47 protein-coding genes and 1 tRNA gene (1 of these 48 only partly in view) are annotated in these 57,671 nt (G+C 47.4%); 24 read left to right on the top strand and 24 right to left on the bottom strand.

The genetic code is table 11. The features are described 5' to 3' along the window. The 4 genes in view from K6T99_07530 to K6T99_07515 are tightly spaced (at most 25 nt apart) and all read left to right on the top strand, a layout consistent with a single transcriptional unit that may run on beyond the window. Positions 1-368, top strand: partial view of an ABC transporter permease gene (locus K6T99_07530; GenBank protein MCL6519671.1) — the final stretch only. It extends 460 nt beyond the left edge of the window; the window shows 368 of its 828 coding nt (coding positions 461-828); its start codon lies off the left edge, out of view; the stop codon is at positions 366-368. Between the two features lie 25 nt (positions 369-393). After that, complete coding sequence (locus K6T99_07525) at positions 394-1,074, top strand: hypothetical protein (GenBank protein ID MCL6519670.1); 681 nt, start codon at positions 394-396, stop codon at positions 1,072-1,074. After that, entirely contained in the window at positions 1,061-2,506 is a 1,446-nt protein-coding gene (locus tag K6T99_07520; protein ID MCL6519669.1) for an efflux RND transporter periplasmic adaptor subunit, read from the top strand. The genes K6T99_07525 and K6T99_07520 overlap by 14 nt, the downstream gene beginning before the upstream one ends. After that, positions 2,493-5,699, top strand: a complete 3,207-nt coding sequence (locus K6T99_07515) for an efflux RND transporter permease subunit (GenBank protein MCL6519668.1) — start codon at positions 2,493-2,495, stop codon at positions 5,697-5,699. Before K6T99_07520 ends, K6T99_07515 begins: the two co-directional genes overlap by 14 nt. A 114-nt stretch (positions 5,700-5,813) precedes the next feature. On the opposite strand, the gene K6T99_07510 is transcribed toward K6T99_07515, so the two are convergent. Further along, complete coding sequence (locus K6T99_07510) at positions 5,814-6,320, bottom strand: PH domain-containing protein (protein ID MCL6519667.1); 507 nt, start codon at positions 6,318-6,320, stop codon at positions 5,814-5,816. A gap of 212 nt (positions 6,321-6,532) precedes the next feature. Between K6T99_07510 and K6T99_07505 the strand changes: the two genes are divergently transcribed. Both K6T99_07505 and K6T99_07500 read left to right on the top strand, forming a co-directional pair. Beyond that, positions 6,533-7,141 carry a YIP1 family protein gene (locus K6T99_07505; protein ID MCL6519666.1) on the top strand — a complete coding sequence of 203 codons (609 nt, stop codon included), beginning with the start codon at positions 6,533-6,535 and terminating at the stop codon, positions 7,139-7,141. Positions 7,142-7,203: 62 nt separating this feature from the next. Continuing rightward, a complete protein-coding gene (locus K6T99_07500) occupies positions 7,204-9,009 on the top strand; it encodes a hypothetical protein (protein MCL6519665.1) in 1,806 nt (601 codons plus the stop codon). Positions 9,010-9,057: 48 nt separating this feature from the next. Here K6T99_07500 and K6T99_07495 read toward each other — a convergent pair whose 3' ends face one another. The 4 genes from K6T99_07495 to K6T99_07480 form a co-directional block, all read right to left on the bottom strand. Beyond that, positions 9,058-11,748, bottom strand: coding sequence for a beta-galactosidase (locus K6T99_07495; protein MCL6519664.1), 2,691 nt, complete (start codon positions 11,746-11,748; stop codon positions 9,058-9,060). Between the two features lie 121 nt (positions 11,749-11,869). Then, on the bottom strand, positions 11,870-13,072 hold the full coding sequence (locus K6T99_07490; protein ID MCL6519663.1) for a DUF1343 domain-containing protein: 1,203 nt from the start codon (positions 13,070-13,072) through the stop codon (positions 11,870-11,872). Between the two features lie 208 nt (positions 13,073-13,280). Continuing rightward, positions 13,281-14,474 carry a Gfo/Idh/MocA family oxidoreductase gene (locus tag K6T99_07485; GenBank protein MCL6519662.1) on the bottom strand — a complete coding sequence of 398 codons (1,194 nt, stop codon included), beginning with the start codon at positions 14,472-14,474 and terminating at the stop codon, positions 13,281-13,283. 119 nt (positions 14,475-14,593) lie between these two features. Then, positions 14,594-15,556, bottom strand: coding sequence for an ExsB family transcriptional regulator (locus tag K6T99_07480; GenBank protein MCL6519661.1), 963 nt, complete (start codon positions 15,554-15,556; stop codon positions 14,594-14,596). Between the two features lie 200 nt (positions 15,557-15,756). Between K6T99_07480 and K6T99_07475 the strand changes: the two genes are divergently transcribed. After that, a complete protein-coding gene (locus tag K6T99_07475) occupies positions 15,757-17,457 on the top strand; it encodes a glutamine--tRNA ligase/YqeY domain fusion protein (GenBank protein MCL6519660.1) in 1,701 nt (566 codons plus the stop codon). A gap of 35 nt (positions 17,458-17,492) precedes the next feature. Further along, a tRNA-Gln gene (locus K6T99_07470) sits at positions 17,493-17,567 on the top strand. Between the two features lie 149 nt (positions 17,568-17,716). Here K6T99_07470 and K6T99_07465 read toward each other — a convergent pair. Next, positions 17,717-18,553: a phosphatidate cytidylyltransferase gene (locus K6T99_07465; GenBank protein ID MCL6519659.1), complete on the bottom strand. Its 837-nt coding sequence runs from the start codon at positions 18,551-18,553 to the stop codon at positions 17,717-17,719. 339 nt (positions 18,554-18,892) lie between these two features. Here K6T99_07465 and K6T99_07460 point away from each other — a divergent pair, with 339 nt between their 5' ends. From K6T99_07460 to K6T99_07450, 3 genes are read left to right on the top strand one after another with little or no spacing between them, the layout of a single operon-like run. Next, entirely contained in the window at positions 18,893-19,804 is a 912-nt protein-coding gene (locus tag K6T99_07460) for a GerMN domain-containing protein (GenBank protein MCL6519658.1), read from the top strand. Beyond that, positions 19,719-20,411: a hypothetical protein gene (locus tag K6T99_07455; protein ID MCL6519657.1), complete on the top strand. Its 693-nt coding sequence runs from the start codon at positions 19,719-19,721 to the stop codon at positions 20,409-20,411. Before K6T99_07460 ends, K6T99_07455 begins: the two co-directional genes overlap by 86 nt. Next, positions 20,386-21,912, top strand: coding sequence for a hypothetical protein (locus K6T99_07450; protein MCL6519656.1), 1,527 nt, complete (start codon positions 20,386-20,388; stop codon positions 21,910-21,912). The genes K6T99_07455 and K6T99_07450 overlap by 26 nt, the downstream gene beginning before the upstream one ends. Positions 21,913-22,024: 112 nt before the next feature. Here the strand turns inward: K6T99_07450 and K6T99_07445 are convergent, their stop codons facing one another. The 5 genes from K6T99_07445 to K6T99_07425 all read right to left on the bottom strand — a co-directional run bounded on the left by K6T99_07445 (position 22,025) and on the right by K6T99_07425 (position 28,886). Next, positions 22,025-22,903: a diacylglycerol kinase family lipid kinase gene (locus K6T99_07445; GenBank protein ID MCL6519655.1), complete on the bottom strand. Its 879-nt coding sequence runs from the start codon at positions 22,901-22,903 to the stop codon at positions 22,025-22,027. Positions 22,904-23,047: 144 nt separating this feature from the next. Further along, entirely contained in the window at positions 23,048-24,868 is a 1,821-nt protein-coding gene (glmS, locus tag K6T99_07440) for a glutamine--fructose-6-phosphate transaminase (isomerizing) (GenBank protein MCL6519654.1), read from the bottom strand. A gap of 272 nt (positions 24,869-25,140) precedes the next feature. Next, positions 25,141-26,796: a diphosphate--fructose-6-phosphate 1-phosphotransferase gene (locus tag K6T99_07435; protein ID MCL6519653.1), complete on the bottom strand. Its 1,656-nt coding sequence runs from the start codon at positions 26,794-26,796 to the stop codon at positions 25,141-25,143. 417 nt (positions 26,797-27,213) lie between these two features. Next, positions 27,214-27,894, bottom strand: a complete 681-nt coding sequence (locus K6T99_07430; GenBank protein MCL6519652.1) for a hypothetical protein — start codon at positions 27,892-27,894, stop codon at positions 27,214-27,216. Between the two features lie 80 nt (positions 27,895-27,974). Next, positions 27,975-28,886, bottom strand: coding sequence for a hypothetical protein (locus tag K6T99_07425; protein ID MCL6519651.1), 912 nt, complete (start codon positions 28,884-28,886; stop codon positions 27,975-27,977). A gap of 399 nt (positions 28,887-29,285) precedes the next feature. On the opposite strand from K6T99_07425, the gene K6T99_07420 reads away from it, so the two are divergent. Further along, entirely contained in the window at positions 29,286-29,561 is a 276-nt protein-coding gene (locus K6T99_07420; protein MCL6519650.1) for an acylphosphatase, read from the top strand. Between the two features lie 74 nt (positions 29,562-29,635). On the opposite strand, the gene K6T99_07415 is transcribed toward K6T99_07420, so the two are convergent. The 6 genes from K6T99_07415 to K6T99_07390 form a co-directional block, all read right to left on the bottom strand. After that, complete coding sequence (locus K6T99_07415; GenBank protein ID MCL6519649.1) at positions 29,636-30,658, bottom strand: MucB/RseB C-terminal domain-containing protein; 1,023 nt, start codon at positions 30,656-30,658, stop codon at positions 29,636-29,638. After that, on the bottom strand, positions 30,648-31,163 hold the full coding sequence (locus K6T99_07410; protein MCL6519648.1) for a zf-HC2 domain-containing protein: 516 nt from the start codon (positions 31,161-31,163) through the stop codon (positions 30,648-30,650). Before K6T99_07410 ends, K6T99_07415 begins: the two co-directional genes overlap by 11 nt. A gap of 2 nt (positions 31,164-31,165) precedes the next feature. Beyond that, the gene (locus K6T99_07405) at positions 31,166-31,747 is read right to left on the bottom strand and encodes a sigma-70 family RNA polymerase sigma factor (GenBank protein ID MCL6519647.1); all 582 of its coding nucleotides are present in this window, start codon (positions 31,745-31,747) and stop codon (positions 31,166-31,168) included. 85 nt (positions 31,748-31,832) lie between these two features. Continuing rightward, on the bottom strand, positions 31,833-32,162 hold the full coding sequence (locus K6T99_07400) for a hypothetical protein (protein ID MCL6519646.1): 330 nt from the start codon (positions 32,160-32,162) through the stop codon (positions 31,833-31,835). 9 nt (positions 32,163-32,171) lie between these two features. Then, positions 32,172-33,104: a 1-phosphofructokinase gene (gene pfkB / locus K6T99_07395; protein MCL6519645.1), complete on the bottom strand. Its 933-nt coding sequence runs from the start codon at positions 33,102-33,104 to the stop codon at positions 32,172-32,174. Between the two features lie 159 nt (positions 33,105-33,263). After that, the gene (locus K6T99_07390) at positions 33,264-34,931 is read right to left on the bottom strand and encodes a hypothetical protein (GenBank protein ID MCL6519644.1); all 1,668 of its coding nucleotides are present in this window, start codon (positions 34,929-34,931) and stop codon (positions 33,264-33,266) included. Between the two features lie 171 nt (positions 34,932-35,102). Here K6T99_07390 and K6T99_07385 point away from each other — a divergent pair, with 171 nt between their 5' ends. Beyond that, complete coding sequence (locus K6T99_07385; GenBank protein MCL6519643.1) at positions 35,103-38,996, top strand: hypothetical protein; 3,894 nt, start codon at positions 35,103-35,105, stop codon at positions 38,994-38,996. 172 nt (positions 38,997-39,168) lie between these two features. Further along, positions 39,169-40,491, top strand: coding sequence for a sulfatase-like hydrolase/transferase (locus tag K6T99_07380; GenBank protein MCL6519642.1), 1,323 nt, complete (start codon positions 39,169-39,171; stop codon positions 40,489-40,491). Positions 40,492-40,515: 24 nt separating this feature from the next. On the opposite strand, the gene K6T99_07375 is transcribed toward K6T99_07380, so the two are convergent. Further along, entirely contained in the window at positions 40,516-41,253 is a 738-nt protein-coding gene (locus K6T99_07375) for an HAD-IIA family hydrolase (protein MCL6519641.1), read from the bottom strand. 257 nt (positions 41,254-41,510) lie between these two features. Between K6T99_07375 and K6T99_07370 the strand changes: the two genes are divergently transcribed. Further along, positions 41,511-43,511, top strand: coding sequence for an aldo/keto reductase (locus tag K6T99_07370; GenBank protein MCL6519640.1), 2,001 nt, complete (start codon positions 41,511-41,513; stop codon positions 43,509-43,511). Between the two features lie 58 nt (positions 43,512-43,569). Next, the gene (locus K6T99_07365; GenBank protein ID MCL6519639.1) at positions 43,570-44,664 is read left to right on the top strand and encodes a hypothetical protein; all 1,095 of its coding nucleotides are present in this window, start codon (positions 43,570-43,572) and stop codon (positions 44,662-44,664) included. Between the two features lie 7 nt (positions 44,665-44,671). Here K6T99_07365 and K6T99_07360 read toward each other — a convergent pair whose 3' ends face one another. The 6 genes from K6T99_07360 to K6T99_07335 form a co-directional block, all read right to left on the bottom strand. Beyond that, the gene (locus tag K6T99_07360) at positions 44,672-45,730 is read right to left on the bottom strand and encodes a hypothetical protein (GenBank protein MCL6519638.1); all 1,059 of its coding nucleotides are present in this window, start codon (positions 45,728-45,730) and stop codon (positions 44,672-44,674) included. 79 nt (positions 45,731-45,809) lie between these two features. Further along, positions 45,810-47,243 carry a PAS domain-containing protein gene (locus tag K6T99_07355; GenBank protein ID MCL6519637.1) on the bottom strand — a complete coding sequence of 478 codons (1,434 nt, stop codon included), beginning with the start codon at positions 47,241-47,243 and terminating at the stop codon, positions 45,810-45,812. Beyond that, positions 47,240-47,599 carry an STAS domain-containing protein gene (locus K6T99_07350; GenBank protein ID MCL6519636.1) on the bottom strand — a complete coding sequence of 120 codons (360 nt, stop codon included), beginning with the start codon at positions 47,597-47,599 and terminating at the stop codon, positions 47,240-47,242. The genes K6T99_07355 and K6T99_07350 overlap by 4 nt, the downstream gene beginning before the upstream one ends. A gap of 196 nt (positions 47,600-47,795) precedes the next feature. Next, the gene (locus K6T99_07345) at positions 47,796-48,311 is read right to left on the bottom strand and encodes a flavin reductase (protein MCL6519635.1); all 516 of its coding nucleotides are present in this window, start codon (positions 48,309-48,311) and stop codon (positions 47,796-47,798) included. Positions 48,312-48,562: 251 nt separating this feature from the next. Further along, positions 48,563-49,717, bottom strand: coding sequence for a ribose-phosphate pyrophosphokinase (locus K6T99_07340; protein ID MCL6519634.1), 1,155 nt, complete (start codon positions 49,715-49,717; stop codon positions 48,563-48,565). 14 nt (positions 49,718-49,731) lie between these two features. Then, positions 49,732-51,480: an NAD+ synthase gene (locus K6T99_07335; GenBank protein ID MCL6519633.1), complete on the bottom strand. Its 1,749-nt coding sequence runs from the start codon at positions 51,478-51,480 to the stop codon at positions 49,732-49,734. A gap of 81 nt (positions 51,481-51,561) precedes the next feature. On the opposite strand from K6T99_07335, the gene K6T99_07330 reads away from it, so the two are divergent. The 8 genes from K6T99_07330 (at position 51,562) to K6T99_07295 (ending at position 57,566) form a co-directional block, all read left to right on the top strand. Then, positions 51,562-51,711 (top strand): hypothetical protein, encoded by a 150-nt coding sequence (locus tag K6T99_07330; GenBank protein MCL6519632.1) that lies wholly within the window; start codon positions 51,562-51,564, stop codon positions 51,709-51,711. Beyond that, positions 51,693-52,187: a hypothetical protein gene (locus K6T99_07325; GenBank protein ID MCL6519631.1), complete on the top strand. Its 495-nt coding sequence runs from the start codon at positions 51,693-51,695 to the stop codon at positions 52,185-52,187. The genes K6T99_07330 and K6T99_07325 overlap by 19 nt, the downstream gene beginning before the upstream one ends. Before the next feature lie 33 nt (positions 52,188-52,220). Next, on the top strand, positions 52,221-53,021 hold the full coding sequence (locus K6T99_07320) for a hypothetical protein (protein MCL6519630.1): 801 nt from the start codon (positions 52,221-52,223) through the stop codon (positions 53,019-53,021). A gap of 110 nt (positions 53,022-53,131) precedes the next feature. Continuing rightward, positions 53,132-54,103, top strand: a complete 972-nt coding sequence (locus K6T99_07315; protein ID MCL6519629.1) for a class II fructose-bisphosphate aldolase — start codon at positions 53,132-53,134, stop codon at positions 54,101-54,103. A gap of 27 nt (positions 54,104-54,130) precedes the next feature. After that, positions 54,131-55,648, top strand: coding sequence for a hypothetical protein (locus K6T99_07310; GenBank protein MCL6519628.1), 1,518 nt, complete (start codon positions 54,131-54,133; stop codon positions 55,646-55,648). A gap of 14 nt (positions 55,649-55,662) precedes the next feature. Further along, positions 55,663-56,229 carry a DUF1080 domain-containing protein gene (locus tag K6T99_07305; GenBank protein ID MCL6519627.1) on the top strand — a complete coding sequence of 189 codons (567 nt, stop codon included), beginning with the start codon at positions 55,663-55,665 and terminating at the stop codon, positions 56,227-56,229. 14 nt (positions 56,230-56,243) lie between these two features. After that, the gene (locus tag K6T99_07300) at positions 56,244-57,008 is read left to right on the top strand and encodes a sugar phosphate isomerase/epimerase (GenBank protein MCL6519626.1); all 765 of its coding nucleotides are present in this window, start codon (positions 56,244-56,246) and stop codon (positions 57,006-57,008) included. A gap of 231 nt (positions 57,009-57,239) precedes the next feature. Then, positions 57,240-57,566: a hypothetical protein gene (locus tag K6T99_07295; GenBank protein ID MCL6519625.1), complete on the top strand. Its 327-nt coding sequence runs from the start codon at positions 57,240-57,242 to the stop codon at positions 57,564-57,566. Positions 57,567-57,671 lie beyond the last annotated feature (105 nt).

The following is a 57,671-nucleotide window of genomic DNA, read 5'->3' as shown; positions in this document are numbered from 1 at the left end:
GCATATGGGTCTTCCCCGAATGGAGCGCAATCTTGAGGCTTTTAGCAACATATGGCATAGTTGCAGTGGCAATGCTTGCTGTAGGAAGTGTGTCGTTTGCAATTTCGACATTTTTAAGCAATGCCAACGTTGCTATTATTGGTGGAATGGGTTTGCTTTATATGTCCGCAATCTTGCAGGAAATTGAGTATTTTAAGTTCCTCAAGCCTTATTTGCTAACAAGTTATTTCAATTCATGGAAGGGACTCTTTGTTGAGCCAGTAAATACCGGGATTATTTGGGAATCATTGGGTGTATTGCTTATCTACTCAGCCGTTGCGTTTATCATTGGACTGGTAGTTTTCCAAAGAAGAGATGTGCTTTCATAGATAGTGGAAGGGAAAACGAGCTCTGATGGCAATAGTATGTGCGGCGTTACTAATTTATATTTTAGGTTGTGTACAAACAGTTGCAGGGACTCTAACTGCAAAGCAGATTCTAGAGAAGGCCGCTGCGAACTACGACGCCGTTCGAGACTATGTTGTTGAAGCAAAGATAAAGGTTGAATCGTCCACCATCCATGTACCTGAGACGGCGGTGAAAATCTATTTTAAGAAACCAAACAAGCTTTATGTCGAAAGCAAGGAAGGATTTGCCATTATTCCGAAGCAGGGGCTATTAGTTGGCAATCCAGTGCGAGAGATAATGGCGGCATCTAAACTCTCGCTTGTCGGAACTGAGTTCGTTGACGGTTGTCGTTGTCATGTTGTCAAAGCATCCTATGAGCGCGAAGGGCGCAGTGTAGATACTACTCTGTGGATAGATAATCGGCGATGGTTAATACTTCGAATAAACTCAAATCCTGATTGGGGTCCATCCACAAGAATGCAGCTTCAGTACACAAAGGTAGCCGATAAAATTTGGTTACCCTCACGATCTTACGCTACTATAATCATCCCACCGATTCCAGGTTCTCAGGCAGGGAAGAAGCCTGCAACGCAGAAGCCGGCGGTGATATATATGAGTTTCTCAAATTACCGGGTCAATACTGGCCTGAACGATAAAATTTTCGAGGGGAAAAATGGCAAGAGGTAAATTAAAGGTCACTATTTATATTTTACTAATCATAGTTGTTCTGTTCGGAGTATTTGTATCAAGACAGATTGGACGGAAGACAAGTAAGCCAGTTGGCCAATCAGACGTGAATGTTTCAGTAAAAACTGCATTTGCGCAAATTGGGACTATGGATTCGTTAATCGAGGTATCGGGCGATATTAAGGCGCTCAAGACCGTCACATTATCAGCTAAGGCGCCGCTCCGCGTAGTCTCAGTACCCTACCGGGAGGGTGATGGGGTTAGCGCGGGCGCTGTTGTAGTTCAGCAGGATACGTCCGACCTGAGAGCGCAAGTTCAGCAAGCCGAAGCAGCTCTTCAAGCAGCCAGAGCTCGACTTTCTCAGGCGATTACTACAAAAAGTGTTTCAGATACGCAGACTGAAGCGCAGATTGTATCAGCAAAAGCTGCGCTAGAAGCAGCAAAAGCCCGCCTGCAAATGCTTAAGAAGGGCGCTAGAAGCCAGGAAATCGCCCAAGCAGAGAACGCTGTCGCTTCCGCGAAAGCCAACTATGACAATGCGAAGTCGAATCTAGAGCGAATGAGAAATCTCTTTGCCCAAGGTGCCATCTCGCCGCTTCAGATGGACCAGGCGCAAACGCAATACGATGTCGCATTAGCCCAGTATGAAAGCGCAAAACAACAATTAAGCTTGGTGAAAGCAGGAGCACGTGAAGAGGAAATCGAGGCAGCGCAGAAGCAAGTCGAACAAGCCGAAGAGGCTCTTCGGATAGCTCTGGCAAACCGCAGCCAAAAGGAATTAAGGCTTGAGGATATTAAATCTGCGAGAGCAGGTGTTGCCCAAGCTGAAGCAAACTTGGCTTATGCGAAACAACAGCTGGAGAACGCTTATATTCGCACCCCCATTTCTGGAATAGTATCAAAGCGTATGACTGAGCCTGGGCAGATGGCGACGCCTGGCGTGCCACTAATCGAGATTGTAGCGTTGAATACAGTCTATTTCGACGCCGCCGTATCGGAAGTTGATATTCAGAAGATCAAATCAGGCCAGCCCGTAGAGGTCCAAGTAGATGCTTTTCCAAACCGCAAATTTACGGGCAGTGTTTTGAAAGTATTGCCAACAGCGGATACCAGCACGAGGCAGCTTAGGGTGTGGATTTCAGTGCCTAATCCACATAATGAGATAAAGCCCGGCATGTTTGCTAGGGGCAACATACGCGTTGCCCGCCATAGCAATACGGTGATTATACCTAAGGATGCATTGATGATAGATGGTGGCGGCTATGCCATCTACCAAATCATCGATTCGGTTGCCCACCTGCGCAAAGTCCGAGTGGGGTTCATGACTCGGGACGAAGCAGAAATTTTAGATGGAATCAAGGCCGGCGACCAAGTAGTCGTGAGCGGCCAAGATAAGCTTTCCGATGGAGTGAAAGTTCATGTGGTTGACTAACCTATCAATCAAACGCCCAATTGTCATATTGATGCTGTTCTCAGCAATTGCTGTGTTGGGCATTAAGTCCAGATCGCGAATGCCCACCGACTTATACCCCAAGATACAGTTTCCTTTTATAACCATAATGACTGTATACCCCGGGGCAGGTCCAGAGGAGATAGAGACCCTTGTAAGCAAGCCAATTGAGGACGCCGTAGGTGCTGTCAATGGTATGAAGAATTTGGTGTCCTATTCTCAAGAAGGCATCTCGATTATTGGCATTGAGCTAGAATTGGAAACCGATGTTGACGTAGCAATGGCTGACGTTCGCGCCAAAGTTGATGCGGCAAGGGACAAGCTACCTAGTGATGTTGAAGCGCCGGTAATTCAAAAGGTTGACGTTGGTGCTATTCCCGTATTGACGCTCGGCATGTCGAGCAGGCGGCCTGCAAAGGAGCTAAGGGAGATCGCAGACGATGTAATCAAAGACCAGCTTGGCAAGCTAAAGGGTGTGGCATCTGTTAACATTACCGGCGGCGATATTCGTGAAATACAGGTAAATGTTGATAAAAGCCGTCTCGAAGCATACGGACTCTCGATAAATCAAATTGCGCAAGCAATTGCAGTAGCCAACCTTAACCTCCCTAGTGGACGGATAACAGAAGGAAGGCGCGACTATGCAATTAGAGCTGTGGGTGAGTTTGAAAGCGTAGATGATATTCGCAATCTGAAATTGAGCTTCCCTGGACCAAAGAACAACATGCGAGTGCTGACTTTAAGCGATATAGCAGAGGTTAAGGACACGACAGCAGAGCGCGAACAGCTTACTCGCCTCCAAAAAAAGGAAAGCATCGGCATTGAAATCATTAAGCAGTCGGATGCCAACACTGTTGAAGTAGTTGATGCCGCAAAGGAAGAGCTCAATGCTTTGAAAGCCATCCTTCCTAAAGATGTCGAGATTGCAATCGTGCTTGACCAGTCAGAGCGCGTACGCGAAGCGCTTTCGGATGTTAATGTGAGCCTCTTTCTCGGCGCATTCCTTGCGGTTTTAATTGTTTTTCTCTTTCTGCATAACATCAGAGGCACATTCATTGTTGCCATCGCCATCCCAACGTCAATTATAGCCACATTCATCCCGATATCCTTTGCCGGCTTTACCCTGAATATGATGGTTATGATGGGTTTGTCTTTGGCAGTGGGCATCTTGGTTGACGACTCGATTGTTGTTCTCGAAAACATCTACCGCCACTTGTCCAAGGGAGAGTCGCCACCAGAGGCAGCGTTAAATGGACGAACCGAAATTGGTCTGGCGGCTATTACGATAACGCTGGTTGATGTCGTTGTTTTCGTGCCCATTGCTTTTATGGGTGGAATCGTCGGCATGTTTTTTAGGGAGTTCGGCATAACTGTTGCATCAGCGACTCTCTTTTCGCTCCTAGTTTCGTTTACGCTCACGCCCATGCTTGCTTCGAGATGGTACCGCAAGGATGAGGCAGTGGAAGCGAAGACGGGATTGTTTGCCAAGTTCGATGAATTTTATCACTCCCTGGATAGACGTTACAGAAATGTCTTATCTTGGGCACTAGGACATAGATGGCAAGTTATTACCATTGGGTTTGGTTCTCTGCTCTTTGTTTTTTTGGTGGCGGGCGCATTCCTTGGTACCAACTTTTTCCCAGAAATTGACCAGGGTGCAGTTGGCGTCAGCATTGAAATGCCTGCAGGTACTTCCCTAGCCGCCACGGATGCTGTGGCAGCTCATGTTGAGGATATTGCAGCCAAGATCCCCGAGGCGAAGGATATCTTCACCAAGGTCGGTACTAGCGGGGGTGGCAGAATTCAAGCAGGTTCGACTGGCCCGAACTTTGCGGAAGTAACAATTGCCCTCAAGGAGAAGGAAAGCACATTTGACCGAATTTTGCGGCCCTTCACTCCGAAAGATAAACGCAAGCGAGTTCGTTTGGATTCTGAAATAGCTAGGGACCTTGGGCGGCAAATAGGAGATATCCCGGGTGCAATTATCAAAGTGAAAGCCCAAGCTAGCATGGGTGGCGGCCAGATGCCAATTGATATTGAACTTACAGGTGGAACGGATGCCGAACGAAACCAGATTGCTGAAAAAGTGAAAAATATCGTGGCTGGTACCCCAGGCGTAATGAACGCAGACCTCTCATGGAAGGTTGGCAAACCAGAGTTAAAGGCAAACATTGATCGCTTGAAAGCGGCAAATATGGGGCTGACAGTAGGGCAGATTGCCTCAGCTTTGCGCATGTCAATAGCGGGCAATACTGATACCAAATTTCGGCAAGAAGGAAAGGAATATGATATTCGAGTTCGGTTGAACGAATACGATCGTTATAGTCTGTCTGATGTTGGCCGCACAGTTGTAGGTTCGGTGAATGGTAGGCCAATTTTTCTTCAAGATGTCGCTAATATTGTGAAAACTACCGGACCGACTATGATTGAGCGGAAGAATCGTCAGCGAAAAATATCTGTCACAGCTGACCTAATGCCGGGATATGCCCTCCAAGGGGTGAGGAGGGCGATTGATAATAATCTAAAAGCGATTGACATGGGGAATGTGCGTTATCGCTGGGGTGGCCAAGTGGAGATGATGGGGGAAAGCTTCGGGCATATGCGCAGTGCGCTAATCCTCGCAATTCTACTCGTCTACATGCTTATGGCTGCTCTGTTCGAATCCCTTCTGAATCCATTCATCATAATGTTTAGCATACCAATGGCGCTGATTGGAGCAATACTTGCTCTTGTGATTACGGGCGAGACTATGAGCATTGTTTCCATGATTGGTATTATCATGCTCATGGGTTTGGTGACAAAGAACGCAATCCTGCTAATTGACTATACCAATACCCTCAGAAGTAGGGGCAAGGAACGAAATGAGGCAATTCTCGAGGCTGGTCCAACAAGGTTGAGGCCCATTCTAATGACAACTTTTGCCATGATATTTGGTATGTTGCCGACTGCCCTAAAGCTTGGGCGCGGATCTGAGTTCCGTGCACCCATGGCAATTGCGGTTATTGGGGGGTTGATTGTATCCACATTACTTACGCTTGTAGTAGTTCCAACGCTCTATTCCGTCTTCGATGACTTGATGGCTGGATGGCAGGATAGAAAGCGTAGACTACTCGGGCGATTGGCGGTTGTTCCTTCAGAAGTTGAAAGCAAAGAAGGAGTCGAAGTGCAGGTTTAATCTGGCTTTTTCCATATGTTTAATAGGTGGAGCATCATTAAAAAGTTGTAATTATGTGCTAATGCCTTATCTTGAAAGTATTTAGCTGGAAGGCTGACAATGAGGTTGGTTCAGTTACCTGCCTATTGCGTCATGCATGTGCTTCACAAAGCGCCTTGGGTTCGATGGGCTTAGGATAAATTTCCCGTCATTTGTTTCTACAAGGACAACCTCTTTAATTCCCGTTGCCGAAATAAATAAGTCGCCAAGTTCGTTACTTTTAAAGCGGCCTGAGTAGCCAAAAATCCATGGAAGTGCAAGCGAGGCGGGCTTGAGCGATTCTAGAGTTAAATGGCGGACATCTTTGATATCAGATAAACGGATTGTAATTGGCGGAAATGGCCAAGTCCTTGCAATTATAATCTTATAGTTGCCTACCTCATATCGTGATGGCCTTATCAGCCAGCCGATGCCGAGAATTATAGCTATTGCGCCTGCCAAACTGTACATGATTATTACGACGGGCATTCGCAGCATAGTCAGTCCGCCTGCAAGTGCAAGCATCAATATCACAAAGGCAATGAGAGCGCCTGTAACCTTGTAAACAATTAAGTCCACGGTAGCAGGAAGATATTTTCTCATTCGCACGTCTCTTTCGTCCACTTGGAGCGGATTTGCTGGATTTAAGCTACGCCATTTGCTTTCAATTTGTCAATAAGTGTAGCAAAGCTCAGCATTTTTAAAGAACAGTTGGTGGCATGATATACTATTATCCGCTTGCTATATTTAGGTTTTTGTTGCAAAGCAATTGGGAACAACGCTATAGTAACCTTTTGGACTAGGAGGTGTTTGTAATGGATTGGAGAATTCTTTACAATCCGCTTGCAATTTTGGGTAAAGGCAAAGGATTTGTAATAGGATTGCTCATCATAATTGCCTTAACTGTAGTAGCAGTTTTTGGGCAGGTTCATCTCGATGGAGCGCTAGATATGCACATAACGGCAGGGACTTCGCCAGCCGGCTTGCTGATTTCCGAATCTTTGATTGCCTGGTTGAGTCTTGGAGTTTTCCTTTTTTTAGCGTCAAAAATTTTTAGAGGAAATGGGGGTATTGGTGCACATCTAGCGGCGGCAGGGTTAGCACGCTTCCCCTATATAATTGCGGCGCTTGTCATTGCTCAACCTGCCGTGAGAAAGGTCTTTTTGGCAGCGGTTACTTTGGCGCGCGGCCAAGTTGTGGTTCGGCCAGAGGAGATGATGACACCTCTGCTTCTTATTAGTCTTCTTGTGATTGTTGGCTTGTCTATATGGTCGATTGTAATCCTCTTTCATGGCTACCGATATGCCAGTCGAGTTCAAGGTGCAAAAATAGGCGCTTCTTTTGTGTTGGGCCTTATAATTGCCGAAATTGTTAGCAAAGCACTACTTGTACCCACCTTTTCCGTTTTCAGGGGTCCTCAGTGAGTTTATGTGTGAGAATCTAGACATCTGACCTTGTTTTTCGATAAACTAAGGTCGGAGTAGATATGAAAGTTAGCGAGTCTATTATAAGACTTCTGAGCGAAGCGCTTGCGGATTCTTCTCTGGTACAGTCATTTTCAGGTGTCCGAACTTCTTTTGGAAGTGGGCCAGGGATATCGGACGCTCAGGAAGCACTTGCAATAGCATATGGTTTTGCTTATTCAAGGCATGTACTTGGGGGAACAACACGGGGAACGCTTCTAATAGGCAGAGACCCCAGGCCAACGGGCGAGGCCATTGCTTCGGCCCTTATCTGTGGATTTCTTGCAGGGGCTGTTTCCACGAGAAGCCGTCTAAAAATCCTCAATTTGGACATCATTACTACCCCGATTCTTGAGACAGCTGTTCGAGTCCTGAAAGCATCTGGCGGGGTTATGATCACAGCCAGCCATAACCCGCTGACCGACAATGGGTTCAAATTTCTCACCGGTGTTCGAATGACGGATTCAAGAAATGCTCCACCTGGTGCACTCTTATCTGCATACACTATGGCGGCTATTGTAAAGCAGGTACGCAAAATTGCCGACGGAGATGTCGCCGATTTCCTAACCTCAATTAATAAAATTGATGAAAAAAGCATTGCTCAAGTAGTCATAAGTAATAGCTTTCACCGAGTAAGGGCAGAACGTGGCTATCTTGACACCATTGGGAAAGAATGGGGGATTATACCACATTGTCTAAAACCCCTTACCTTAGGTCCGGCGCTCCTCGACCCGAACGGTGGTGCTGCGTGCGGAATCGGTGCCAGGGTTCTTGAGCACTTCGGCGTGCGGGCCATCGAAGAGAATGCTGAAATTGGCTATCCAGAGCATTCAATTGATACTGATGGCGTTGACCCGGCCAGCGGTCGCCATATGCTTTTAAGAATTTCCCGCGCTGCCCAGCGGAGGAATGCAAGGTTTGGAATTGCGTTCGATTATGATGCTGACCGCGGGAACATCGTCTTGCCTGGTAATGATGAAGATGCAATCATTCATCCCCAAAAAGTAGCGGCAATGAACATCGCTCTTGTACTTGCGCATAGGGAGAGCTCGGGCAAACATGGCGGAAAATTGGCGGTTGTTGTCTCGGATGCAACCTCTGGCATTTCTGAAAAAGTTGCTCGCATATTCGGCGCAGAGGTTTTTATGGTTGAGACCGGTGAAATCAATGTCGTCACCAAGATGCACCAACTGCGTCGAAATGGGTATGATGTGCCTGTTGGCGTTGAGGGGCCAAATGGTGGAACGATATTCGGGGAATCTACCTGTCGTGATGGCCTTCAGACTGCCTTGTGTGCGGCTCTTGGTGATGAGGAACCGAAACTGGCAGAACAACTGTGGTGGGCCTTCACAAGAAACGGCTTTACTCCGCCGAATGGTAAGCTTCGTCTGCCTGGGATACTTGCTATCCTACCTCAGCACTTCAATCGCATGCTGCGCATAGAAGGATCTGCCTTGCCTCATGGCGAAATAAAGGCTCGCATGGAGGATCTCTTTGTGCGCAAGATTTGGCCCTTGTTATCAACCAGTTATCGTTCCTACCGGTTCGTCAACTTTGAGGGGACAGACCAAGTGGAGAAGCGGACCGGCGACGAAACCGGCGGTTGGCGAATTGAGCTTGAGGATGATAGCGACAAAGCGTTTATCTTCGCACGTGGCTCTCGGACTGAATCTGGCATATGGCGATTGATCGTGGACGATCCTGACGCCGCTAGAGGTGCCATCCTTTTGAATGCTGCCACCAATCTAATGCGCATAGCGTTTGGTGAAGATTGCCAAACAAATAAGCGGGATTTTGACGCCTCAGCTTCTCGAGGACTTACACAGTAATTTTCACAAATCAAGAGTGAAAAGAACGATTTTGTCGACCAGCCTCTTCTATCGGAATATTTCCCATTTTGGCAGTAATCCAATCTCCTGTTCAAACGCCTTCCATGGCTCCGGGTCATTCTTTGTCGTTGCACAGAATATGAATACTGGCTCGCCAGGTTGGGCAAAAGTCTCTCCTGGCTTTAACAACTTGCTTGTTGTTTTTCTTGCGTCTGCGTGTTCGTTGCCAGCATCGTCCTTCCAGAAATAGACTGTCACACCCGATGAGGAAGGTGCAATGATTCCGTAGCATCCGCCTGCCTTCTGATCAATCCAAGCGCCCGTCCCACATGCTCCGACAAGTCCCACCTCGTCATCCTCCATACTCCCGCCAATAGCCGACTGTGGATAGTAGAAGTAACTCTCCATCGTCCACGGCCGGTTGTCGGTGTTCGTAAGAGATATAAACCGAGCGGTGAACCAGTTTTTCTTTGGAAAAAATTCAAAAGCGTATTTTGTGCAGAAGGCGAATGGACCTGAGACAGTGCCAGGTGTTTTTCTGCTCAACGTCACCTCGCATCTTGTACGCGTTGATCCAGCCCAAATGACCAACTCTTCGGTGCAGTCTGGACGGTCCCACCACGTGTCGCCGGCAACCTGCTGGATAAGTACTTCAAATGAACCCATTGGCATGTCATCAAGATTAACAGCGTCTATCGCCTTACCACTATTGAATGCTTTTGTAATTCTAAGCCCTTTGCTACCATGATTAAACGAGTGTGCTTTCCTTGGTTTGATTATTGTGATATCACTATCGCAGGGCTTTGGTGCGATCTCTAGAAATAATGTCTGCGGTTGGGATGCAGGGACTTGGATTTCGAATGCCAACTCATCCGCCGCTGTCACTGTTCCTGAGTTGTCGAGATCAAATATCTCAGCTTGGACTGTCATGCCCTCCGCATCCATCAATTTTAGTTGCTCGGGGGGTATGCCTTTCTTTAAGAGGCTGGATGCCTTTGAAAGGGGAATAGAAATCGTAAACTTGCCAGCAGACTTTCCGAAGATTCCGATGGGGATGCCCTTTTTTCTACCAAAGGCGCCGGGAACGTAGATAAACTTCGATATTCGGTTGTCGCCTAGTTTGACTTCGTTTAGCAAGCCATCGGGGTCAGCTTCCGCTTCGATGTAGTGTGCCCCCGGCTTCAGAGGATACTTAACTTGAACATATCCGTAACCTCCCGCCGGGATTGATAAGGTTGGCTTCACTTGTCTGTCGTCGACTCTTACTAATACGGGCGACTTTGCATCAATTACCCCGGTGTTCTTGATTTTAATTTGTGCTTCCTTGCCACCCTCTGCATCAGCAATTTCCACGCCGGTTATGCTTAGCTCGGATGTGCGCCCGCTGTGAATTTCGTATACTTTGGCGTTTACTTTGGCCACGGTATCTGTGAAAAGTTTCCAGGGTTCATCGTTTACATCCACGAGCCCATAGTTGCTATCTTCTGGGAAGTTTTTTGAAATTCCAAGGGCAGGTTCGTCCACCCACATAAAGTAGTCGCTTCCTACCATGAAGGGTAGGGAAAAGAAAGTTTTTTGGTATACCTCGAAGCATTTTGCTTTCTCGGCTTGGGTTCGAACTCGCATGCCTGCTCCTGCACGGCAGGGAAGACCGGAATCCAACGCAGGGAAGCTCCACTCGGTTACCATCATCGGACGCTTTGCCTGCTTATGCCACTTTGTAATAGTCTCCACTAAGCCAATCGGCTCTAGCTTTTGTAAATCAACCTGGCCGTAGATGTTGAAAGTTACTATGTCGCAGTACTTTCCAGCGATATCCCAAATTGGCGGTGCATTTCCTGCGAATCGACAGCCAAGTATCATGTGATTTGGGTCTGCCTTTCGAATGGCTTTCGTTGTAATGGCGAAGTACCTCTCAGCGCAAAGACGGACAAATTCGATTTTGTCTTGAAAGACTTTTTCAGTTGCAAGTTCGTTCCAATTCGAAGAATTGAGCGCTTCCTCCCAATTGTTAAACGATGTTCCCCATGCGGCATTGAATTCTTGGATTTTTTGGTATTTTTTCTTAAGAAGCTCTACAAGTGCTTTTTTGCCCTCATGGTTCGCAGGGCGTTTTATTGCTTCATTTGCAAGGCCAGCATCGCCGCCACCTTTGCCATACCACTCGAGTTCGTTGTCAAGAAACCATCCGAAAAGCCAGGGGTCGTCCTTTAGTGGTGCACACTGCGCTTGTGCTCTTTCTTCGCAGTATTTTTCGAACGCAGGGTTGAAGACGTTTGGGAAGCCGGTCCAATGGACGCGTTGTACAAGGGGATCTTTCCCAGCGTAATCCGCGCCAAGGCCGCAGAATTCCATATACGCAAGGCCGCGCCCTCGAGTTGATGGTGAGTTGTTTGCACCAAGGGCATTGAAGTTCCACTGTTTCAAGCGGTCGGTTGCCGACTTCGCCCAGGCAGATTCATCGTTGTTATATTTTTTGCGGACATTCTGAGCATACGGAGCATAACCTAGCGCTTCACACCAATGGACATTGTAGTTGCAGTGGTCGGTTCCTATTGCGTAGAACGCTGCTCCGGATGGGTCAATGCACCACCACTTATCGCCGATTTTCTCGACATGAAAGAAACAGGTGGCTTTCCCCTTCAGCGCGGTCCAGCCACCGTAGGGGCTTCTTTCGACTGCATTGGCCGCTGCTATAGTGAGGCATAATATTATTAGCATAATCATCGACTTGGGCATGGCAAGTCGTCTCCTTGGATGTCGTATTTTTTCTTATATTTGTTAGAAAGAGCTGCGAACTCCTCCGCTGTTTGGCGGTATTGTCTTTTATGATTTGGTTGTGTATGGATGCAAGTAGCTTTCAATATAGCAAGTATGGTTTACGGATTTCAGCCCAAGCTTGCTCATCAGGACAAAGACGAGCCTCAAAGTCTGCTGGTGTACTGCTCGGATTGTCCACCCACTCGCGCAGGAATGTGCCGCCTGATAGTAGGTCAATTGCTAGGCGCTCGGTTTCATACTCATAGGGAAGGTTGTGCCATATTTCATAGTCGGGGTATTCAAGCCGAATGGCTTTAAGCGCGAGTGCGCCAATCCGATATGGTCTGAAGTGGTCGTGCTTATAGTGATCGTTATCCGTGTGGATTTGTATGCCTGAGCAGAGTTTGCCGACGTGCTTGTGGAAGGTTGGCTCGAAGAAGCACGGTCGGATAAAGCATCCCTGTAGCCATTCTGGTGCGAGGGAGCGCATGCGTTTAAGTATTCGCTCGAAATCAATATCTGGAGCGCCTATGACCTCAAGCGGAGTTGTGGTGCCTCGCCCTTCGGAGAGCGTTGTGCCCTCGAAAAGCACTGTTCCGGGGAAGCAACGAGCCATGTTTAGGCTGGAAGCATTTGGACTAGGATTGACCCATGATAGTTCTAGAATCGGCCATCCGTACCCCGGTGCTTCGTTGGGGTTGTAACCTTCCATTGGAACGACTCTCAGGTCCAAATCAAGATGTTTGAGGTCTGCATACCAACGGGCAATCTCACCAACGGTAAGGCCGTGGCGCATGATGAGCGGGCCACATCCGATAAAACTTTCCCAACCAGGTTCGAGAATTGTTCCTTCGATTGGGCGGCCAGCAGGGTTTGGCCTGTCAAGCACCCACATGCTTTTCTTGTGTTCAGCGCAGGCCTCAAGCATATACGTCATAGTTGTAACAAATGTGTAAATTCGCGTGCCCACGTCTTGAAGGTCAACAATGAGTATGTCGAACACGTCCAACATGGCGCTGGTCGGGCGGCGAACTTCTCCGTATAGGCTGAAAACAGGAATGCCAAACCTTGGGTCGATATAGTCCTCCGATTCTATCATGTTGTCTTGCTTATCGCCGCGCATTCCATGCTGTGGCCCAAATGCCGCAATAACTTTCAAGCCCGGTAATTCGAACAGCACATCCAAAGTATGCATGCAGTCATGCGTTACGGAAGCAGGATGCCCAAGAAGAGCTAGCCTTTTGCCTTCGATAGCCTTTTGTAAAGTTCGATTCCGAAGTAATTCGTCAATTCCTAGCTTCATGGTGTGTCCTTTTAGTGATCAGTGGTTCGTTGTTGATAGCTGATTAGCAGTACTAAAGGTTTTAGGTAGCTTTGACATAGGTTTCTTGTTTATTGTACCGACATATCATTGCTTTTGCAATGCTCACCTATACCACTCTTGGAGAGTGTGGATGGTTGATTTTTTACGGTTTTGTGTTGGGAAAATTGGTTTTATAGGCGTCAGCGCTTTAAACCGAGAGTGGCAGGGTGGTTTTCCACCTGCCAGATGTGAAATCGGGGAATTCCACAGGTGTGCCGCCATTTTTTACTGACTCGAAGGAAAGCGGGATAATCGCACTCCAGGTTACTGCATCGTAGACATCTTGGGGTGTTTGTGTGCGATTGCGAACTGCTTTTACAAATTCATGCATTACTACATAATCGCAACCACCATGGCCAGCATTTCTAAGCGCTTCTGACTCCATGCTTTTCCAAAGTGGGTGGTCATACTTTTCCAAATACGAACTTAAGGGTTCCCACTGGTCTTTGGGTGACATTCCTTCGATGTGGATTCGTTCAGCGCTTCCCTCGCAAATTCCCTTTGTTCCCTGCAGGCGGAAGATGGGGTCATAAGGGCGGGGCGAACATACATCGAAGTAGAGAGTTACAGTCACGCCGTTTGCGGTCTCGAGGATAGTTGTATTGATATCACCCTGGGCATATTCGCGGTTAGCGAGCGGATGGTCGGGCCCAAACTTCGCCCGTGCGTATTCCCTCAGCCCACGAGACTTCGAGCTCACACTTCTCAGACGGACAAATCGGTCACCTCTATTGATGTTGAGCCACCATGCGATAGGCCCAATGGCATGGGTAGGATACTGATTGCCGTTCTTTTCTGCAAAGAAATGCCCGCGCCAAGTGAGATGTCCATCTTCTGTAAAAGCCAGCGAGCGGCAGTCATGCTGATAGCCTGCTTCAGCATAAATCAACTCACCGAAGATTCCCTCTCGCACCATTCTCGTAATGGCAAGCACACTGCGGAGGTAGTTTACGTTTTCTAGCATCATGCAGGGCATGCTGGTCTGCTCTGATATTTTTATAAGCTCATGGCATTCTTCGATTGTCATGCATGCAGGGACTTCTACTCCTACATATTTGCCGGCCTTCATTGCGCCAATTGCGATTTGTGCATGCCATTCCCATTGAGTAGCAATTACTACCGCATCCAGGTCGTCTCGGTCGCATAGGTTGCGCCAATCTTTGTGCGCGTCCGCTCTGATGCCGGCCTTTCGCTCAATTATGTCTAGGGCATTTCTAACGGCAAAGTCGTTGACGTCGCAGATTGCTCGGATTTCTGTGTTTGGGAATTGGAGCAAAATGCTTAAGAGACCAATCCCGCGTGACCCAACGCCAACGATGCCTATTCTAACCTTTTCTGCCATTTATTAATCATCCTTCCTAAGGGATTTCACAACGGACGCCTGTTAAGGAAAGGCTTTGGATTACGCAATCCAATGCTGCGTCTCGTAGGACCTCGTCCTAATAGCCTGCATCTTCTTGCTCAGACTGCCTCAATAGTGGAAGGTGGTTTCGGCGTAATGTTGTATGTTACACTCACCACGCCGGGCACCTTGCTTGTGATTTCAAAGGCTAATTTCTCTAGTATGTCAAAGGAAAGTCTTGTAGGAGTGGCGATTCGCGCATCAACGCTGTCCCAACATCGAATTTCTATTTGCTGGCCAAATTCGCGCTTCCCATTACGAATGCCTGTAACCTTATCCTCATGGAGAATAGCCATATACTGAAACGCGCCGGTTTCTATTAGCAGGCGCTCGACAATGGCTGTCGCTTTTCTTACAGTTTCTATACGCTCGGGCGTAACCTCGCCAATCACGCGAGCAGCTAATGCAGGGCCTGGGAATGGAATGCGCTCATATACCTTGGCTGGCAGTCCCAATGCTTCTGCTAGCTTGCGAACCCCATCTTTTCTGAGTTGGATAAGTGGCTCAATGATTTTATAGCCAAATGCTGACTGTGGGTCGATGCCAAGTTGCTCGAAAACGTTGTGCTGGCGTTTGATGCCTGCAACCGTTTCATCAACATCGGTTAGAATCGTGCCCTGGAGCAAGTATTTTGCCCCGCTTTCCTTCACAATTCGGCCGAATACCTTTTTATAAAAGGTCTGAGTGATCGCTTCACGCTTTTCTTCTGGATCGGTGATTCCTTTGAGGGCTGTAAAGAACTCGTTTCGAGCGTCGACTATGTCAACCTTTACTCCAAGTTCGCGAAATAGGCTTTGCACGTTTTTGGGTTCGTTTTCGCGCATAATGCCGTTATCAATGAAAACTGTTTTTAGTCGGTCGCCTAAGGCAATGTGTCCTAGCATGGTGACTGTTGACGAATCTACGCCTCCTGAAAGAGCGTTAATTGCCATGCCATCGCCTACTATATCTCTAATCTCTTTGACCTTTTCGCTTATGAAGCGCTCGGGATCAAGTTCCTGCACTTTGATTTCCTTGACCATCTTCTAATGCTCCTTTGTGGTTGACTTTATTTGCATACATTGGTAGATTCGCTTATCCCGCTCTCAATCCTTCTAGCCGCAATTAGTTTGCAAGCTGGGTGGCAAAATAAAAGATGAAACTTTTCGGGTTCTGGCAATTTTCTGTCCAGAATGCTATCATAAGAAGCGATCAGGTTATAAAAAAGGGAGATTGCCTGGGAATGAAGGGAAAAAGAGAAGTATCTAGCGACAGCCCGACCGACTTTATCCGGGAGGCTATAATAGAGGATCTTCGTAGTGGGCGGTTTGACCACGTTCATACTCGATTTCCTCCTGAGCCGAATGCCTATTTGCATATCGGCCATGCTAAGGCTGTGTGGATTAACTATGGCATTGCGCAGGAGTTTGGGGGGCTTTTCAACCTTAGGTTCGATGATACCAATCCAGCAACAGAAGAGAAAGAATTTGTGGATGCCATTATAGAGGATGTTCGCTGGCTAGGTGTGGATTGGGGTGACCGCTTGTTTTTTGCTTCGGACTACTTTGAGCAGATGTATGAATGGGCAATTGAACTTATAAAAAAAGGCAAGGCATATGTTTGCGACCTTTCTGCAGAAGAGCTTAGCAGAACGCGAGGTACTCCAACGGAGCCTGGTATCGAAAGCCCCTATCGTAATCGTAGTGTTGAAGAGAACCTCGACCTCTTCAAGCGTATGCGGGCAGGTGAATTTCCTGATGGTGCGCGCACCTTGCGGGCGAAGATTGACATGTCTTCGCCAAACATGAACTTGCGCGACCCAGTTATGTATCGGATTATGCACAAAGCCCACCACCGCCAGGGAAATAAATGGTGCATTTATCCCATGTATGACTGGGCTCATGGCCTCGAAGACTCAATCGAGGGAATTACCCATTCCCTATGCTCACTGGAATACGAAAATCATCGCCCGCTTTATGATTGGTTCCTTGATCAATTGGGGATTTATCATCCGCGACAAATCGAATTTGCGCGCCTTAATCTCTCTTATACCGTTATGAGCAAGCGGCGGTTTATCGAGCTTGTAAACGGCGGCTATGTAAATGGATATGATGACCCTCGGCTGCCAACGCTGGCCGGTCTTCGAAGACGTGGCTATACACCCGAAGCAATTCGGGAGTTCTGCAGGAGAATTGGGGTTGCCAAAACCGAGAGCGTAGTTGATATTGCCGTTTTGGAGGATTGCATTCGAGATGATCTTAATAAACGCGCAGAGCGACGGATGGCGGTAATGAATCCGCTCAAGGTTGTTTTGGTTAATTATCCCGAAGACCAAGTTGAGGAGCTAGATGTTATCAACAACCCGGAAGACCCTAGCTCTGGAACTCGCAAAGTACCGTTCTCGCGCGAGCTTTATATCGAGCGCGATGACTTTCGTGAAGAGCCGCCGCCAAAATTCTTCCGATTAGCGCCCGGACGTGAGGTAAGGCTTCGGAATGCTTATTTCATCAAGTGTGAAAAGGTTGTCAAAGAAAAAAATGGCGAAGTAAAGGAACTGCACTGCACGTATGACCCAGCTACTCGCGGCGGAGATGCACCCGACGGCCGCAAGGTAAAAGCAACGTTGCATTGGGTTTCTGCCCGGCATGCTGTCCAAGCTGAGGCAAGGCTCTACGATCATCTATTCCTGAAGCCGGATCCAGATGATGTGGAGCCTGGGCAAAGTTATTTATCAAACCTTAATCCAAATTCGCTTGTGGTGACCGATTGCTTTGTTGAACCTAGCGTTGTTGGCTCGAAACCCGGCACGAAATACCAATTTGAGCGCATAGGATACTTTTGCGTAGACAAGGATTCTACTCCCGAGAGGTTGGTTTTCAACCGCACAGTTACACTTCGCGATACGTGGGCAAAAATCGAAAAGTCGCTAAAGACGGGGAGTTGACATCTAACCCAATGCATGATATCATGTAAGTGCGCTGCCGGATAGCTCAATGGTAGAGCGCGTGGCTCTGGACCACGATGTTCCAGGTTCGAGTCCTGGTCCGGCAGCCATTTTTATTATCCTCCAAAATTCAACATCAAAAGCCGGTTGAAGATCTCAAAGTAGTTTTTAATTTAGTGCAATGGGAAAATTCAAGCTGTTTATAAGCCAATTTGGTTGTTTATAAATTTTCCAAAGTCCTGGATGATTTAGATTGGTGCTAAAATTTCATAACAAGTGTGACGTAGTAATAGAAGAACGGAGCCGCAAAGAAAAGACCATCAAAGCGGTCAAGAATTCCCCCATGGCCCGGTAGGACGCTGCCAAAGTCTTTGAGTCCAAGTTCGCGCTTCAAGGATGATTCTACCAGGTCGCCAACCAAGCTTACGAGTGCGATGCTAACGCCAAGCACCAAAATGTGGACCCACGGCATCGAGACGAGTAGCCCCATAACCACGCACATAGCGACGGACCATGTGATGCCAGCAAGTGCACCCTCCCAGCTTTTCCCGGGGCTTAGAACTGGTGTCATTTTATGATAACCCCATTTTCGACCTATCAAGTATGCTCCAGTATCCGCCGCCCATGCTGCGAAAACGACAAATAGTACAAGCCATGCTCCCCATGGAACCTCGAAGCCAGTGATTTTCATTTGGGTTTTTCCTGGGATGCTTTGGAGAGCCACTAGATAGGAGAACAGCCAGCCGACATAGATTACTCCCAGGTATGTCACACCGAGATTCCGAATCGGGGCCCGGTCGCGTTTTAAGAGCTCAATGGACAAGCTGGAAATTATAAAGAAGGTCAAAACGCCCGGCATTAAAATCACTGGTGGATTGAACCTCTCTCGTGCGGCAAAAAGGAAAAGTATTACACACCCAACGCCAAGCCATTCCTGGGGTTCGGCGCCGGTCCTGCGCACACCTCGGTAGAACTCGTTCAACCCTAGCAGCGAAAGCAATCCAATAGCTAAGATGAAGGGTGTTCCCTTCCATACGAGAAGCGAGAGAATCATCAGCGGAATGCCAATAATCCCGCTGACAAAGCGCATAATCATGTTCTTGCCTCGGTGCGCATTCAAATAGACTTCGGTGGGCATTATAGCACGCTTATGAAATAGGAGCAAGCAACTGCGTTGCTAAAACAGTTTATTTGGTATTATCAAGTTTGACGTGGGTTGGGAAGACTTCCATCGAGGGTAGGAATCAAATCTATCTTACGGTAGTTTATTTAGTTGACAAACACTTAATAATAAATTAAAATGGCTTTGGTATCGCTCGGCACTCACAGATGATCGTTCCACGCTAGCTAGCCATTACTTGCTAGCATTTCTCCCGGAGGCCACCAACGATCTTCATGCTGCCGTGCGGAATTTTATCTCTCGGGAGGGATGCCAATGAAAGGCATGCGTTTTCCATTCCACCTTATTTTGCCCCTGACTCTTTTTCTAAGCTTGCTCTTAGGAGGAGCGTGCCAGTCAGGCACGGTGTATTTCTTGAGCCAGGACGGCTCAATGGTCGGCATCAATGACCCTGCAATAGCGGATCCAATCTCCGCCCTAAGCGCACTTGCTGCAGGGCCTGAGATGGTATACGGTGCTGGCGGGCTAGGTTCAGCGATCCCAAGGGGCACGAAAATCAAAGGCATGAATATTGAGGGGGACACGGTAGTAGTGGACTTCTCCGAAGAGGTGCTAGCGGGGCTTGACGAAGCTAGGTTAGAGGCAATCTTCAAGCAAACGAAGGCAACAGTGGAGCAGTTCATCCCAAGAAAAAGCATAAGGCTCACAGTCAATGGAGAACTTATGTCGAACTTCCTGCCGCCTGCGCCCGAAATCGAGCCTGCTGGAGCAACTGAGCCCACCGGCGAAGTTGGCATTCAATCTCTAAGCGGACGGAGCATAACGCTCTCACCAGGCCATGGTATATACTGGAATGGCAGTGGTTGGTATACAGCCCGTCCCGTCTACTGTGCGCCACTTGACCAGGAGGACTTCCATAACCTTACTTACTCGATATATCTAAAGTCTTACCTTGAAGCCGACGGCATGCTTGTCAAGATGGTCCGTTGTACAGACAAGAACTATGGTACTTGTCCGCTTTCCAATCAGGATTGGTGGAAAATGGGTGCATCCTACTGGCTCCAGCATGTAGGATATCCGTGTAGTGTATATGCTAGCTATACTGGCGACTGCACGTTAGGAACTGGTGCCAGCGAATCAAGTGACGATATACGTGCGAGACCACTTGCCTCAGACTACGACAACACAAACATTTACATTTCCCTCCACAAATGGCTATCAAGGTGACTGCTATGGCACAACGTGCCCGACAGGCACGATTACCTATTACGATTGCTCCGCTGAGCATGCTGCTTGGTGTAATGTCAGCCAAAATCTTGCTAATGCGGTTCACGATAGTCTAATATCCACAATCCGCAATGAAATCGGTGACTCGGGATGGGTAGACCGAGGAAAGGCTGACTCGAACGGAGCATATGGCGAAATCCGAATCCCAGATAGGGCGGCGATTCTCATTGAGTTAGCCTTCCATGACACTTGCGACCTCGATGCCATTAGGCTGAGGGATTCGTTCTGGACTTCAGGCGCTATGTGGGGAATCTACAAAGGCATCTGTCAGTATTTCGGAACAACTCCTACCTGGGGTTTCTATTCGTCGGAATATGTGAGCGACACTATACCCTCCCAAATGGCGCCCGGAGAAGTCAGACAAGTCAGTATTACGCTACGCAATAGGGGAGTAGTTTGGTCGGAGGCAAAGGCATTCAGGCTTGGTGCGGTTGATGATTCCGACCCATTTACAACCCAAACCCGCCATACTATAATCAGGAGAGGTGAACCCGGGCGATACATATACTTGGACGTTCACTTTGACGGCACCAACTACACCTGGTAACTACATCACCGATTGGCGGATGGTTCGCGATGGCGTAACATGGTTTGGTGCAACTGTTCAAAAGTCAATCCAGGTGGGTGGTGAACCAGACACCCAGCCGCCGAGTGTGCCGCAGAACCTTGCCGCTACGCCAGTTTCACCCACTCAGGTAAACCTTACATGGAGCGCCTCGACCGATAATGTAGGCGTTGTTGGCTACAAAATCTATAGGAATAACTCACAAATCGGCGTGAGCACAACCACTAGTTACTCCGATACAACATGCTCATCGAATACAACCTATACCTACGAAGTAACGGCTTACGATGGTGCCCTGAACGAGTCTGGGAAAAGCGCTCCAGCAGTCGTGACTACGCCCGCGACTACCGATTTCATTATTGACAATCCTGACGCTACGTTCACTGGGACATGGTCTACTGGCACAATGTCTGTGGATAAATATGGGTCGGATTACCGTTATATAGGCACGCAGACAACCGAGACAGGCACAGCTACTTGGAGGCCAAACATTCAATTGGCTGGTTACTATGATGTCTACTGCTGGTATCCGCAGGGAACCAACCGTTCCACAAAGGCACCATACGCTGTGTATTGGAACGGCGGCTCCCAGCTGGTTGAGGTTAATCAACAGACGAACGGTGGCCGTTGGAACATTTTGGTCAGCTCCAAACCGTTTGCTACTGGAACTGGCGGCTACCTGAGGCTTGGCAATGCTACAGGCGAAGCCAGTCTGGTGGTCATGGCTGACGCGGCGAGGTTCTTGAAAGTCGGTGATATAGATTCCCAACCACCGAGTGTGCCGACAAACCTGACTGCCACGCCGGTGTCCAAGACCCGTGTTGATCTCTCGTGGACTGCGTCCACGGACAATATAGGAGTTGCTGGCTATAAAATCTACCGAAATGGTGCTCAGATTGGTATCTCGACCGCAACCAGCTATTCAGATACCACTTGCTCGCCGAACACCAGCTATACCTATACGGTTAGCGCTTATGATGCAGCGGGCAACGAATCGGCTCAAAGTGCTCCAGCCTATGCAACTACACCTGGCGTCCAGACCAAGAACTATGCGCCCACGTCAATCACGCTTACAAAAGGCAGTGTGGCCTCGGGTTCTGTAAGCAACTTAGCCTCGAATGATTCCTCATATCTGGTGATCAACTCTGCAAAGCAAGGTCAAAGCCAGATTATTGATTGGTACAGCAGTGTCTCAATAGCGGAGGCACCCGGTAGCGTGACGAAGCTTAGCATCACATTTGATGGTAAGCTCTCCACCTCTTTGAATCAAAAGCTGTACCTTTACAATTGGTCCACCTCGTCATGGGTGGAGATAGATAGCAGAACGGTGGGCAATAGTGATGTCACCATAACTTGGAGCACAACTTCCCCGGCGAGTTATATCTCAGCTTCAGGTGAGGTCAGGCTGCGGCAGTATACTACTATCAAGAGCACTTCTCACTCGAGCTCAACGGACTTCGTCCAGTTTAGCATCGAGTACTAAAGACAACATGTAGGCAGGTTAAAATCCATCCGCAATAAAGGAACGCTTCAAGGCAGGGAGAAATCCCTGCCTTATCTTTTAGCAGTGTTAAATAGGGGATTTGCCGAAAATACTAGGGAACAAGGACAGGAAGGGCGTGTGGAGAGATGGAGACTGCTACTGGGGTTTTGCCGAAATAATCGCCATCGAGTTGAACCATTGTGTCAGGTTCTGAGCGCACAATCACGCTTGTTGTCTTAAAGTATCGGATGTTTTTGTTATAAACATGCCTTTGCATGAATAGTTCAAAAATTTGGCGCAAAAACCCCAATTTGAACGTTACTGGTTGCTCGAAAACAAGGACATCTAGGAGACCGTCGTCATGCGACCCATATGGTGCAATTTTCAACTTGTATGTGTAAGTCGGGGAGTTTGCAACCACCACGACGTATGCCAAGCCCGAATAGCGGTTATCTGGCATTTCAAGGGTGAATTTCGTTGCCTTGTACCTTGCAAGGGTTTCGAGACCTTTAAGCACATATGCTGTAGCGCCTATGAGGTCTTTAAGCGGCTGAACGATGTTTGCGACTACTTCGGCATCGAATCCGAAACCTGCCATCAGCACAAAGCATCTGCTGTTTGCGATGCCAATATCTATGTTCTTGACATGCCCTTGAAGGATAGTTTTAATGGCTTTGTTGATTTTTAGTGGAATTCCAAGCTCGCGGGCAAGAACATTGACAGTGCCAAGAGGTAGAATACCCAGAGTAGCGCCTGAACCGGCCATTCCAGTGACAACTTCGTTAATTGTTCCGTCCCCACCAGCCGCAATTATTAGCTTTGCGCCTTTTTCTGCCGCCTGATGCGCAAAAATCGTCGCATCACCTGGCTTGGCTGTTGACTTGATTTCGCAGTCTAAGCCGTGTTCACAAATGACTTGCTCTAATCCCCTTCTAAACAGCCTCGGATGGCTTCGGCCAGCAGTTGGATTGTAAATAAGAACAGTGCTCATGATATTGTAATAAAGGGAGAGTAGGTGAACTAATGTAGTCGGAGAAACACTACTTTTCTCGCACCTAATCTCCCTTTTAGTGCAACAATCCGTCTTTGATAGTCAGCAAATCGTGCCGACTATGGCTTTATACGAGCTTGTGTTTTATTCTACTGTCACGCTCTTTGCCAGGTTCCTAGGCTGGTCAATCTCGCGATTTAATATTTGGGATGTCCAGTATGCAAGCAACTGAAGTGGAATCATAGTTGGCACAGGCATGAATAGGTCGTGTACCTTTGGCACCCAGACCACATAGTCAACAACATGGCTCAGGTCGGGATCACCTTCCTTGAGAAGCGCCAGTATGGTTGCTCCCCTAGCTTGCATTTCCTTGATGTTCGAGATTGTTTTCTCACGCACATGCTCTTGGGTTACCGGAACGATTACCCAAGTGCCTTTTGTAATTAATGCAAGTGGGCCATGTTTCATCTCGCCAGCGGCGTATGCCTCGGCATGAATATAGGAAATTTCTTTAAGTTTGAGCGCACCTTCCAAACCGACTGCGTAGTCCAAGCCACGACCAAGGAAGTATGCGTGTTCCTGGGGAGCCAGTGCCTTTGCAATTTCCTTTATCTGGTCTTCGGTCTGCATTGCTCTCTCAGCTACTTCAGGGAGCTTTCGCAGCTCTTTGACGTATTCCTTTTCTTGTTCAAGAGACATTGTGCCTCTTGCGCGGGCAAGGTAGATACCCATCAGGTAGAGGCCGATTATCTGAGTGATGTATGCTTTTGTTGATGCAACGCAGATTTCAGGCCCTGCACGAGTATAAAGAATGCTGTCGCATTCTCTGTATAACGAGCTTCCGATTACGTTTACAACTGCCACAGTTGTAGAGCCGAACTTCTTCGCTAGACGAACTGCAGCTAGCGTGTCCGCGGTCTCACCCGATTGGCTTATAGCGATTACCAAGCTTTTATCGTCTAGTATTGGGCCACGATATCGGAATTCGGATGCCAAATCAACTTCAACTGGCACGCCAAGTACTTTCTCGAAGAAATATTTTCCCACACAACCGGCATAGTACGCAGTCCCGCATGCAACAATGTAAATGCGATTGAACCTCTTAAGTTGTTCGGGCGTGAGTTTTGTTTCTTCAAGACTCACGGTGTCGTCAGCGGTTAGTCTGCCTCGCAGAGCCTCTTTGATGACCGCTGGTTGCTCATGTATCTCCTTTATCATGAAGTGCTCGTAGCCACCTTTTTCCGCGGCGTTGGCGTCCCACGTAATCTGCAATACCTCGCGCTTGACCGGAGCTCCTGAAACAGAAGTAAGTGTGATATTATCTTTCGTTAGGAGGGCTAGGTCGCCGTCTTCTAGTACCATGAATTCACGGGTATGGCCAAGAAGCGCTGGGATATCTGAGGCAATGTAGTTTTCACCTTTCCCTATGCCGACGATTAGTGGACTATCTTTCCGAGCTGCTACCAAGATGTCAGGATGGTCTTTGTGAATGACGCCTATTGCGTATGATCCTTCTATCTCTTTTACGGCCTCTCGAACGGCTTCGAGGAGATCGCCCTTGTAATACTTTTCGACTAGGTGGGCGATTGTTTCTGTATCAGTCTCAGATTTGAAGACATGTCCCTCTTTTGTGAGCTTTTCTCGCAATTCAAGGTAGTTCTCTACGATGCCGTTGTGGACCACTGCAATGTCGCCTCCGCAGCTTGTATGGGGATGTGAGTTTGGGGTTGATGGTGCACCATGGGTTGCCCATCGAGTGTGGCAGATTCCTAAATTCCCGCTTAGGTCGCCAATAATTTTTCGGAGATCTTTGATCTTTCCGACAGTCTTGACGACTTTCAAAGAATGGTCTGCCACAACTGCAATGCCTGCCGAGTCATAGCCTCTGTACTCTAGCTTTGAAAGTTGGTCAAGCAGGGATGATACGCAGTTCCTGCTTCCAATAAATCCAACAATTCCACACATACTGACCTCTCTAAAGTATTTAGTTAGTATTTGCCGACCATTGCCGGTATGGAAACGATTACACACTCGGTCCCCAAAGTAAGAATATTCTGTCAAGGGGGACCTAGCATTATCTTACCACAGACGTGCCATAATAGTAAAGTCGCTAGATGGGAGAACAGTCACTTCAGCTGCAATCGTATTTCTATAATGCATTCCAGTGGATGACATCAACACCGTCATCTAAAGCAGCATAAAATATGACCGCTCCGATTCTTTTAATGCCCCTTCTATTAACGCCTTTCTAATGTAAGCGTTATTGTTGGTGCGTCGCAAATTTCAGGCGGTCCAAAATACTGAATTGGACCTGGGTAAATATATTCGTCATTTAGCGCCCATTTTTCTCGATTAGCTGCAAACTCCTTGAACGGTGCGCCGTCGAGGTCTACTAACGCTTTTCGGATAACAGGGACGCGTTTTCCTTTGCGAACCTCCATATTAAGCATCATTGTAATTGGGATACCACCTGCTACCCATTCATCTGCTGGGCGTGTTAGGTTTTTCACCATTACGGTGTATCCGCTCAGCCCAGCTCGTATTAACTGTGCCGCTGCGTAGCCAAGCGAATATGCATAATCTGCATCAAAGTTAGTCGGTGCCGCGCATCGGCCTTCATACCCAAAGAAATGTGATAGCGGACTGAACTTCACGAAGTCTTTGCCATCATGCGCTTGCAGGAAGCGTATTTTGTCGGAAACCAGGTCAATCAGCAACCTTTCGGTTTCAACTTGTGAGAGCGGGACGTTCCCATGGCTGTCTCTTTTGAGAAGGACTTCCTGGATGTCCACCGGTAGTGAATTGTATACTTTTCCGCTGTGTTCGCTCAGCAAGCTACTCAAATACTGTACACGCTCGGAATGGTCTGGAAGGCTCTTGATATATTCCTCGTCTTTGCCGAGAATTGCACTCAACTCATCTATCATGGTTTTTATGTCTGCGATAAACTCTACAAGCCCCTCTGGGACGAGTAGCACACCGTAGTTTTTTCCAGCCTGCGAACGCTTGACTATCACATCGGTGATATAGTCAACTATCTCTTCTAAATTTGTGCCTTTGGCTTGGACCTCTTCGGAAATCAGTGCAATGTTCGGATGTACTTGAAGCGCGCACTCGAGTGTTACGTGGCTCGCCGCACGTCCCATTAAGCGTATGAAATGCCAGTATTTGACTGCAGAGGTTGCGTCGCGAGCAATATTGCCGATAAGTTCGGAGTATAACTTTGCGGCAGTGTCGAATCCAAAGGAAGCCTCGATATGTTCATTTTTCATATCGCCATCGATGGTTTTTGGCACTCCAATTATCTTAGTCTTAGAACCCTTGGCTTTGAGGTGCTCTGCGAGCACGGCGGCGTTTGTATTCGAATCGTCGCCGCCAATGATTACTAGCCCATCAAGGCCGAGATCCTTGAAATTTTTTTCGCATGCTTCCAGTTCCTCAATCTTTTCTATCTTGTCTCTGCCGCTCATGATCATGTCAAAACCGCCAGTGTTGCGGTACTTGTCTATTACATCAGCTGTAAGTTCTTTGTATTTACACTTTATCACCCCTCCCGGCCCTTTGAGGAAGCCATAGAGCTTGCTTTCAGGGTTTGCTGCCTTTAGTGCATCGAACAAACCTGCGATGACATTATGACCGCCAGGAGCCTGGCCGCCAGAAAGGACAACTCCAACTTTCATAGGAGCTGTGCTAAGATTCCCATCGCCTTCAGCCAATGTTGCAATCGGCTGGCCGTAGGTGTTTGGGAATAATGCCTGTATCTCTACTTTGTCTGTTGCAGGTTCGGAAGGCGGTCCGAGTTCAACCTTGATTCTTCCTTCGCGCAATGCCTTTGGCAGCTTGGGTTGATAGGCTGCTCGCGCTTTCTGCAAAATTGATATTTCAGTTCCCATATCTTTGAACTCCTCCCCAAAGTTTTTCTGGATAGGGGCGCCGCATTCTAGGACACCATTCTGTATTATATAAGATTCGTACACATTTGACAAAGTCTGTGGTTGGCCTGCTTTTGATTAAGATGGAATCGATTTGCTTCAATGGGGGTGTGTTTGCGCAGGATTGCAGGGAAAGTAAAAAGATGTCAGCTAGATTCATGGCCTTTGTGTTTGAGTGAAATTACGAAATTTCAACGAAAGCTGGTTAAATATATTAGTAAACGTGCTCAGAGAATCTGTGAACATAGGAACGTTTAATTTTAAACTAATTGTTGGCAGCACGATTAAAATTATGGGGTTTTATTTTGGAATAAAAAAGCGATTAGCTTTTGGCTAATCGCTTTTTCTTATGTTTGTTGAGTGTCGAGAATCCTTTAACTAAGATGGCACCTCTAGAATCAAGGCGAGGTTGTCCTTAAGAGATTGTATCCAATATCCATGCCAGGGTAGCAATTCTGTTGAATCAGGCCATTGGTCTGGATAGCTCAGGGTCATTAGTGATTGTGCTGTAGCATCAAACCACCAATGTGTTTTCGCTAACCAGGGATCTGCCAAATTGCATGCTTGTTCTACAGTTAATGTCTGCGTACCGTCTGTTACCTTTACGTTTTCCCAGGGGTAATTAAAGTTGTAGGGCGTTCCTATAAGCGTCCAACCGCCTCCGATAGTATCAGTTGGCTTTCCAGGAAGGCTAATCCACATGTCGGTATTGTAGTTTTCGGTCACGGCTTCATAGGATATGGTCAGCCCACCATTTTCACACCATAGCCAGTAGCCTTCGGTGATTAACGCACCACCAAACGGCTCGGGGTCCCAAGGGTCGTAGCAGTAGAAATTTGAGTCCGGCGCGCTATATCTCCAGAGAATACCACTTCCTACCGGGAAACCTGCGAAAACAACCTCAGGATTTGGGTTTTTTGGGATTGCAGGCAAACTAATGAGGTTCCACTTTCTGGATAATGGTGGGGAGGTGACATTTGTTACCTCTGCTAGTGCAATCGTCATTACCAGTTGGGTGACTAGTGCAATTAGCACCATTATGAATATAAACCTTTTCATTTTCTCACCTCTTCTGATTATTTTCTTACAAACTTAATTTCGTATGTTTTTATATTTCGAAAACCTGGATATACGGCGATTTACGGCTGCGGCCAAATCTGTATGACGTCCGCTGGTCTTCTAGGTCTGACAATTGGAACTAATTGTGAGTCGATATACCCAACAGAGCTTATTCCGGTAACTTGGATTATGCTATTGTCAGAATAGCTACCGATTTTAGATTTGTCAATCCTCAGTGGGGCATTAGGCTTCGACCCATCGTCGAGAAGCAAATATGTATTTCCGTCAGACTCCATTACGGTCCCTTTCACTGCTCCCCATACTGTTACAAGCAAGCCGATGTTATTCAGGCCGTTTTGGCTCACGCCGAGCTGTCCTTCTCCTGTCTCAGGGTTATATTGGAAGTCGCTTCCGCCTACTGCGAGTGCTTGCATCCCAAGCGGCTTCAAAAGAGAAATCGGTGGCGTGTCTGGAGCTAGGAGCATAACCGTTGAGCCAATAATTGCTCTCTCACCGTTTTTGGTGGCTAGGGTGCCGATTACACTGACTTTATCCCCTTCAGCAACCGAAGGAATTTGCAATGGCCCGTGATAAAATTGGATGCCCGACGAGCGGTCACCTGCTTCTATATAAATTTTGTCGCTGAAGTCCGTTGAGTAGTTCGTTGTTGCGTATACTCCCGCAATAGCTACGTAAGCGACATCACGCTCGAGCTTGACCTCGGCTGGCGAATCTACCTGCTGGGGTTGGGCAATGTCTCCGGACCAAAATCCTATATAATGAATATGAGGTTCTGGAGAATAGGCGGGCGTGGCAACTACTCCGACTTCAGCCTGGCCTACTGTGCCGTTCATATTATATGAACCGGCGGCTTCAGTTGGCCCGCCACCTGAGTTAATTGAGAACCAGTCTATTTTATATTGGGCAGTGCTTAGACTGGGGATTAACAAAAAAAGCATGAGAAGCCATAAAACTTTTATTGTGAGTCTCATATCTGCTCCTTTCAGGCGCTCATGATTTAGTCAGCTCTCTATAGTAGTTTATCATATAGCTAGCAAGCTGACAATAGGTAATTGACTGTTTTTTCATGGCGCCTACCCATAGGTACTAGCTTCCAATATTGCCCACCAGAAACCGACATGAGTATTCATTTATACCAGTCTATCGCTTGCAATAGGTAGAGTCAACTAGCAAATATACCAGTTTCTGCAAGCCATATGCCGGTTTTTACGGCCGATAATATTGGAAAAAATAATGTCGAGAAGTTAAATACCCAAAGTTCTAAGCGATAAAACCTTTCAATGCGTAACTTCTAATGCAGGAATTCGCTTGCTATAGCCTAAATATGGCCAATGACTGTTGTTAAGGAGTATTTGACTGGGAGATAAACGATGACCAGGCGGTTCAGGGCGATTATTCGTGGGCGAGTGCAGGGGGTTGGTTTCCGATTTTTCGCTCGCCAAGTTGCGAATGACTTGGGGATTAAAGGCTATGTGCGCAACACATCAGACGGGGCTGTCGAGGTAGTAGCTGAAGGGGAAGATTCGGCTCTTGAGACATTCCTTTCTTTCTTAAGGCAAGGGCCTGGGAGGGCTCATGTCACCGATGTAGAAGTGACGTGGGAGGAACCTACTGGACGGTATGAATACTTTTTTGTAAGGGGTTGAAGCTTGCGCTATTCCAATTGCGTTATTGAGTGGTATTGCCCAGACTAGATATTGTAATTCTTCCCGTCGAAATTCTATTTTATCGAATCTGCGATTCGTCTTATTTCATCAGCTGGAATTGAGCCTATTAAAGTGAAATTAAGTTCACCAAGCTTCCACGCATATACCCCACGCCCGGCGCGGAGGGGGTCCTTCTGGAGTTGCTTTGGGAACCGAGGGTCTAGCATCCGCCTTGGTGCTTGGAATAAAGAGAAAGAACTTACACCATCGGAGTATCTAAGGCCAACTACTTTCCCATGCCGGAAAGGAACGACAGTTGCACCTAGCAACTTGAATCCCTTTGGTAAATATTTTGGCTCGCGAATTTGGAAGTCTACAATGCGCTGGGCTTTTTCTATAGACATAATCTGCATGCGTTCCGGGCCTCGCTCGACACGAACACCGGGAGGCGGTTTAAAGCGGAATTTTTCTGGAGGAACGCTGGTGAAGTCTATCCTGGTATAATAGGACGTAGATACTACGGTCCCATCTGGAGCGATGTCTTCCGTCTTTAATTTGACCCATTTCTCGGTATCTACCCAGAACTTGCGAGTAGGGCCCGCGCGTTTCGCACGCGGCTTTACCTCTAGAACGTAGGCATTTCTTCCTGCGATTTTGTCCCTTCTAACCAATTCTACTTGGATTTGGCCGCGTTCAAGTGCGCGGTTAGCTTCTATTGTTCTTAGCTTAAGAAAGTTGAGCCTTGAAGGTTGCGTCTTTGCTGTTTTATTCCTGGGTATGAACCGAATAAGAACTTTTCCGTCGTCAATCATGATCTCACCAGCCAACTGGTTGGGATAAGTGTACTCAGTCCGCATTCCTTTAAACCCATCTCGGTAAACTTCTTGCTCAGAGGTGAGAAAAGGTCCCTTTGCGAGGGTGGTCACCTGGTGTGCTGTAAAGGAAACGTTCCCCTCGGAGATGAGCATTTTCTTGAGAATTGTTGCGCCATCAATGGCCTCGGCGCGTTGACACAACCCGAGAATCAGGCTGAAGATGGTGTATACAATTGTTGCTTTCACGATTCGCATGTCTAGACAGTCCGTGCTACAATTCATTTGCAAGATCACTAGCTCGATCTTTTAGGAGCACCGCGGAATCATCCGCAAGTGGATTGGCTGCGGCAAACGAGATATGTTGTTCTTGACAAACGCTGATAAATGCTTGGTCCGTTGCTTGAGCCACGTTATTATTAATTATCATTAAAATGGATACTCCGAGCATGATGCAAAATAATATTCCGGCAATTACGGGTCTCAACGATAGCCGGCGCATACCTATGAATGCTCGGGCAAAATCTCGAGCAAACCTGCGGATTGGGTTCCGATTGGTCTTAACAGATTGCTGGAAGGCTATACGGGTTTGAAGGCGACTTTCGAACCCTGCTGGTGCTTTAGCTCTGTCAAGCGAGCGCACAAGATGAGAAGTTGCTTCGAGCTCAGCGATTAGTTGGGAGCATTCAGCGCATGATAGCAAATGTTCTTTGATGCGCTCCGTTTTTTCCTTGCTGAGCGTGCCGCTCATGTAATCTATAATGTTTTTCCTTATTCGTCTGCAGTTCATCGTCAACCCTCGATATAAGGTTTGAGCAGTTTTCTCAATTGTGCACGCGCATTAAAAATGCGTGACTTTACGGTTCCAATCGGACAAGAGACCGTCTCTGCTATTTCTTCATAAGACATTCCTTCTATATCGTAAAGAATTATTACGCTCCGGAGTTTATCCGGCAGTTTCGAAAGCGCCCGCTGTACCTCAGCCTGAAGTTCTGTGCGGTCATATGTTCGCTCCGGGTCATATGTTGTATCAGGCACATCTAATGGCTTTGCATCTTCGTTGCAGTCGGCGCTTTGCATAAGCGGCGTGATTAATTGCTTTTCAATGCTCGACCGCCGATATTTGTCTATGCAAAGGTTCGTGGCTATTCTGTATAGCCACGTTCGGACGTTTGACTCACGCCGAAATGATTTCATGGACGCAAACGCTCGAACAAAGACTTCTTGAGCGAGGTCTTCGGCGTCATCGCGATTTGAAACCATGCGCCAAATATAGTTGAAAATCCCGTCTTTGTAGCGCGCGACAATCTCGTCGAAGGCTTCGCAATCGTCGTTCTGATGAGTCGACGCTAAGACGGTGTCTGCATTCAGCAAACAGACCACCTTACCCTCAGCGCGATCTGCACGTCATAAAAATAGACGTGCTGACAGCTGATTTGTTCAATTCAAGGGGTATAGACTACTCCTCGTATTCAGCAAAAAGTGAGCGAAATGTTTCGGCTTGTTGTAGCTCAATGGCTGAGAAGGAAAGGTCGAAAGCAAGTAGCCATAGCAAGATGAGAGCCTCATCGCGTGGTAGATCTAGTACTCGCGCGAAGAAATCCTTAATTATCTCCTCATAGGACGATGCGCTCTCTTGAAGTACAACGGGCCCCTTCATCTTTGGGCCGAGAACATTTAGCTGCATTCTATCCAGAAAGTCGCGAACGTTGCTGGGTGTTGCGTGCTCCAGCTTCTTGCCAAATTCTTTGGATAATAGACGCTTGAACTCATGTATGTCCACTGCCAACCTACCGTCCTACCGCAGACGTTCGATGATCACACCATCCAGGAGCGAAAGTACCTGGTGGCGTTTGCATATTTCGGTTCCATCTGTCATTGCAATTGCAGCGCCAGCAGCTGTGCCCCATCGTAGAGCTTCGTCTAAAGGCCCGCCTTGAGAAAGAATGTGTGCAATTCCTGCAACCATTGAGTCACCCGAGCCGATCGTGCTTACTGGTTTAACTTTTGGCGGGATAGCGCTCCAAACACCATCGGCCGAACCTGCTACTGCTCCCTCCGCTCCCATTGAAATTACCACAATCTCGATTCCTTTTTCAGCAAACTGAGCGATTGCGGGGAGGGCATCCTTGAAGTTTCTTATTTCAACGCCGAGGAGGCGCTTTACCTCGTCACGGTTTGGTTTTATCATGAAGGGCTGCGCCTCCAGGCCCAGCAGCATTGGGCGGCCGTCACTGTCAAGAATTGCCTTTGTCCCAAATTTACTGATGCCAGCGACAAGTGTACGGTAGATGTCTTCCGGTACGCTCGCCGCTAGGCTTCCGCCAAAAATCATCATACAAGACTTAGGAGCATATTCGTACACTTTGGTGACAAGCTGCTCGATTTCATCTTTGGTGACATTCGGCCCTGGCTCATTCAGCACAGTGGGTGGAGCACCAGAAAATTCTTGTATGCATATGTTTGTGCGCGTCTCAGCGGCAGTTCGCACAAAGTCCGTTTTAACGCCTTCAATTGCAAGTACGTGCTCAATGTAGCTCCCAGTTTTACCTCCCACAAAGCCGAGGGCGAGTGTTGGACTACCCAGTTCGTTTAGCACCCTTGATGCATTGATTCCCTTTCCACCTGCATCAACCTCGATTTTGCGGATTCGGTTTGCATCATGAGGGAGCAGCTGGTCAACATAAACTGTCTTATCCAATGCTGGATTAAGAGTTATGCTCGCAATCACGGAGATAAGTATACCACAGAATGGTCAAAAAGGCATAATATCAAGTTATTAGCAATTGGAAAAAAGTCTTTGGGTGGAAAGTTGGCTCGTGCGAATAAAGATGCTACCAGTCTATTTGGGGGAGATATAAAAATCAAATCCTCTGCATTAGACTAAAGCTTAGTTCTGCTTCGAGATCTCCCCAACGGAATTTTCCACTTCACTTAATAGTAGTTCTGCACGCCTTGCTACCGTTCGATCGCCGAGAGAAAATAGATGTTCAAGTTCAAGGAATCGAGATATAGCGCCATCCAAGGGCCACTTTATTTTGTCTTCCCAGCGGTCAGGATGCTTTTCTCTAAACTCTTTGAGCGCTTGGTTGAGATCCCAAAGGCGCTGATATACTTTATCAAGTACCTTTCGAGCGGTAGAGAAGTCGGCATTGCCTTTTTTCGCATCTTCTAGAGCTATGCGGGCTTGGAGCACAAGCGATAAACCCTTTTTGGGATCATTTATCAACACGGCTTTCTTTGCTCTTTCAAGTAGCATGTTTACCTTCTCGAGTTTAACATTCCATTTCTCAGCTGGCTCGCGTTCAAGCATAACCAGCTTCCTCTCAGCAAAGTAAAGGTTTGTGCGAATCTTTTCAGCAATGCGCAAATAATTCTTATCGTTTGCAAGGAGAAGGATGCGCCCATCACCTGGATTAAGTTGTAGGTCTAGGGTTTGTCTGCCGGCAGAAGATATATTTGTTTCTACGAGCGAAACCAAATCGAATAACCGCCCGCTTGACGCCTTAAGATGCACGCGAACAGGGGATTCGGTGCTGGTATTGTAGACAACAATAAACGCATGTCCGGCCGGTGATTTTAGGGCGGAGCATATGGCACTTGGCCAATCCTTGGGACGGCGCGAATCGGTGTTCGGCTCAGGAATCATTTCCACCAGCCTACTTTCACGGTCAATTCTAGTGTCAAGCAATTCTGGCCCGATTGCTCGAAGAATTCGCCCTAGCTTGCCGATGTCTTCCCATTGCGGTGTCACAGGGTGGTTGTAGTGGGTAACCAGATGGTCATAAATGAAGTAGAGGATTCCCTTTACGCCCTCGCCGATGGCCATATATGTCATCATCCGATTCTCAGCTACCGTTGGAAGGCGCCTTCCCTCGCCTTGGAATGCTTGGATGACAAACCAGTTTGGTTTTGTTGTAGCATCTATGTACCTCCTGACGAAATCTCGCACAGACCATGGGTCGGGGTTTTCGACATAAACCGGATAATAGTCGGAGGCTTGAATAACATCATAGTTTTCAAATCCTTTTGGCCCGCCGCAGGTAACGGCAATCACTGGATGGTTTGGATCAGCATCCTCGAACGCCTTTTTCCACTTGAGCCATTTGTCCATACTTTCGGGATATGGCTCATCCCAGGGTGACCATACGAGGAGTCCCTTTTCATCTTTGAATTGGCTAATTCGCCGCTGGGCATATGCTTCCGCCTCGGATTCATTTGGTAGACCATTTTCGCTTGCCCAGGTGAATATGCCGACATGTTCCCCTTCAGCGAGCATTTGCTTTAGGATGGGTACCGGAATCATGGAAGTGTTTTCGATAGCGACAAGGTTGATATAGTGGCGTGCCATATCGAGGAGGTCACGCCGGTAGGGTTCGATCATTGGCCGCCCCATGTGCGTGGGCGAGTCAGGTTTGTCCCATTCCCCTATCCTTTCTGCCGCGACATATATTCCAAATGGGAAAAAGTTCCGAAGTTGTGGATAATCCGTGTATGATTTTTCGGCAGACAATGGCGATACTATAAATAAGAAAAAGGGAACTATAAGATACCTCATTGTTAGGAAACCCTCCTAATGGATTTACGGATAGTGTGCTTGTATTACTTTTGAGGCTCGCTCACCTTTTCGAGAAATGGAATAAAACATCCTTCATGGCCAAGTCGTTCAACAATTCTGCGACGAGTATTCGAAGGAAGCCTCATCTCTTGTGAATAATACGTCTGTAAGATGAAAATTGTTTTTCTTGCAATCGGAATCTTCTTTTCCAAATCTGTGGTGGCTTACCAGCCGCCAGAGTATCCGCAGAAGCCAGCAAGGTTAGTCTCGGTTGCTGTTCAAGTGCCAAAGCTAGCGGTGCTTGGCTCGACACTTAGGGCTATGTTTAATTTCAAGGTTTCAGAACCGCTGCCTAAAGATGCGAAGGTTTTTCTGTATTTTAGCCAAAATGAGAAGACTTATATTTCTTATGTGGGTCCTGCACGCAGATTACATTTTATATCCGTTCCTAAAGACATACCCTCGGGTGATTACTCAGTCGAAGCTGGTGTATTTGGTGAGCGGATGATATGGCAAGGGCAAATCCGCATTACTGGAACGCCATCAAAGGTTTTAAGAAAAATAATTACCCGTGGAACGTTCGTTGATAAGGAGGGTGTTCCACATCGCTGGCACATTAATGATGCACATGCGCTAATCTGGGATGGCGTACCTTGGCTTCCGGTCGGCGGAATGTTTGTCTATGACCGTGATTGGAATCTTGTTAAGGCTCAACTTGATTTGCTCGAGAAATACGGGGTTAAAGACATATATCTCCACCTTGGCGTAAATCAACCGTATCTTTGGAAGGATTACAGCGACGACGACTATGCATACTTCCAGAAAACGATTGATTATCTCGATGATCACGGCTTTCGCTATGGAATTGAGTTCCAGGCGCTAGAGTCTAAAGGCTACGGTTACCAATATCCAGGGGGTGGACCAGTTGTTGAAGTTTCTGACAGCGGGAGGGTTTGTTTCGAAAATAAGGATGTGAAAAGTGCATTCTTTATGGTCGAGGACGTAGCGACTGGCGACATGGTGCACTACGGTGAGGCGTCGGTGAGAGAGAATAAGTTTATGGAAGCCGATGTCAAGGTGCCCACACCTGGAAGATATCGAGTTCACTTCTTGCCGAACAAGATTGACCACGGCTTCATTATGTACTACTGGGGCGGTATATATGAAAAATACCGTGATAAGGTTCTCGCTCATTATAGCAAAGTGAAACTAGGAAAAGGCTTTCGTTTTATCGTTGATCCTTTCTGGAATGAAATGAACACCCGCCATGGGATAATTCCTGACACAGACGATTATCGCGAAGGCTTTGAGAGATGGTTGAGTCATCGGTATGGAACTATTGAGAAGCTGAACGCCGCATGGAGGCCAAAAGAAGGTGCATTCCCCGATTTCGCTTCTGCTGCAAGCGTTGTCTCGATGAGACGTATTTCGCAGCCTTCGGGAGTTCTTTGGGACTGGGTCTACGATCGTAAAAATGGCGAGCTCTATGCGCTTGATACGTCAAAGAGTCAGTTCAACTATGACATACGCGAATATCACGGCAGGGCGCTCCTTGAATTTTGCAATCGCATTGCAGACGACATTGCTCAATTCGCCGATGTCCCTGTTATTTACAAGTGCTTCTCCGATGTTGACTGGTGGCATATAAATGACACTGGTTCTGCTGGCGGACATGATGGCTTGGGGATGGAATCATACGGTACGGGGGAGCCAATGCTACTCTTTATGGGCATTCATGCATACGGTGAGCTTGAACAAGCGACGAAAACCACTTGGTTGGTAGTCACCGAAACCGGAGAAGGCAACCACCAAGATGCTTCGCCGTCGCGCAATAAGGGGATTGGTTATACAAACCGACTTGGAACAATGTATGCCAACTTTAATGCTCTTTTATCTGGTGGCGCGAAGGGTATATTTCAATACTATATGATTGGCGGGCGTGGGGTAAGTGAACCGTGGAGCGATGCAATCTCACGCGATCCAAGGCAGCTTGAGTGGTTGGCGACCTTTGGTCGTATCCTGGCAAGCTCCGAGCAAATAGTAGAATACAAACCACCGATATACCTAAGACTTCCTGCGCACTTCAATCAGCACAGCATGGAGATATATTCCGAGCCGAATGCTGACTTTTCAAATTATGGCGGTTGGTGGTGGCGTGAGCCAGTTGGCCGCTCGCAGAACAATATTTGGATTGTGCCGGAAGTGAATATGAAAGCCAATGTGCCGATGCATATCATTAACCTTGAAAAACCTCCGGCTAGTGAGCGATTCGCAGAGGAAGTTACTGAAGCGATCTTAGATGACAAACGAGTGACGATAATTGGCTTTCGGCATGATATTGGGACAATTCCTGTAATAGATAAGTACTATACCCCTGGATTCTCGATAGATAGAGACGGTCGAAAATTCCAAGTGCTCAAGCCTACGCCGACAAGCAAGATAATTGGGGCAAATGAGAAGGGTGAGGTATGGAATCTCATTGATGGCAAGGTTCAGATTAACAGCAAAGAGGTATTTCCTCTCCATGGCTATCAGCCCCAGGATTTGGTAGCTGGTTCTGAAAAGGCAATTGACCCATATTTCGACATGTTTGACCTTCTGGGGGTAAAGTTGTTTGATGGCGGGTTTTCATATCACGATGGTGGAGAGTGGATTACAGTCTTGGACATAGCAAGCACTTCCCATAGCTTTAATTATTTTCCTGGGACAGTGGACGGCACATCTACTAGGCCCACTGAGTATGTCATCCTCACAAAACCCGGCGGAAAAGTAGATGCTAGGTATCCCGATGGCACGCCAGCAGGCGAAGTTGAGGACGGTAAGTTGTTGATTAGACTCACGCCCCAAGACACGACTTTAGTCAGGGCAAACCTGCCCTGGGCGCCAGAGGGAGTTATGGTTGATTCCCTTCATTCAAGAGATAGCGTGATTATTCGGTCGAGTTTTGAACTGCAAGCTTCGGATTTTAAGCCTCGAAAACCAGGTACTCAGAAAGCAGGTTCAGACGCAATCATCGTTGAGGGTGAAATGTCCATTGCTCATAATTGGAATTACAGTCGCATGGGCGGGATGACAAAACTCTCTAGAGCCGCTTGTCTTGTCCTTGAGACGGCCGTGCCGCCGCCAGTGGATACCGGTTGGTATGCAAGTTGGAAGTTCAAAGTAGAGAAGACGGGCGATTACGAATTTTGGATACACGAAAATTTGCTTTCAATCTCATCGCCGTGCGAATGGAGAATTGATGATGGTCCGTGGAGCCGTGTGCCGACTACTTTGGTTCCGAGGGACATTACTGTTGTAACATTCTATAACGCTTTAGAGGATACCCGGCAAATATTTGCTTGGTATCATTATGGTAATATTAGGCTGACAAAAGGCGAGCATACGCTCATTATCAGGATTACCGAGCCGAGGGGGAAAAATATGCTCGTTACAATGGCGAATGATCGGCCTTATGCAAAAATGATAGATTGTATGGTATTCAAGCTGTCAACTGCTGAAAAACAGAACTCAGCATCGGCTATTGAAGACTTTTGTCCCTGGATTAATCAGTCACTAATTCCCGACGCAAGCGTCGAGTTCGATGAAGACAAGGATGACAAACCAGACTTTTGGTTAAAATCTGAGGACTCCGACAAACTTAAGTGGACTAAACCAGATTGGGGCACCTACAAAATCGAAGGACTCACGGATATCAATCTAGTCATGCGTGATTCCTATACTGGCCAGCGTGCCCTCCGCATTGACCCAGGCAGCAGGGTGAGGTTTTGGAAAACAGAGAAAATCTTTGCACAGCCTGGGGAGTATGATTTGTCAGGGTATATTCGGTCAACGGCGCCAACATCAACAAAGGTAAGGCTTAGGGTTGCTTTCTATGACGCTGGTGGCCGAGCATTGGGTAGCGGGGAAACGAACGAAGTGGCACACTGCGATTGGCAGAAAGTCGAGGGATGTGTTCGCGCACCAAGTGGTACAACCTATGCGGTCGTTTTCTGTGCAGTGGACCCTGGAGAAGAAGGGAGCGTTTGGTTTGACGAAATTACCCTTGCTAAGCGCAAAAAATAGCTTCTCATTGACAGTTGTCGGGCGCTTGGCTCATACTTAGTAATAGCTTTTGGAGGCGGCCATGAAAATTGCTAATATGCTTACACGGCGTGAATTCCTGAGAAAATCATCAGGCGTGATTGCTGCGATGGGAATAGGCGTGGCTCAATTACCCACAGAGGGGAAAGACAAAATGGAGCAAACTGAACGACCAAATATCGTATTTTTCTTTACCGATCAGCAACGGTGGGACACTTTGGGTTGTTATGGACAAAAACTTCCAATTTCTCCAAATATTGATAGGATGGCGAGGGAAGGCGTACTCTTTGAGAACGCATTCACGGTCCAGCCCGTATGCGGGCCGGCGCGTGCAGTTGTTCAAACTGGTATGTATGCTACCGAAACAGGTTGCTTTCGGAATGGAATTGCTCTTCCATTAAACGCCAAGACTATCGCCAGGTATTTATCGGAGGTAGGTTATGAGGTAGGTTATATTGGCAAATGGCATCTCGCTTCCGATAAAGAGCATAATTATAGGGATAAGGCCATCCCGCCGGAACGCAGAGGAGGCTACAAAGACTACTGGCTTGCGTCCGATGTACTCGAATTCACATCGCATGGCTATGACGGCCATATGTTTGATGCTGAGGGGAAACAAGTTGAGTTTAAAGGCTACCGAGTGGACTGCGTTACCGATTTTGTGCTCGATTACCTTCGCTCACGAGATAGAAAAAAACCTTTCTTCCTCTTTGTCTCATACATCGAGCCACATTTCCAAAACGACCATAAACACTTTGAAGGACCAATTGGCTCAAAAGAGAAGTTTAAAGACTTTGAGCCGCCAGGTGATCTTGTTGGAACTGAAGGCGATTGGCGTGAGGAGTATCCCGACTACCTTGGGTGCTGCAATAGTCTTGATTACAACCTTGGCCGCATTCGCGCAGAATTAAAGAAACTTGGACTTGAGGATAATACGCTAATATTTTATACCAGCGATCATGGATGTCATTTTCGCACGCGGAATGCAGAATACAAGCGCTCATGCCATGAAGCATCAATCCGCATACCAATGCTTGCCTATGGGCCGGGTTTCAAGGGTGGAAAGGTTGTCAAAGAGTTGGTGAGTCTGATTGATGTCGCACCGACTATCCTTGCCGCCGCGGGGATAGAGAAGCCGCCACAGATGCGGGGTAGGCAGCTTCAGGATTTAGTAAAAGGCAGGAAAACGGACTGGCCGAAGGAAGTATTCATCCAGATTAGCGAAAGCCAGACTGGTAGGGCGATTCGAACGAAGAGGTGGAAATATTCTGTTTCCGTACCGGATGCAAAGAATCCTGCAAGCGATGTCTATTATGAGGAATTCCTCTATGACCTTGAAAACGACCCGCACGAACGCAAAAACCTCGTCTGCGATCCATCTTTTGCTACAATTCGCAGAGAGCTTGCCGATATACTAAAACGCCGAATTAGAGAAATTGAGGGCAAGGAGCCTTTGATTCTCCCCGCCTCCGGATGACCATATTTTAGTCTTGCGTTGAGTTTAAAGTATCTCAATATCCGCGACGGAGGGCAATATGTGAGTGGGACAGTATGGAAAGCGTTCGATATCGGCTTCTTTTGTGACACCCGTAAGTACTAGAATTGTCTCCATACCAGCCTCGATGCCAGCAACTATGTCGGTATCCATGCGGTCTCCAACCATGATTGTATCTTCCGAGTGAGCGCCAAGGTAATTGAGAGCACTTCGCATCATCAAAGGGTTCGGCTTGCCAACGAAATAGGGTTTAACGCCGGTTGCTGCCTCAATGAGCGCCGCCATCGCGCCAGTTGCCGGCTGTATGCCTTTCTCGGTTGGTCCTGAGGGGTCTGGGTTTGTGGCAATGAAGCGTGCACCTGCCAAAATCAACTGAATTCCATGCGTTATAGTTTCCAAACTATAGGAAGTTGTCTCCCCGAGAACTACATAGTCGGGGTTGATGCCGGTAAGTACATATCCAACGTCGTGTAGAGCGCTTGTTAAACCAGCTTCACCTATTGCAAAGGCTGTGCCATTCGGTCTCTGATGATGAAGGAACTGAGCGGTCGCCATTGCCGAGGTATAAAGACGATTCTGAGGGACTTCAATTCCCAATGCCGAGAGTTGATGTTGGAGGTCGCGGGGAGTCCAGATTGGGTTGTTTGTAAGTATAAGAAATGGCGTCTTTGTCTCCACAAGCTTAGCGATGAACTCTGGTGCACCCGGGATTGCTGTTCGTCCCCGCACGATCACGCCATCCATGTCTAGAAGATAACTTTTCTTAGGCATTTCCGCTTGTGAAAACCTTTCTTTAGTATTAGTATTCAAAATTTGCAAACGTATTAGCTTAAGTTTGGAAGGTATTGCTAGTAAATCTAGTATACTATTATTGGACAGATAATCCAATATTGGACAATCCTCGTAGTCTGATTAACATCGGAATCCAATGAATTGACCAGCTTGAGAATAGGGTGTTATCATGGCTTACGGTAACAAAGCTTATTTCCGGGGGATAAAATATGGGCAAGCTAGCTTGGGGAATTTTAAGCACAGGTCGAATTTCAGGCGTATTTGCGAAGGCGGTTGCAGAGTCAAGCACCGGGGAAGTACTTGCCGTTGGGAGTCGTACCCAAGAAGCGGCAGACCGGTTTGGCGATGAATACAACGTTCCGCGTAGATATGGGAGTTATGAGGCGCTCCTTGCCGATCCAGACGTGCAGGCAGTCTATATCTCGACTCCTCATCCGATGCATGCCGAATGGGCGGTAAAGGCTGCTGAGGCGAAAAAGCACATACTTTGTGAGAAGCCGCTCACTTTAAACTACCCCGAGGCGATGGCAGTCATTGAGGCTGTTCGGAGGCACGATGTCTTTCTTATGGAGGCCTTTATGTATCGCTGCCATCCCCAGATAACCAGGCTTGTCGAGCTAATTCGCGAGGGAGCCATAGGCGATGTGAGGATTATTCAAGCAACTTTTAGTTTCCATGCCGGATTTAATCCTGAGAGCCGACTTTTTAACAACGCCCTTGGAGGTGGTGGAATTCTGGATGTTGGCTGTTATACTACTTCAATATCTCGCCTAATCGCAGGCGCGGCTCATGGGAAGCCTTTTGAGGACCCTATTGAGGTGAAAGGTGTTGCTCACCTTGGCGAGACGGGGGTTGACGAGTGGGCGGTCGGAATAATGCAATTCCCAGGTGATATCATCGCGCAAATTTCGACAGGTGTGGCGCTGAACCAAGAGAATGTGGTGCGCATTTTCGGCTCCGAAGGCAACATCTTAATTCCTGCACCGTGGTTTGGAAGCAAGGCGGGCGAGCCTGCACGAATCGTCGTGAACCGAAATGGCGAGCAGCCCAAAGAAGTGCTCGTGCCAAATGACGCTAGCAGTTACACACATGAGGCTGATATAGTGGCTAAGAATATCGAGAAGCGCCAAGCCCCGCCACCAGCAATGACCTGGGACGACAGCTTGGGCAATATGAAGACCTTGGACATGTGGCGCCAGGCTGTGGGTCTCGTCTACGATATCGAGAAGCCGGACGCAAACTTCCCGACGATTGACCATCGGCCGCTGACAATACGCTCGGATGCAAATATGAGGTATGGCTCGATTCCTGGGCTTGAGAAACCGGTATCTCGCATCGCGATGGGCGCCGTTGGTGGCGGCGGCGTTTCCCCACTCGCATCCTGCTCAATCCTATTCGACGAGTTTTTCCGCCAAGGTGGCAACTGCTTCGATACGGCTTACATCTATGGTGGCGGTAATAGTGAGCGTATTCTCGGTCAGTGGATTAGAAATCGTGGAATCCGCGAGCAGGTGGTCATTCTAGATAAGGGCGCGCATACGCCTTTCTGTAACCCTATAGATTTGACAAGCCAGCTTTTTGAGAGCCTTGACCGATTGGGCACTGATTATGTGGACATCTATATGATGCATCGTGATAACCCTGACATACCGGTAGGTGAGTTTATCGATGTTTTAAATGAGCATTTGCACGCAGGGAGAATAAAGGTCTTTGGCGTGTCAAATTGGACAATTGAGCGTATAGAGGCGGCGAACGAGTACGCTCGACAAAAAGGACTCAAAGGGATTGCTGCAGTGAGCAACAACTTTAGCCTCGCCAGAATGATAGAGCCACCATGGGCTGGCTGCCTTGCCTCGTCCGATTCCCAGTCCCGTGCATGGTTTGTGAAAACCCAGATGCCACTCATGGCATGGTCGAGCCTTGCCCGGGGCTTCTTCGCCTATGGTCATCCCAGGAATCATACCGACCCAGAGATGATTCGTTGCTGGCATAGTGAGGACAACATCCTTCGTGCCGAGCGGCTTTTGGAAATGGCAGAAAAGAAGGGTGTTCCCCCGGTAAGCATTGCCCTTGCTTATGTACTTTGCCAACCATTCCCGACATTTGCCCTGGCTGGGCCAGCAAATCTTGAGGAGCTGAGGACTCTTCTTGCCGGGCTAAATGTACAATTATCGCCGGACGAATTGAAATGGCTGAATCTAGAATTGTAAGGTAGGGACACGTTGACTGTGTTGTTTGATCTTTCTGGAATAAGGTAACTAAGCGGCAATGTCTGTGAATAGCGTTCATTCTACAACGCCGAGAGAACGATATCGCGCTATAATGGATTTTCAGCGGCCCGACAGACCATTCATCTGGACCTTTCCTACGCGAAAGGGAACTATGGACGAGTGGATAAAGCAGGGGCATCCCGAGGGCATTAGCACCGCCGAATTTCTTGGATATGATTGGTTCGAAGGCATTCCTCTCAACACATCACATTGCCCAAAATTCGAGTTGATAATTGTCGAAGAAAAAGATGGTCAAGTTACCTACTATGATGAGGAAGGTGCCCTCCGCACCGAACGCAGAGATGCCCAGGGTAGTGGCTTTGTCACTCGGAAATGGCTTAAGTTTCCTGTCGAAAACAGAGATGATTTCCTGAGGATGAAGGAGCGCTATGATCCTGAGGACCCTAGGCGCCGTGGACAATGCTTCGATGAGGCCGTTCGGCGCTCCCATACTGCTGAGCGTCCCGTGATGTTTACCATACAAGGCTTCTATTGGACACTACGACAGTGGATGGGCTTCGAAGGTCTTTCGATGGCGTTTTATGACTTGCCAGAGCTCGTGGATGAGATGCTTGATTTCGTGCTCGATTTCAATGTGCGGTTACTGCGCAAGCATCTTGCCGATGCACACGTGGATAATCTTATGATTAATGAAGATATGGCATATAAAACTGCATGCATGGTTTCACCTGTTATCCTTCGAGATAAATTCTTGCCACGATATCGAGAGCTTGTGCAAGAAGCGAAGAGTATCTGTGCAGACAAAGTGTTCGTTGACAGCGACGGGCACATAAGCGAATTGATTCCTTTTTGGATCGAAGCTGGGGTAGACGGCACAAGCCCTGTTGAGATAGCTGCCGAGCAAGACATTGTTGAGTATGCTGAGAGATATCCACAGTTCCTTTTCATTGGTGGTTTGGATAAACGTTGTCTAATTGGCGAAAGGGCTGATGTTGAGGCAGAGGTAGTTCCAAAGGCAACTAAGCTTTATGCGCGTCTTGGCTGGATTCCTGCCGTCGACCATGCTGTTCCCCCAAACGCCAAGTTTGAGAATTTCAAGTACATGATTGAACTCTTGAAAGAATTGTGGTAGCAAAGCGCTAGTATTTGCCGTACTTCTCAACCAAATCGCGCATCAGAGCAATCCGGCTTTCTTCTGCTCCTGGGGGAACTTGGTCGCCGGCATTAGCGATTAACCGAGGGCTTTGCTTCCGGAGGTCCAGCCATCGCATTACAGCATACCTAAAGTCTTCGATGTTTGTGTTGGGTAGCCAGAGTTCCGGCGAAACGCCGCCAGAAAGAATAAGCTCCGGGCCTGCCTCTGACCGGCATTCATCTGGCGTTAGGTCGCCCATGGGTGTGGGTGTTACCGCATCAGCACAATCGGCGCCTGTCGCACGAATCATCGCCAGTGCACCCTTCAATCGCCCGTCTATATGTATTGCAACGAATTTCCCAGCAGAATGAAGGCGGCTGATGGCTTCAAAGTAGTAGTTTTGTGACCATTCTTTGAAGAAATGTGGCGGCTGGACATCGCTTGAAAAATTATCGCCCATTATTATAACCTCAGCTGGGGATGAGCAGAGCATGTCTATGCATTCAAGATTATTGGCGTTGATTTTTTTAACGACCTCGCGCATTGTATTGGGGTAATCATGGGCGGCGTACACAAATCGCTCGATTCCCATCCAATAGTGAAGGAGTTGTCCGACTGCGCTGTACCCTGCCGGAATATAGACAACTCCTATATCGCCAACATAGTCTGCCCATGCTTTGTAATTGTCCCACTGCGGCACATATCTGCGGGATGTTAGTGCATATTCAAGCACCCGTATATCATTCGCTGACTCAAATCCCCAGCGACTGACCGACCAGGAATACGTATTGGAATTCCAAATGCGTCTTCTCTCAATGCTTCCAATGGGTGTATTATAACGCCACACAATTTCGCATTTGCCAGCCTGGAATTCCTTATTAATTTCCAGATTGACGCCGTCTGTATGCTCTATTGAGAAGAAAGCTGCCAGATTTGGCATGTAAAAACCAACGCCCATGCGCTTATGATAGTCAATTAACGCTTTCTCAGGCTCCTGGTAGCTGGAGCTAAGGTCCCATGGCGCTCTGGTTTTGTGGTAGAACCAATGCGATAGGTCAAGCATGAAGGGTACCGCATCAGGTATCTTGCCCTTGTAAACATGTAGAATTCTTTCACGTGGTGAGAGTTGCATAAAAGGCTTATTATGTCACTATGCTATTAAAAAAGGGAGCCATTGAAAATAGAGTTTGCGGCTTTGTTTCGCTTCCACTGCTGGCTTCACACTTTAAACCAGCCGCTCCTATAGCACTTTGCACCTCGGATGTTTCAATGTCTGATAGGTTCATCTCTATACCTACCGTAGTGCCTTCGGGCCCAGTTGCCAAATAAACTCTGTCGCTGAACGAAATCATCACCTTATACCCCATGCCCAGCGTGCCAGCCGTGGAGTAGCCTTTTGTTAGTGCTATGTCGGGCAGTGAAAGGGCGGCGATTCCAGGTCCTTTGTCTGATATAACGACCATTAAGCCGTTTTGCGTTCGATGGAGGGTAGCGGTACCCCCACCCGAGTGTTTCAATGCATTTGTTGCTGCTTCTCCAATGCTTACAACAAACTTGCTGATTTTTTCTTCGTCCATTCCCAAAGACCTTGCCATCTCTTCTGCGCCATGCCTCACGGTTCTGAGATCCTCAGGAGTCTTTATTTCCCAAGTAGCCAAAGGCGGCCCAGCAATCTTTTCTATTTCCGAATGTTCTGTAATTATTAGTTTTCCTTCTGTAGCGGCCATAATTGTGCGGCGGTAGAACTCAATCTTATGCTCCTCGCTTTCACGAATGGCTTCTTCAGCTTGCTTTAGGTCGGTAATGTCTTGCACCGTTCCAAACCCGCCACGCGGCCTTCCTTGTTCGTCAAACTCTAACTCTGCGCGTTCCCGAACCCATTTAATTTTGCCATCCACTATGATTCGATGTTCGATGTCATAAGGCTCGCCTTGAAGGGCTGATTTCCATTTTTGATCAACGTATTCTCTATCCTCCGGATGGACGCATTCCAGGAATTTCTCATATGTCATAGGTGTTCCTCGTGGTATTCCAAATATTCGATATACTTCGTCAGACCAAATTAGCACATTTTGTTGAACGTCTAACCTCCAGCTCCCGGTATGAGCGACGGCTTGGGCCCGGTTGAGATCCTTTTGTATTTCTCTGAGCTGGTCTGCTATTTGTTGGATTCGCTGGCGCGCTTTCCGCATCATTATCGTAGCAAATCCGACTATTGATGAACCTATAAGATATGCTATAAGAGCAGTCCAACCTTGCTGGGTTTCCGCCTGCGGAAATATTGTGTAGAGAGGTGGTATGAAAAAGTAGTCGAAGGTGAAGAAACCAAGCACAAATGCTAGTATTGCTGGCCCTTCCCCGAAGAGAATAGCAACCAGCATGGTTAGCAAAACATAGGGAATAGGAAACTCATACAAAGGAAAGCTTGGAGGCAACAAACTTAATATCAGAGTTAAAATTGCTTCTAGAGCAATTGTTGCAAAGTAGCCTAACCATATCGGATAACGGGTCATTTCAGCATTCTGTGTTTTTCTAGGAACTTCTGATTGCGGTTCGTATGAAACTTGATAGTTCATTGTAAATTACCTGTATAGCTTAAAAGCGCTTTTATAGCCATCTGAAAATCATCGCAGATTTTAAAGCCAGGAAGCTCATGAGCCCTGAGAATTTCAAGAATCCTTTGTGCCATTTTGCTTGGTACTACTGCAATGGCACCTCCTAATGAAATCAGCCTATGATAAATACGCAGAATCTCCTTGATTCCTGCGCCGTCTATATATGTTGCCGACGATAAATCCACCACTAAACAGCCGTTTTGGGCATCCTTGGCTGCTTTTTCAAGCATTGCACTAAATTCATCTACATTGCCGATGTCGATTTCGCCATGTACCTTAACAGCAGTGCAAGAATTGTGTGTGATTTCTATATCCATATATTGCCCTCCATGGCCTTTCTCTATGGAATATTGTGGCTAGTTATACTATTAACCTTTTAAGATTGTCTTATTTAACCTACCCAGCAAACGGCAGCAATTAAACCAAGAAGCATGATAAGAAATTTATTTAGCAATCGGTTGGTAGTATTCACTTAAGACAAATAACGATGTCATATTAAAACTTATAGTGTATTTATTTTGTCCAGCAATTTATCACCTCACCTACATACAGTCGGTGATAGTCTTTCTGTGGGTACCATTGTTCAATATTTGGGTCAAGGAAGTTTTTCGGGTCTATATCTTGAATATATATTTTTCGACATTCAAAAACCAATCTTGCCTCCTTAAAGACACTTGTCATTGGTAGCATGCCAGGCATCGGGGTCAACCCTGCCTGTCTTGCTTTATCTGGCACATCACGGCCCGATTTACTGCCGCAAAATTGAAGCGCCTCCTTATATTCTTCTGAGAAGAAACAAAGGGTGAAGTTCTCATTTTTCTCCAGAAACTTGTATGTGTGCCGGGTTGGGCGGATTACGCAAAAGCATATGGGCTTACCCCATAGCGCACCCATGCCGCCCCACCCTGCTGTCATTGTGTTGTAATCTTCCGGCGGCCCGGCTGTAACCAACATCCAATCTTTTAACACTATCTCGAAGGGGTTTAGGGTGATAGTTTCCACTGAGGTTTTTTTAAACACCTCTTCCATGCTCGCATTCCTCCTAATTTTATAACCAAAATTTATCCCGCATTTGTAAATAATACCCAACTTAAGCTAGTTCCCTCAATATTTGGTTGCTTGGTAGTTTGGATTTCACATCTGTGAAAGAGTTATTGGAAGTATGCGAAAATTTTGGTGATACTCGACCACCCCGGCCGCGAGCGGTTACTTATTTATTGTTTGTGTTTTAATATGTTGGGGTTGCGGTCCTTAATAAATGCGAATTTTCGTTTAGTCCATTATGGTGACCAACGTGGATTTTTAGAGGACATATCTACTGAATACAATTGGCCAGTAAGGTGGTCGGTGGGAAAGCCCAAATAACTTAAGATGTGGTGGGATATCCACTTCTCTATCTTTAGGACCGTGAGCTTACGTCGCAGTCGTCCCTGCATGTCTCGATTCAAGATTGAGGGCAGGGTGTTGGTAGTGATAATCTCGTCGAGGTCGGGGCTGTTGAGATTCTCGCGTACCTCTGGGGAAGAGTAAAAGTGGGTAACGAAGAAGACAACCCTGCCTGCGCCAGCTTCTTTCAGTAGACGACAGCATTCTTTAATTGTTCCGCCAGTGCGCACCATATCGTCAAATACTACGACGTCCTTCCCCTGGATGGCTTCCAAAGGACATGGTGATGATGGGTCAATAAAGCTTGATATATGCCGTTCGCCTGTTCGCTCCTTAGCAATATAGAGCAATCCTGCAGAGGGCATACCCAACTTATTTTGTACCTCAACGGCAAAGCCCCTTGCTCCTTTATCTGGCGCACATATTAGCACGCCATCACCAGAATGCAGGCTTGGTGTTACATCGGACCTGCGGATATAGTCTGCGAAAACCTCGGCGGGAGATAGGTTTAGGAAACGTCCATTCATGATTCGATTAAAAAGCCTTTGCACGGAAGCTGAGTGATTGTGTACGGTAATTACAGCATCAACTCCTGCGAGCGCCAGCGACTCCGCGTAAAGCTTGCTACTGAAAGGTTGGCCGTCAAATTTCTTATAGTCCCATATGTCGCGCTTAAAATCCACCTCTCCGTGTTCGGGTCTAGGTCCTCGATCTTGAGCGCTGAAGAAAAGGTCAGGCTCAATTAGAATGACCTGTTTAGCACCATTATCTTTGGCTGCTCTTGCAACTAGTAGGGTCCGCCAGGAGAGTTCGTTTCGGCTTACACTATTGGAGGCTGTGGAAACAATAATGACAGTCGTGTTGCACAGCTTGTTGCCAATATTCTGAAGGTCGTTCTCATCACTGATAAAGCGCGGGCAAAATTCGCTGTTCGCAAATGTCTTTAGAGAAATAATGTCGGCTATATCTATAGTCTGCTTACAGTATACAGCAATATCAATCGCAAACGGATTATCCGATTCTGTGCTTGTGACAAAGATTTGAGGCATACCCGAACTTTCCCCTATTCTCTATATTTGTTGGTGATTGGAAGGCGTCTGTCCTTGCCAAAAGCTTTTGGTGTGATTTTAATGCCGGGTGGCGCCTGCCGCCGCTTGTATTCATTTCTATCAACCATGTGAGCAACTCGCCTAACAGTTGGCTCATCAAAACCCATGGCTACAATTTCTGCAATGCTTTTGTCTTGTTCAACGTACGCGTGTAGGATGGGGTCCAAGATCTCGTATGGCGGCAGTGTGTCAACATCCTTCTGGCCAGGGCGCAGCTCTGCTGAGGGAGGACGCTTTATGATGCTGTCGGGAATTACCTTTCCAAGGCTGTTTCGATAATCCACAAGCTCATAAACAAGTGTCTTGGGAACGTCCTTAAGTACGCCAAATCCTCCTGCCATATCGCCATAGAGAGTAGTGTATCCTACCGCGATCTCGCTCTTGTTGCCAGTAGTAAGTACTAGCCAGCCAAACTTATTGGATAGAGCCATTAGGATGTTTCCGCGTATCCGGGCCTGGATATTTTCCTCTGCTACTCCCGGCTGTGTTCCCACAAAGGCGCTGGAGAGTGTGGAGAGGTATGCTTCAAAGATTTGCTGGATTGGAATGCGGTAATACTGAATGCCTAGACTTTCGGCAAGTTTAACCGCATCGCTTTGCGTCTCCTCCGATGAATATTGCGAAGGCATAACCACTGCCACTACTCGGTCCTTGCCAAGTGAATCCACTGCGATGACTGCCGTAAGTGCGGAATCAATTCCCCCGCTCAAACCGAGAACTACCTTTTCAAAACCGTTCTTGTGAACGTAATCCCTGGTGCCGAGGATAAGAGCTTTGTATATTTCTTCTAATCGGCTTGGGGGATTTGGTAGGCATGACGGCAGTTCGTGCCTTGGTGCCTTTTGTAAGAATGGGGGTATTTGCACTTTCTCGACCACTGCTTCTTTTGGGCAGAGGCGCTCTTTTTGCTCTTTATACCGAGTGTCCGAAAGGCGGTGGTGGAGGACCTCATTGATATTCAAATCTACTATAACAAGCGCTTCTTCAAATGCTGGGCCACGGCAGATGACCCTCCCATCCGGCCCGACAACCAATGAGTGGCCATCAAATACGAGCTCGTCTTGCCCACCTACTAAGTTGACGTAAGCAAAGAAGCATAAATTGTCCATTGCGCGCGTGGCAAGCATCTCCTCGCGATGCCGCCATTTTCCTGCATGGAATGGCGAGGAATTTATTACAATGATGACATGCGCATTACCTATGAGTGCTTGAAGTCTATGTGGCCCCTCGGCGTACCAGCTGTCTTCGCAAATTTCCACTCCGAATCTTACTTCGCCAGCCTTGAAGACTTTTGTTTCTTTGCCACGTTGGAAGTATCTATGCTCGTCGAAAACGCCATAATTTGGCAAGTTAAACTTATGATGCACCCCCACGAGTTCGCCGTCTGATATGATTGCAGCGGCATTGTATATATCGCTATTAATCTTATCCACAAAGCCTATAATTGCCGTGATTCCTTTTGACACTTCAGTGATTTTGTGAAGGCAATCAATGTTTCGTTGGACAAAACCATTTTTAAGAAGGAGATCTTCTGGCGGATAGCTTGTGATTGAGAGTTCAGGAAAGGCGACGATATCCGCTCCGGCTTCCTTTGCACGAGCGATGTACTCAGCAATTTTTGCAGAGTTACCGTCAAGGTCGCCAACAGTAAGGTTAACTTGTGCAAGCGCTATTCTCAAAGGTATGTCAATCGATTTTGCCATTTGGATTCTCCTATACTTAGTATATCTTCTGATTTGCCTTTTCTTCAAGTTAGCAGGGTTGGCAAGCAGGAGTGAATTTACATGTCAGCGAAATTTTTCATTGCAACCCCCCAAAAATACACCGGATGGCGGCTAAGAGACTACCGAAGGAGTGGCGAACTATGTCTTCACTTTTGGCTGAAGGTTGTCGTTTTTCGCAGGGGAGGGGGAGAATGGACGAACAAGAAATAGTGGCTCGTGCTCGACATGCAATTATTGACATGGCCCTGGGCGATGTACGAAAGGCATCTGCTGGCGGGGCAAAGATGGGTGCGTTTATTCTCGCCGCGTGCGTAATAGATTATCTGACTTGCCTATACGCAGGCCATGACAGCAATGCAAGCCTATTCCGCGAATTTGTGGCTCGCTTTTTTGACGATAAGCGGTATGACCCAAATGACTTGTGGGATGCGATTCGATGCAAACTTCTCCATAGCTATACTGTAAAAGACGGACGTTATGCGTATACCGACGGGAATCCTCAACTTCACTTTAAGCAGGATAAGTCTGGACGAATACACATAAACCTGGAAGATTTTATCTCAGCTGTCGAGCGGGCGGCGGAGAACTATTTCGCGTTAGTGGAGTGCGATTCTGAGGTTAGAAAGCGCATGGTCGGCCGCATCAAACGCGTTGGTATCCTCACAGTGTTTGAGCCAAAATTTTAGTTTTTGGTCTGCTAAGCAGCTCCGGAGGCGCGAGTGGAAAAAGTTGCAATCAAAGGTGTGGAAGTCAGCCGTTTCATTCTGGGAACGAATCCAATCAGCGGATTTTCCCATCAAAGTATGGAAATGGACCAGCGAATGCTGAGCTGGTTTACATTTGAGAGAATCAAGGCTTTGTTACGGGAAGCCGAGTCGCTTGGTATAAACACCGTCATAGCGCGAACCGACCTCCGGGTGGTTGGCTTCTTAAGAGAACACTGGGATGAGGGTGGTAAGATTCAGTGGTTCGCCCAGACCTGCCCAAGTGAGGGTCCGCCCGAGCTGTGTATTAATCGAGCAATTGAAGGCGGCGCAAAAGCTTGTCACATTCATGGTGGTTACATGGACCACCAGTTTGTAAAAGGGGAACTTTGCCATATACCTGAGCTGATTAAAATGATTCGCTCTGCTGGTTTGTTGGCTGGCATCGCGGCTCACGACCCTCGAGTTATAGAGTGGGCGGAAAAAGCATTGGATGTGGATTACTACATGTGTTCATATTACAACTCGATGCGTCGCGATGAAAATCCGGCACACGTTCACGGTGCGCAAGAATGGTTTTGGCAAGAGGATAGGGAAACCATGGCGCACCTCATACGAAGACTTTCGAAGCCGGCGATTCATTACAAAATTCTTGCTGCTGGACGTAACGATCCTAAAGAGGCATTTGGCTTTGCTGCGAGAGTCATGCGTCCACAGGATATGGTCTGCGTTGGCATCTACAATGAACATAAGCCGGATATGTTGAAAGAAGATATAGAATTATTTGAAGAAAGCTTTAAAGGTTTAAAGTCTTAGTTAAATACAAGGTACGCTGAAGCAAGCCGCCATATTAATGAACTTGTCATGGTATCCTTTGAGGCCGACAGGTAAATCATTTAGTGGTAAGTTTATTAGAGAGTTGAACATTGGATATTAAGCATCAAAATTATAACATCGTCGACCGGGTGCCAGCTCCAAAAAATCGACTTGCACGTATGGTCTCAGCCGCTGTTGAGCATAAAATTGTCATTCCAGCGTTCAATGTTCCATACCTTCCAATGGCTGAGCCGATTCTTAAGACATTGGCGGAGCTTGATACGTTTGGAATGCTGGCTGTCGCGCGACTTGAACTCATAAAGTTCGAGGCAAAGAGCCTAAGCCACATTGCTGAAGAATATCGCCGCCATGCCGACCCCCGAGTGTCAACGCTCCATCTTGACCACACGCCGGTAATTGATGAGGATGGCTTACTTTGCGATTGGGAACCCCTTATTACGGAAGCTATATCTTTGGGCTATGACTCGGTTATGATTGACGGCTCGCGGCTCCATTTTGAGGAGAATATCGCTGTGACTAAGCGCGTCGTCGAGATTGCACATCAAGAAGGTGTGCTGGTTGAAGCAGAGTTAGGCGCGGTACTCGGCCATGAACCAGGTCCACTTCCTCCATATGAAGAGCTTTTTGCCAGCAAAAAAGGATTTACAGACCCCAACGAAGCGAGGGAATTTGTTCAGCGAACAGGAGTGGATTGGCTTTCTGTTTCGATTGGTTCGGTTCATGGGGCGATTTCCGCGGCGGCAAAAGACCGACCAAAACCCAAGGCTAGACTTGATATTGAGCACTTAAAAAAACTACGCGATGCGACCGGAATTCCTCTTGTCCTGCATGGTGGATCTGGGATTCCACAGTCGTACATTAATGAAGCGGTGAAAAATGGTATCGCAAAGATTAACATCGCCACTGACATACGCCAGCCTTACGAGAGTGTTCTTGGTAGCGGGGGGAGTATTTCAGACGCACAGGTGGCGGTTGCCGAAGTGATAAGACATTTAATTTGCGAAGTGTATAAAATAGCAGGGTCAGCAACAAAATTGTCGGAGTTTATCGGGAAGATTTGAGCCTTGGTTGTCGGCTGGTGATTCTTTATGAGTTTAATGGGCATAGATATAGGTACGACAGGGGTAAAGGCAGTAGTTTTCGATGAGAAGGGTAGCCAGCTTTCGTGGGCGTACGAGGAGTATCCTCTCCTATTTCCGTTTCCAGGAGCCTGTGAGCTTGATCCTCACGCCGTGGTAAGCGCTGCTTGCCGAATGATTGAGAAAGCAGCGGCCGCTGTTCGGAGTTTAGATCCTGTGAAGGCTATTGGCATTGCATCGCAGGGAGAAGCTTTCACTGCTATCACCTCCTGTGGCCAGATGATAAGTAGCATAATGGTTTCCTCCGACGCTCGCGCTGCCTCGCTTGTTGGCCCTTGGAGCATGGAGTTCGGCGCCAAAAGGTTATATCGAATAACAGGACACACACCATATCCTATGTATTCCCTATATAAACTCTTGTGGCTCAAACAAAATGAGCCAGAGAAATGGGCCAAGACGCTGAAGTTTCTTTTCTGTGAGGACCTACTTGCTTGGGTACTGACTGGTGAAGTAAAGACCGATTATACGATGGCCGCACGTTCGATGCTTTTTGATGTTAGCCGCATGGAATGGTCAGCGGAGATTCTAGAAGCCGTCGGACTTGCCGCTGACCGATTGCCTGAAGTGATTCCTTCTGGAGAGGTTGTTGGCACTGTCAAACCTGAAATGGCTGCCAAGCTCGGTTTGGCAAATGAAGTCAAGGTGTCAGTCTGTGGTCATGATCAACCAGTTGGGGCACTTGGATGTGGGGCAGCCTCGCCAAGCCAAGCTGCATATTCCATCGGTACGACTGAATGTATTTGCCCTGCTATTGACCGCCTTATCCTAAGCGATGAACTCATGAATGCTAACTTGGCAACTTATCCGCATGTATTACCAAATATATACACGACGGTTGCATTTAACATTACTGGTGGAAGCGTTCTACGATGGGTACGCGATAATTTTGCAACCAAGGAGGCAGAAGAAGCCCGAAGGAATGGAAAAGATCCCTACGACCAAATAATATCGGCGGCAGCAGAAGAGCCTTCGCGTGTTATACTTCTTCCCCACTTTGGGCCAACAGGCACGCCCCACTTTGATGCCCACGGGGCTGGGTTGCTATTTGGTTTGACCCTCTCCACCAATAGGTCGGAGGTTCTACGTGCCTTTCTAGATGGTATCACTTACGAAATGAAATGGAACCTATCAATCTTAAGGGATGCCGGTTTCTGCCTTGCTGAGCTAAGGGCTGTCGGCGGCGGGGCGAAAAGTGATACTTGGATGCAGATAAAGGCTGATATACTGGGCATTTCACTCACCACAATGCGTGTTACTGAGGCAACTTGCATGGGAGCTGCTATTCTTGCAGGTGGAGGGGCAGGAATACTTGATATTGAAGAAGCAATTAGGACATGGACGGTACCAATACGAACTTTCGAGCCCCGTCGCAAATATGCTTTGGTTTATGAAGAGCGCTTTGCTATATATCGCGAGCTATATTCATCTCTTGCTCAGGCACGGCAAATGTTAAGCGAAATGAAGTAAAGGAGGGTAATTTTATGAAAAAAATTGTGTTAATTTTAATTATTAGCACGGTTCTGGGTTGTGTTGGTTATGCTTCTGAGGGCATTCCTCCATGGTTCACACCGCTTTTTAATGGCAAAGACTTGACAGGGTGGAAGCACGATGCCGAGGTTGAGAAACATTGGAAGGTTGTAGACGGCGTGTTGGAATATGATGGCAAGGGAAAGAACCTTATTACCGAAAAGAACTACCGCAACTTTATATTGATAGTTGACTGGAAAATTCCAAAAGGTGGAGACAGTGGCATTTATCTGCGTGGAAAACCTCAGGTGCAAATTTGGGATAATCCCATTGGTTCGGGCGGATTGTACAATGACAATAATAAGCCGACAAGGAATATGGACAGGCCAGTGGGTGAATGGAATCGCTTTGTCATCATCATGCGTGGCAAGAAGGTAACCGTCGTTGAGAATGGTGTTCAGGTTGTTGACCAAGTGACGATGAATAGCATAGGCGGCGTGCCGGATGAGGGACCAATTGAGCTTCAGCATCACGGCAGCAAGCTTTGGTTTAAGAATATTTATATTCGAGAATTGCCTTAAGGAAAGGATGCATAATGAGCGAATCACGAATTGGTGCACAACTCTATACTGTGCGCGAGTTTACGCAAACTCCTGCTGATATTGCCAAGACAATTAAGAAGATTCGAGAAATCGGATATGAGGCAGTCCAAGTCTCTGGCTTTGGCCCAATCGACCCGCTTGAGCTGAAGAAAATTGTTGATGGTGAAGGTGTTTATATTTGTGCTACCCACACTCCTTACCACCGCATGCGGAACGAAACGGAACGGGTCATCGAAGAACATCAACTGTGGGGATGTCAGCACATTGCAGTTGGTGGGATGCCCCAAGAATACCGAAATGCTAAGGGCTTCCATCAGTTTGCAAAGGAAGCTTCTAAGGTGGCAAAGAAGCTAGCCCAAGGTGGTCTAACTTTCAGCTATCACAACCATAGCTTTGAATTCGAAAAATTTGGCGACAAGATTGGCTTAGAAATCCTTCGCACCGAGAGCGACCCCACTTACTTCAATTTTGAGATTGATACGTATTGGGTTCAGCATGGTGGGGGCGACCCAGCAGAGTGGATTCTGCGGTGCAAAGACCGCGTTCCATTGCTTCACCTGAAGGATATGGGCAATAGGGGCGGCCAGCAAATCATGATGGAGGTTGGCGAGGGCAACCTGAACTGGCCTGAGATATTGGAAGCTGCTATGGAAGCCGGAGTTGAATGGTACCTTGTTGAGCAGGATATTTGCGAAAGAGATCCATTCGAGAGCCTAGCAATCAGCCTTCGCAACTTAAGAGAGATGGGGTTAAAGTAGAAGTTGTGGAGAAGCTTGGCTGCAAAATAGCGGTTGTCTTAGTTCGCTTTTTGGGCGGGCAGTTAAGTAAGCAATGCAGGTGTATGGAATCCTTTAATCCGAGCCATGCTTGCTTGTGACCTATGCTGTCACTAAGCTTGCGCTCCTATCCATGGTTAGATGTCGTTGGGGGATAAGGCTTTATTTTCCGCTTGTCGAGATCAAGCTTTTGGAGTTGGGGGCAGGGCAGGTATGAACCTCGTTTGGCTAATTGTATTTTGGCTAATGCAAGCGGCGGCGCAGGTGTTTTTTAAGTATGGGAGCGCCAATCCGAGCAAATGGTTGATAGGTTATATCTGCGGCAATGTTTTTGGAGCCTCAAGCATATGGTTTCTAATGTTACTCTATCGTTCAATGAATCCAAATGTTGCGCTTGGCTTGTGTACTGCTGGCGGATTCCTGGGTGCTCAAGTAGCAATTCTCCTAATTTTTAGCCCAAAAGTATCGCCAATGCAATACATTGGAATGGCGGCAGTTTCCATAGGCATGGCACTTTTTATTATAGGTAATACTACATAGCACCAGGTATCCCTTATTAATAAAAATGTCAGTTAATAAGAACTCCTTGTGTGCATCGTTAGCTAATCACCGCAAGCTTTCCCATGTTGACTCTAGACGTTGCTA

Source organism: Armatimonadota bacterium (genome assembly GCA_023511795.1).
Taxonomy (GTDB): domain Bacteria; phylum Armatimonadota; class UBA5829; order DTJY01; family DTJY01; genus JAIMAU01.
Note: the sequence above shows the minus strand (reverse complement) of the source record. Positions and strands in the feature narration are given on the sequence as shown.

Coding starts and splice junctions, on each gene's coding strand:
- K6T99_07375 (MCL6519641.1), bottom strand. CDS start 41,253: ATGGATGGCGTGATCGTGCGGGGACGAACAGCAATCCCGGGTGCACCA.
- K6T99_07480 (MCL6519661.1), bottom strand. CDS start 15,556: ATGGTCAAGGAAATCAAAGTGCAGGAACTTGATCCCGAGCGCTTCATA.
- K6T99_07330 (MCL6519632.1), top strand. CDS start 51,562: ATGTCAGCGAAATTTTTCATTGCAACCCCCCAAAAATACACCGGATGG.
- K6T99_07520 (MCL6519669.1), top strand. CDS start 1,061: ATGGCAAGAGGTAAATTAAAGGTCACTATTTATATTTTACTAATCATA.
- K6T99_07430 (MCL6519652.1), bottom strand. CDS start 27,894: ATGAAAAGGTTTATATTCATAATGGTGCTAATTGCACTAGTCACCCAA.
- K6T99_07445 (MCL6519655.1), bottom strand. CDS start 22,903: ATGAGCACTGTTCTTATTTACAATCCAACTGCTGGCCGAAGCCATCCG.
- K6T99_07370 (MCL6519640.1), top strand. CDS start 41,511: ATGGGCAAGCTAGCTTGGGGAATTTTAAGCACAGGTCGAATTTCAGGC.
- K6T99_07505 (MCL6519666.1), top strand. CDS start 6,533: ATGGATTGGAGAATTCTTTACAATCCGCTTGCAATTTTGGGTAAAGGC.
- K6T99_07310 (MCL6519628.1), top strand. CDS start 54,131: ATGAGTTTAATGGGCATAGATATAGGTACGACAGGGGTAAAGGCAGTA.
- K6T99_07475 (MCL6519660.1), top strand. CDS start 15,757: ATGAAGGGAAAAAGAGAAGTATCTAGCGACAGCCCGACCGACTTTATC.
- K6T99_07515 (MCL6519668.1), top strand. CDS start 2,493: ATGTGGTTGACTAACCTATCAATCAAACGCCCAATTGTCATATTGATG.
- K6T99_07340 (MCL6519634.1), bottom strand. CDS start 49,717: ATGCCTCAAATCTTTGTCACAAGCACAGAATCGGATAATCCGTTTGCG.
- K6T99_07385 (MCL6519643.1), top strand. CDS start 35,103: ATGAAAATTGTTTTTCTTGCAATCGGAATCTTCTTTTCCAAATCTGTG.
- K6T99_07415 (MCL6519649.1), bottom strand. CDS start 30,658: ATGAATTGTAGCACGGACTGTCTAGACATGCGAATCGTGAAAGCAACA.
- K6T99_07380 (MCL6519642.1), top strand. CDS start 39,169: ATGGAGCAAACTGAACGACCAAATATCGTATTTTTCTTTACCGATCAG.
- K6T99_07390 (MCL6519644.1), bottom strand. CDS start 34,931: ATGAGGTATCTTATAGTTCCCTTTTTCTTATTTATAGTATCGCCATTG.
- K6T99_07365 (MCL6519639.1), top strand. CDS start 43,570: ATGTCTGTGAATAGCGTTCATTCTACAACGCCGAGAGAACGATATCGC.
- K6T99_07510 (MCL6519667.1), bottom strand. CDS start 6,320: ATGAGAAAATATCTTCCTGCTACCGTGGACTTAATTGTTTACAAGGTT.
- K6T99_07335 (MCL6519633.1), bottom strand. CDS start 51,480: ATGGCAAAATCGATTGACATACCTTTGAGAATAGCGCTTGCACAAGTT.
- K6T99_07435 (MCL6519653.1), bottom strand. CDS start 26,796: ATGGGAACTGAAATATCAATTTTGCAGAAAGCGCGAGCAGCCTATCAA.
- K6T99_07355 (MCL6519637.1), bottom strand. CDS start 47,243: ATGAACTATCAAGTTTCATACGAACCGCAATCAGAAGTTCCTAGAAAA.
- K6T99_07350 (MCL6519636.1), bottom strand. CDS start 47,599: ATGGATATAGAAATCACACACAATTCTTGCACTGCTGTTAAGGTACAT.
- K6T99_07490 (MCL6519663.1), bottom strand. CDS start 13,072: ATGAAGCTAGGAATTGACGAATTACTTCGGAATCGAACTTTACAAAAG.
- K6T99_07360 (MCL6519638.1), bottom strand. CDS start 45,730: ATGCTTGACCTATCGCATTGGTTCTACCACAAAACCAGAGCGCCATGG.
- glmS (MCL6519654.1), bottom strand. CDS start 24,868: ATGTGTGGAATTGTTGGATTTATTGGAAGCAGGAACTGCGTATCATCC.
- K6T99_07305 (MCL6519627.1), top strand. CDS start 55,663: ATGAAAAAAATTGTGTTAATTTTAATTATTAGCACGGTTCTGGGTTGT.
- K6T99_07500 (MCL6519665.1), top strand. CDS start 7,204: ATGAAAGTTAGCGAGTCTATTATAAGACTTCTGAGCGAAGCGCTTGCG.
- K6T99_07295 (MCL6519625.1), top strand. CDS start 57,240: ATGAACCTCGTTTGGCTAATTGTATTTTGGCTAATGCAAGCGGCGGCG.
- K6T99_07485 (MCL6519662.1), bottom strand. CDS start 14,474: ATGGCAGAAAAGGTTAGAATAGGCATCGTTGGCGTTGGGTCACGCGGG.
- K6T99_07460 (MCL6519658.1), top strand. CDS start 18,893: ATGAAAGGCATGCGTTTTCCATTCCACCTTATTTTGCCCCTGACTCTT.
- K6T99_07410 (MCL6519648.1), bottom strand. CDS start 31,163: ATGAACTGCAGACGAATAAGGAAAAACATTATAGATTACATGAGCGGC.
- K6T99_07465 (MCL6519659.1), bottom strand. CDS start 18,553: ATGATTATGCGCTTTGTCAGCGGGATTATTGGCATTCCGCTGATGATT.
- K6T99_07420 (MCL6519650.1), top strand. CDS start 29,286: ATGACCAGGCGGTTCAGGGCGATTATTCGTGGGCGAGTGCAGGGGGTT.
- K6T99_07525 (MCL6519670.1), top strand. CDS start 394: ATGGCAATAGTATGTGCGGCGTTACTAATTTATATTTTAGGTTGTGTA.
- K6T99_07300 (MCL6519626.1), top strand. CDS start 56,244: ATGAGCGAATCACGAATTGGTGCACAACTCTATACTGTGCGCGAGTTT.
- K6T99_07325 (MCL6519631.1), top strand. CDS start 51,693: ATGGACGAACAAGAAATAGTGGCTCGTGCTCGACATGCAATTATTGAC.
- K6T99_07495 (MCL6519664.1), bottom strand. CDS start 11,748: ATGCCCAAGTCGATGATTATGCTAATAATATTATGCCTCACTATAGCA.
- K6T99_07345 (MCL6519635.1), bottom strand. CDS start 48,311: ATGGAAGAGGTGTTTAAAAAAACCTCAGTGGAAACTATCACCCTAAAC.
- K6T99_07425 (MCL6519651.1), bottom strand. CDS start 28,886: ATGAGACTCACAATAAAAGTTTTATGGCTTCTCATGCTTTTTTTGTTA.